The sequence below is a fragment of the Mycolicibacterium llatzerense genome (assembly GCF_025331195.1).
GTDB classification, from domain to species: Bacteria; Actinomycetota; Actinomycetes; order Mycobacteriales; family Mycobacteriaceae; genus Mycobacterium; species Mycobacterium llatzerense.
The window spans coordinates 607,203-662,929 of record NZ_LXOV01000001.1; the positions used below are offsets into that span (position 1 = coordinate 607,203).

General features: G+C 67.0%; 58 protein-coding genes (2 of these 58 cut by a window edge). 28 read left to right on the forward strand and 30 right to left on the reverse strand.

Annotated features, from left to right (window positions below):
* The 4 genes from A7G45_RS03330 to A7G45_RS03345 form a co-directional block, all read left to right on the forward strand.
* A protein-coding gene (locus tag A7G45_RS03330) for a transketolase family protein (RefSeq protein ID WP_260933670.1) crosses the window boundary here: on the forward strand, positions 1-565 show its 3' portion. Its footprint begins 452 nt before the window's first position; only the last 565 of its 1,017 coding nucleotides appear in the window; its start codon lies beyond the left edge, outside the window; it ends in the stop codon at positions 563-565.
* Positions 562-1,779, forward strand: coding sequence for an aminotransferase class III-fold pyridoxal phosphate-dependent enzyme (locus A7G45_RS03335; RefSeq protein ID WP_260933673.1), 1,218 nt, complete (start codon positions 562-564; stop codon positions 1,777-1,779). The genes A7G45_RS03330 and A7G45_RS03335 overlap by 4 nt, the downstream gene beginning before the upstream one ends.
* Positions 1,776-2,897 (forward strand): alcohol dehydrogenase catalytic domain-containing protein, encoded by a 1,122-nt coding sequence (locus A7G45_RS03340; RefSeq protein WP_260933676.1) that lies wholly within the window; start codon positions 1,776-1,778, stop codon positions 2,895-2,897. Before A7G45_RS03335 ends, A7G45_RS03340 begins: the two co-directional genes overlap by 4 nt.
* Positions 2,898-3,037: 140 nt before the next feature.
* Positions 3,038-3,250: a DUF3073 domain-containing protein gene (locus A7G45_RS03345; RefSeq protein ID WP_133762387.1), complete on the forward strand. Its 213-nt coding sequence runs from the start codon at positions 3,038-3,040 to the stop codon at positions 3,248-3,250.
* 60 nt (positions 3,251-3,310) lie between these two features.
* Here the strand turns inward: A7G45_RS03345 and purM are convergent, their stop codons facing one another.
* The 3 genes from purM to A7G45_RS03360 form a co-directional block, all read right to left on the reverse strand.
* Entirely contained in the window at positions 3,311-4,393 is a 1,083-nt protein-coding gene (purM, locus tag A7G45_RS03350) for a phosphoribosylformylglycinamidine cyclo-ligase (protein ID WP_260933680.1), read from the reverse strand.
* 63 nt (positions 4,394-4,456) lie between these two features.
* On the reverse strand, positions 4,457-5,989 hold the full coding sequence (purF, locus tag A7G45_RS03355) for an amidophosphoribosyltransferase (protein WP_260937932.1): 1,533 nt from the start codon (positions 5,987-5,989) through the stop codon (positions 4,457-4,459).
* A gap of 40 nt (positions 5,990-6,029) precedes the next feature.
* Positions 6,030-6,170: a hypothetical protein gene (locus tag A7G45_RS03360; RefSeq protein ID WP_260938198.1), complete on the reverse strand. Its 141-nt coding sequence runs from the start codon at positions 6,168-6,170 to the stop codon at positions 6,030-6,032.
* 26 nt (positions 6,171-6,196) lie between these two features.
* Between A7G45_RS03360 and A7G45_RS03365 the strand changes: the two genes are divergently transcribed.
* Positions 6,197-7,549 carry a DoxX family protein gene (locus tag A7G45_RS03365; protein WP_276554716.1) on the forward strand — a complete coding sequence of 451 codons (1,353 nt, stop codon included), beginning with the start codon at positions 6,197-6,199 and terminating at the stop codon, positions 7,547-7,549.
* On the opposite strand, the gene A7G45_RS03370 is transcribed toward A7G45_RS03365, so the two are convergent.
* From A7G45_RS03370 to A7G45_RS03390, 5 genes are all read right to left on the reverse strand, one after another.
* Complete coding sequence (locus A7G45_RS03370; RefSeq protein WP_260933686.1) at positions 7,542-7,922, reverse strand: sterol carrier family protein; 381 nt, start codon at positions 7,920-7,922, stop codon at positions 7,542-7,544. The two genes, A7G45_RS03365 and A7G45_RS03370, sit on opposite strands and share 8 nt — an antisense overlap.
* Positions 7,923-7,943: 21 nt before the next feature.
* A complete protein-coding gene (locus A7G45_RS03375) occupies positions 7,944-8,843 on the reverse strand; it encodes a TIGR03619 family F420-dependent LLM class oxidoreductase (protein WP_260933689.1) in 900 nt (299 codons plus the stop codon).
* Positions 8,844-8,854: 11 nt separating this feature from the next.
* Complete coding sequence (locus A7G45_RS03380; RefSeq protein WP_260933692.1) at positions 8,855-9,670, reverse strand: SDR family NAD(P)-dependent oxidoreductase; 816 nt, start codon at positions 9,668-9,670, stop codon at positions 8,855-8,857.
* Positions 9,671-9,773: 103 nt separating this feature from the next.
* On the reverse strand, positions 9,774-12,062 hold the full coding sequence (gene purL / locus A7G45_RS03385; protein WP_260933696.1) for a phosphoribosylformylglycinamidine synthase subunit PurL: 2,289 nt from the start codon (positions 12,060-12,062) through the stop codon (positions 9,774-9,776).
* Positions 12,063-12,114: 52 nt separating this feature from the next.
* Complete coding sequence (locus A7G45_RS03390) at positions 12,115-12,537, reverse strand: DoxX family protein (RefSeq protein ID WP_071287789.1); 423 nt, start codon at positions 12,535-12,537, stop codon at positions 12,115-12,117.
* A gap of 136 nt (positions 12,538-12,673) precedes the next feature.
* On the opposite strand from A7G45_RS03390, the gene A7G45_RS03395 reads away from it, so the two are divergent.
* Positions 12,674-12,988 (forward strand): hypothetical protein, encoded by a 315-nt coding sequence (locus A7G45_RS03395; protein ID WP_260933701.1) that lies wholly within the window; start codon positions 12,674-12,676, stop codon positions 12,986-12,988.
* A 4-nt stretch (positions 12,989-12,992) separates the two neighbouring features.
* Here A7G45_RS03395 and A7G45_RS03400 read toward each other — a convergent pair whose 3' ends face one another.
* On the reverse strand, positions 12,993-13,346 hold the full coding sequence (locus tag A7G45_RS03400) for a VOC family protein (RefSeq protein ID WP_260933703.1): 354 nt from the start codon (positions 13,344-13,346) through the stop codon (positions 12,993-12,995).
* A gap of 166 nt (positions 13,347-13,512) precedes the next feature.
* Between A7G45_RS03400 and A7G45_RS03405 the strand changes: the two genes are divergently transcribed.
* Complete coding sequence (locus A7G45_RS03405; protein ID WP_260933707.1) at positions 13,513-15,066, forward strand: GTP pyrophosphokinase; 1,554 nt, start codon at positions 13,513-13,515, stop codon at positions 15,064-15,066.
* Positions 15,067-15,115: 49 nt separating this feature from the next.
* On the opposite strand, the gene A7G45_RS03410 is transcribed toward A7G45_RS03405, so the two are convergent.
* Positions 15,116-16,375 (reverse strand): M18 family aminopeptidase, encoded by a 1,260-nt coding sequence (locus A7G45_RS03410; protein ID WP_260933709.1) that lies wholly within the window; start codon positions 16,373-16,375, stop codon positions 15,116-15,118.
* Between the two features lie 51 nt (positions 16,376-16,426).
* On the opposite strand from A7G45_RS03410, the gene A7G45_RS03415 reads away from it, so the two are divergent.
* Together A7G45_RS03415 and A7G45_RS03420 are read left to right on the forward strand one after the other, a co-directional pair.
* A complete protein-coding gene (locus A7G45_RS03415; protein WP_071287788.1) occupies positions 16,427-17,428 on the forward strand; it encodes a Dyp-type peroxidase in 1,002 nt (333 codons plus the stop codon).
* Positions 17,425-18,222 (forward strand): family 1 encapsulin nanocompartment shell protein, encoded by a 798-nt coding sequence (locus A7G45_RS03420; protein ID WP_043390374.1) that lies wholly within the window; start codon positions 17,425-17,427, stop codon positions 18,220-18,222. The genes A7G45_RS03415 and A7G45_RS03420 overlap by 4 nt, the downstream gene beginning before the upstream one ends.
* Before the next feature lie 4 nt (positions 18,223-18,226).
* Here A7G45_RS03420 and purQ read toward each other — a convergent pair whose 3' ends face one another.
* On the reverse strand, positions 18,227-18,901 hold the full coding sequence (purQ, locus tag A7G45_RS03425) for a phosphoribosylformylglycinamidine synthase subunit PurQ (protein ID WP_043390372.1): 675 nt from the start codon (positions 18,899-18,901) through the stop codon (positions 18,227-18,229).
* Entirely contained in the window at positions 18,898-19,137 is a 240-nt protein-coding gene (gene purS / locus A7G45_RS03430; RefSeq protein ID WP_043390368.1) for a phosphoribosylformylglycinamidine synthase subunit PurS, read from the reverse strand. The genes purQ and purS overlap by 4 nt, the downstream gene beginning before the upstream one ends.
* Before the next feature lie 93 nt (positions 19,138-19,230).
* Between purS and A7G45_RS03435 the strand changes: the two genes are divergently transcribed.
* Both A7G45_RS03435 and A7G45_RS03440 read left to right on the forward strand, forming a co-directional pair.
* The gene (locus A7G45_RS03435) at positions 19,231-19,881 is read left to right on the forward strand and encodes an MBL fold metallo-hydrolase (protein WP_043987939.1); all 651 of its coding nucleotides are present in this window, start codon (positions 19,231-19,233) and stop codon (positions 19,879-19,881) included.
* A 32-nt stretch (positions 19,882-19,913) separates the two neighbouring features.
* Complete coding sequence (locus A7G45_RS03440; RefSeq protein ID WP_051954457.1) at positions 19,914-20,492, forward strand: phosphatase PAP2 family protein; 579 nt, start codon at positions 19,914-19,916, stop codon at positions 20,490-20,492.
* Between the two features lie 3 nt (positions 20,493-20,495).
* Here the strand turns inward: A7G45_RS03440 and A7G45_RS03445 are convergent, their stop codons facing one another.
* The 3 genes from A7G45_RS03445 to A7G45_RS03455 form a co-directional block, all read right to left on the reverse strand.
* The gene (locus A7G45_RS03445) at positions 20,496-22,136 is read right to left on the reverse strand and encodes an FAD-binding dehydrogenase (protein WP_260933723.1); all 1,641 of its coding nucleotides are present in this window, start codon (positions 22,134-22,136) and stop codon (positions 20,496-20,498) included.
* Between the two features lie 24 nt (positions 22,137-22,160).
* Positions 22,161-22,865 carry a DUF2334 domain-containing protein gene (locus A7G45_RS03450; protein WP_071287786.1) on the reverse strand — a complete coding sequence of 235 codons (705 nt, stop codon included), beginning with the start codon at positions 22,863-22,865 and terminating at the stop codon, positions 22,161-22,163.
* A gap of 88 nt (positions 22,866-22,953) precedes the next feature.
* Positions 22,954-23,505: a TetR/AcrR family transcriptional regulator gene (locus tag A7G45_RS03455; protein WP_260933728.1), complete on the reverse strand. Its 552-nt coding sequence runs from the start codon at positions 23,503-23,505 to the stop codon at positions 22,954-22,956.
* 79 nt (positions 23,506-23,584) lie between these two features.
* Here A7G45_RS03455 and A7G45_RS03460 point away from each other — a divergent pair, with 79 nt between their 5' ends.
* The gene (locus tag A7G45_RS03460; RefSeq protein ID WP_260937934.1) at positions 23,585-24,031 is read left to right on the forward strand and encodes a DoxX family protein; all 447 of its coding nucleotides are present in this window, start codon (positions 23,585-23,587) and stop codon (positions 24,029-24,031) included.
* Here the strand turns inward: A7G45_RS03460 and A7G45_RS03465 are convergent.
* Together A7G45_RS03465 and A7G45_RS03470 are read right to left on the reverse strand one after the other, a co-directional pair.
* Positions 23,960-26,116 carry a S9 family peptidase gene (locus A7G45_RS03465; protein ID WP_260933730.1) on the reverse strand — a complete coding sequence of 719 codons (2,157 nt, stop codon included), beginning with the start codon at positions 26,114-26,116 and terminating at the stop codon, positions 23,960-23,962. The two genes, A7G45_RS03460 and A7G45_RS03465, sit on opposite strands and share 72 nt — an antisense overlap.
* On the reverse strand, positions 26,113-27,012 hold the full coding sequence (locus tag A7G45_RS03470) for a phosphoribosylaminoimidazolesuccinocarboxamide synthase (protein ID WP_043987915.1): 900 nt from the start codon (positions 27,010-27,012) through the stop codon (positions 26,113-26,115). Before A7G45_RS03470 ends, A7G45_RS03465 begins: the two co-directional genes overlap by 4 nt.
* 30 nt (positions 27,013-27,042) lie before the next feature.
* Here A7G45_RS03470 and A7G45_RS03475 point away from each other — a divergent pair, with 30 nt between their 5' ends.
* From A7G45_RS03475 to A7G45_RS03500, 5 genes are all read left to right on the forward strand, one after another.
* Positions 27,043-27,672, forward strand: coding sequence for a hypothetical protein (locus A7G45_RS03475; RefSeq protein WP_043987914.1), 630 nt, complete (start codon positions 27,043-27,045; stop codon positions 27,670-27,672).
* Positions 27,673-28,042: 370 nt separating this feature from the next.
* Positions 28,043-28,906 (forward strand): cyclopropane mycolic acid synthase family methyltransferase, encoded by an 864-nt coding sequence (locus A7G45_RS03480; protein WP_260933740.1) that lies wholly within the window; start codon positions 28,043-28,045, stop codon positions 28,904-28,906.
* 8 nt (positions 28,907-28,914) lie between these two features.
* Positions 28,915-29,799 (forward strand): cyclopropane mycolic acid synthase family methyltransferase, encoded by an 885-nt coding sequence (locus tag A7G45_RS03485; RefSeq protein ID WP_260933743.1) that lies wholly within the window; start codon positions 28,915-28,917, stop codon positions 29,797-29,799.
* 460 nt (positions 29,800-30,259) lie between these two features.
* Positions 30,260-30,925, forward strand: a complete 666-nt coding sequence (locus A7G45_RS03495) for a fasciclin domain-containing protein (protein WP_260933746.1) — start codon at positions 30,260-30,262, stop codon at positions 30,923-30,925.
* Between the two features lie 122 nt (positions 30,926-31,047).
* Positions 31,048-31,908: a cyclopropane mycolic acid synthase family methyltransferase gene (locus tag A7G45_RS03500; protein WP_260933749.1), complete on the forward strand. Its 861-nt coding sequence runs from the start codon at positions 31,048-31,050 to the stop codon at positions 31,906-31,908.
* Positions 31,909-31,953: 45 nt separating this feature from the next.
* Here the strand turns inward: A7G45_RS03500 and A7G45_RS03505 are convergent, their stop codons facing one another.
* From A7G45_RS03505 to A7G45_RS03515, 3 genes are read right to left on the reverse strand one after another with little or no spacing between them, the layout of a single operon-like run.
* Positions 31,954-33,171: a cytochrome P450 gene (locus A7G45_RS03505; RefSeq protein ID WP_260933752.1), complete on the reverse strand. Its 1,218-nt coding sequence runs from the start codon at positions 33,169-33,171 to the stop codon at positions 31,954-31,956.
* Positions 33,168-34,586, reverse strand: a complete 1,419-nt coding sequence (purB, locus tag A7G45_RS03510; RefSeq protein WP_043390348.1) for an adenylosuccinate lyase — start codon at positions 34,584-34,586, stop codon at positions 33,168-33,170. Before purB ends, A7G45_RS03505 begins: the two co-directional genes overlap by 4 nt.
* Positions 34,587-34,611: 25 nt before the next feature.
* Positions 34,612-35,226, reverse strand: coding sequence for a TetR/AcrR family transcriptional regulator (locus A7G45_RS03515; protein ID WP_043390345.1), 615 nt, complete (start codon positions 35,224-35,226; stop codon positions 34,612-34,614).
* 96 nt (positions 35,227-35,322) lie between these two features.
* On the opposite strand from A7G45_RS03515, the gene A7G45_RS03520 reads away from it, so the two are divergent.
* Positions 35,323-36,219, forward strand: a complete 897-nt coding sequence (locus A7G45_RS03520) for an alpha/beta hydrolase (protein ID WP_260937936.1) — start codon at positions 35,323-35,325, stop codon at positions 36,217-36,219.
* A gap of 48 nt (positions 36,220-36,267) precedes the next feature.
* On the opposite strand, the gene purD is transcribed toward A7G45_RS03520, so the two are convergent.
* Positions 36,268-37,536, reverse strand: coding sequence for a phosphoribosylamine--glycine ligase (gene purD, locus A7G45_RS03525; protein ID WP_260933758.1), 1,269 nt, complete (start codon positions 37,534-37,536; stop codon positions 36,268-36,270).
* 72 nt (positions 37,537-37,608) lie between these two features.
* Between purD and A7G45_RS03530 the strand changes: the two genes are divergently transcribed.
* The gene (locus tag A7G45_RS03530) at positions 37,609-38,100 is read left to right on the forward strand and encodes an EspA/EspE family type VII secretion system effector (protein WP_051954455.1); all 492 of its coding nucleotides are present in this window, start codon (positions 37,609-37,611) and stop codon (positions 38,098-38,100) included.
* Between the two features lie 6 nt (positions 38,101-38,106).
* Here the strand turns inward: A7G45_RS03530 and A7G45_RS03535 are convergent, their stop codons facing one another.
* The 5 genes from A7G45_RS03535 to A7G45_RS03555 all read right to left on the reverse strand — a co-directional run bounded on the left by A7G45_RS03535 (position 38,107) and on the right by A7G45_RS03555 (position 42,915).
* Positions 38,107-39,336, reverse strand: a complete 1,230-nt coding sequence (locus A7G45_RS03535; protein ID WP_260933762.1) for a hypothetical protein — start codon at positions 39,334-39,336, stop codon at positions 38,107-38,109.
* Positions 39,326-39,769 carry a carboxymuconolactone decarboxylase family protein gene (locus tag A7G45_RS03540; protein ID WP_043390337.1) on the reverse strand — a complete coding sequence of 148 codons (444 nt, stop codon included), beginning with the start codon at positions 39,767-39,769 and terminating at the stop codon, positions 39,326-39,328. Before A7G45_RS03540 ends, A7G45_RS03535 begins: the two co-directional genes overlap by 11 nt.
* Positions 39,769-40,620 carry an NAD(P)-dependent oxidoreductase gene (locus A7G45_RS03545; RefSeq protein ID WP_260933766.1) on the reverse strand — a complete coding sequence of 284 codons (852 nt, stop codon included), beginning with the start codon at positions 40,618-40,620 and terminating at the stop codon, positions 39,769-39,771. The genes A7G45_RS03540 and A7G45_RS03545 overlap by 1 nt, the downstream gene beginning before the upstream one ends.
* A complete protein-coding gene (locus tag A7G45_RS03550) occupies positions 40,617-41,369 on the reverse strand; it encodes an SDR family oxidoreductase (protein ID WP_043390332.1) in 753 nt (250 codons plus the stop codon). The genes A7G45_RS03545 and A7G45_RS03550 overlap by 4 nt, the downstream gene beginning before the upstream one ends.
* Positions 41,370-41,445: 76 nt before the next feature.
* Positions 41,446-42,915: an aldehyde dehydrogenase gene (locus A7G45_RS03555; protein ID WP_260933769.1), complete on the reverse strand. Its 1,470-nt coding sequence runs from the start codon at positions 42,913-42,915 to the stop codon at positions 41,446-41,448.
* A gap of 183 nt (positions 42,916-43,098) precedes the next feature.
* Here A7G45_RS03555 and A7G45_RS03560 point away from each other — a divergent pair, with 183 nt between their 5' ends.
* From A7G45_RS03560 to A7G45_RS03595, 8 genes are all read left to right on the forward strand, one after another.
* A complete protein-coding gene (locus A7G45_RS03560; protein ID WP_260933771.1) occupies positions 43,099-43,704 on the forward strand; it encodes a TetR/AcrR family transcriptional regulator in 606 nt (201 codons plus the stop codon).
* The gene (locus A7G45_RS03565) at positions 43,701-44,900 is read left to right on the forward strand and encodes a cytochrome P450 (protein ID WP_260933773.1); all 1,200 of its coding nucleotides are present in this window, start codon (positions 43,701-43,703) and stop codon (positions 44,898-44,900) included. The genes A7G45_RS03560 and A7G45_RS03565 overlap by 4 nt, the downstream gene beginning before the upstream one ends.
* 28 nt (positions 44,901-44,928) lie before the next feature.
* Complete coding sequence (locus A7G45_RS03570) at positions 44,929-45,756, forward strand: SDR family oxidoreductase (protein ID WP_260933776.1); 828 nt, start codon at positions 44,929-44,931, stop codon at positions 45,754-45,756.
* Positions 45,753-47,105 carry a lanosterol 14-alpha demethylase gene (locus A7G45_RS03575; protein WP_260933778.1) on the forward strand — a complete coding sequence of 451 codons (1,353 nt, stop codon included), beginning with the start codon at positions 45,753-45,755 and terminating at the stop codon, positions 47,103-47,105. The genes A7G45_RS03570 and A7G45_RS03575 overlap by 4 nt, the downstream gene beginning before the upstream one ends.
* A gap of 1 nt (position 47,106) precedes the next feature.
* Entirely contained in the window at positions 47,107-47,313 is a 207-nt protein-coding gene (locus A7G45_RS03580) for a ferredoxin Fdx (RefSeq protein ID WP_071286471.1), read from the forward strand.
* A 17-nt stretch (positions 47,314-47,330) separates the two neighbouring features.
* Positions 47,331-47,894: a nuclear transport factor 2 family protein gene (locus A7G45_RS03585; RefSeq protein WP_071286470.1), complete on the forward strand. Its 564-nt coding sequence runs from the start codon at positions 47,331-47,333 to the stop codon at positions 47,892-47,894.
* A 92-nt stretch (positions 47,895-47,986) separates the two neighbouring features.
* On the forward strand, positions 47,987-49,117 hold the full coding sequence (locus A7G45_RS03590) for an NDMA-dependent alcohol dehydrogenase (RefSeq protein ID WP_043390316.1): 1,131 nt from the start codon (positions 47,987-47,989) through the stop codon (positions 49,115-49,117).
* Positions 49,118-49,202: 85 nt separating this feature from the next.
* The gene (locus A7G45_RS03595; protein WP_043390313.1) at positions 49,203-49,619 is read left to right on the forward strand and encodes a nuclear transport factor 2 family protein; all 417 of its coding nucleotides are present in this window, start codon (positions 49,203-49,205) and stop codon (positions 49,617-49,619) included.
* Here the strand turns inward: A7G45_RS03595 and A7G45_RS03600 are convergent.
* Genes A7G45_RS03600 through A7G45_RS03615 form a run of 4 tightly spaced genes read right to left on the reverse strand, consistent with a single transcriptional unit; the run spans position 49,607 to position 54,984 of the window.
* A complete protein-coding gene (locus A7G45_RS03600) occupies positions 49,607-50,605 on the reverse strand; it encodes an NAD-dependent epimerase/dehydratase family protein (RefSeq protein WP_260933790.1) in 999 nt (332 codons plus the stop codon). The two genes, A7G45_RS03595 and A7G45_RS03600, sit on opposite strands and share 13 nt — an antisense overlap.
* Complete coding sequence (locus A7G45_RS03605) at positions 50,605-51,570, reverse strand: SDR family NAD(P)-dependent oxidoreductase (protein ID WP_260933793.1); 966 nt, start codon at positions 51,568-51,570, stop codon at positions 50,605-50,607. Before A7G45_RS03605 ends, A7G45_RS03600 begins: the two co-directional genes overlap by 1 nt.
* A gap of 8 nt (positions 51,571-51,578) precedes the next feature.
* Positions 51,579-53,810: an MMPL family transporter gene (locus A7G45_RS03610; protein WP_260933797.1), complete on the reverse strand. Its 2,232-nt coding sequence runs from the start codon at positions 53,808-53,810 to the stop codon at positions 51,579-51,581.
* Between the two features lie 7 nt (positions 53,811-53,817).
* Positions 53,818-54,984 (reverse strand): thiolase family protein, encoded by a 1,167-nt coding sequence (locus A7G45_RS03615; protein ID WP_071286467.1) that lies wholly within the window; start codon positions 54,982-54,984, stop codon positions 53,818-53,820.
* 461 nt (positions 54,985-55,445) lie between these two features.
* Between A7G45_RS03615 and A7G45_RS03620 the strand changes: the two genes are divergently transcribed.
* Positions 55,446-55,727, forward strand: the 5' portion of a protein-coding gene (locus tag A7G45_RS03620; protein ID WP_071286466.1) for a PaaI family thioesterase. It continues 342 nt past the right edge of the window; 282 of the gene's 624 nt are visible here — the first part of the coding sequence; it begins with the start codon at positions 55,446-55,448; its stop codon lies off the right edge, out of view.

A 55,727-nucleotide genomic window follows, 5' to 3' on the forward strand; every position in this document is an offset into this window, starting at 1 on the left:
CGGCGTGCTGCGCACCTTCGCCGAGCTGACGGTCGTCTGCGCGACCGATGCCAACCATCTGCGCGCGATCCTGCGGGCGTCCGTCGACCATCCGGGCGCGATGTACATCCGGCTGGGCCGCGGCCGCGACCCCGAGGTCTATCCGACGGTGCCCGACCTGACCTTCGGCAAGGCCATCCGGCTGCGGGAGGGCCTCGATCTCACCATCGTCGCCACCGGCAGCGAGGTCCATCCGGCCCTGGAAGCCGCGGCCATCCTGGCCGACGAGGGCGTCAGCGTGCGCGTCGTCGATATGCACACCGTCGCGCCGCTCGACATCGACGAGGTGCTGGCCGCCGCGCGCGACACCGGCGCCATCCTCACCGTCGAGGAGCACAACGTCACCAACGGCCTCGGGAGCGCGGTCGCCGAAGCGCTCTTCCTGCATGGCGCGCCCGCGGTGCGGTTCGCCAAACACGGTGTGCCCGACGAGTACATCCCGGTCGGTCCGCCGGCGGCGCTGTACGCCAAGTACCGGCTGGACGCACCCGGCGTCGCGGCAGTGGCCAGGGAGCTCCTGCGATGATCGATCACAACGACACCGGGCTGACCAAACGGGCCCAGCTCGTCGTCCCCGGTGGCATGTACGGGCACATGAACGTGCGGTCGTTCTCGGCCACCCTGCCGCAGTACATGGCGTCCGGAGACGGCTGCCGGATCACCGACACCGACGGCAACACCTACCTGGACTTCATGTGCGGCTGGGGCCCGGTGGTGCTCGGTCACCGCAATCCCGTTGTGCAACAAGCGGTTGCGGAGCAGATCGCCAAGGGCGACTGCCTCAACGGGGCGGCACCGGTGATGGTGGAACTGGCCGAGCTGCTCGTCGACACCGTGGCCCACGCCGACTGGGCGATGCTGGCCAAGAACGGCACCGACGCCACCACCGCGTGCGTCACCATCGCGCGCGCAGCCACCGGGCGGCGCAAGGTGCTCCTCGCCCATGGGGCCTATCACGGTGCGGTGCCGTGGTGCACCCCGGTCACGGCGGGAGTGACGCCAGAGGATCGGGCGCATCTCGACTACTTCGAGTACAACGACCTCGACTCGCTCCGTGCTGCGGCCGAGCGGGCCGGCGACGATCTGGCGGCCGTCATCGTCTGCCCGTTCCGCCACGACGTGTTCCGCGATCAGGAACTCGCCGACCCGCTGTTCGCCAGGGGGTTGCGCGAGCTGTGCGACCGCACCGGCGCCGCGCTGATCCTCGACGACGTCCGGTGCGGCTTCCGGCTGGATCTGGCGGGCAGCTGGGAGCCGCTGGGGGTACGCCCCGATCTGTCCGCGTGGTCCAAGGCCATCGCGAACGGCTACGCGCTGGCGGCGGTGACAGGCACCGAAGCTCTGCGGGGCGCGGCGGACACGATCTATGCCACGGGATCGTTCTGGTTCTCCGCGGTGTCGATGGCGGCCGCACTGGCGACCATCCGGGAGTTGCGCGACACCGACGCGATGCGGCGCATGCGCGACTCCGGTCACCGCCTGCGCGACGGTCTGGCCGCCCAGGCCGCCGCGCACGGCTTCGAGGTCGTGCAGACCGGACCGGTGCAGATGCCCCTGCTGAGGTTCGCCGGAGACGACGACTTCAGCCAGACCCGGTTGTGGTGTGACGAAGTCGGCGCCCGCGGTGTCTACCTGCACCCGTCCCACAACTGGTTCCTCAGCGCGGCCCACACCGCGGCGGACATCGACGACGCCCTCGATCGCACCGACGACGCCTTCGCCGCATTGGCCCGGCGATGAAGATCGTCGGCGCGGTCCTGGAGGAGTCGGGGCGGGCGCGGCCGTACGCGCGCTCGCGGCCGATCACCGTCACGGAGGTGGAGCTGGCCGATCCGGGTCCGACCGAGTTGCTGGTCAGGATCGAGGCGGCCGGGGTCTGTCACTCCGACCTCAGCGTGGTCGACGGCAACCGGCCGCGCCCGACGCCGATGCTGTTGGGGCACGAGGCCGCCGGTGTGGTCGTCGGGGTCGGTGACGCCGTCGGCGACATCGACCCCGGGCAGCGGGTGGTGATGTCGTTCCTGCCCCGCTGCGGCCAGTGCCCCGACTGCGGCGAGGGCGGCCGGCTGCCGTGTTCGATCGGATCAGCGGCGAACACGGCAGGCTCGCTGCTGGGCGGCCGTCGCCTCAGCGTGGCCGGACGCCCGGTGCACCACCATCTCGGCGTCTCCGGTTTCGCCACACACGCCGTGGTGGACCGGGCCTCCGCCGCGCCCGTCGGGCCGGATATCCCGCCCGACGTCGCCGCGATGCTGGGGTGCGCGGTACTCACCGGAGGCGGCGCCGTGCTCAACGTCGCCAATCCCGCACCGACCGACAGCCTCATGGTGGTCGGGCTCGGCGGGGTCGGTATGGCCGCCGTCATCACTGCTCGGGCATTGGGCGTCGCGCGCGTCATCGCGGTCGACACCGCCGTGGACAAGCTCGGCCAGGCCGCCGCACTGGGTGCGACGGAGACCTACACCGCAGCTCAGGTGGCCGAACTCGGCATCAAAGCCCGGCACGTCATCGAATGCGCCGGACACCCGCGGGCGTTCGAGACCGCATTCGGTGCGACGGCCCCGGGCGGCAGCACGATCACTGTGGGCCTACCGGCGGCCGCGGCGCTGGCCGCGATCTCTCCGCTGACGGTCACCGCCGAGGCCAGGACGGTCGTCGGCAGTTATCTGGGTTCGTCGATACCGGCCCGCGACATCCCCACGTACGCACAGCTGTGGCGCGAGGGGAAGCTGCCCGTCGAGAAACTCATCTCGGCGCGGATCCGGCTCGATCAGATAAACGAGGCGATGGATCGACTGGCCGATGGTCAGGCCATCCGCCAGGTCATCCTGTTCGATCAGGCCGCAGCGCTGCACTGATTCGCCTCCGACGCCCGGGGAGGGTGGCCTGCCAGCATGAGACCGCCGGGCACGGTAAGCTAGCGGCAGGACAATAAACACACTCAGATCGGAGCCGCCTGCACATCGGGCCGCTCCGTTATTGCGCGAGGGGGTCCCCCATGGGCCGCGGCCGGGCAAAGGCAAAGCAGACCAAGGTTGCTCGAGACCTAAAGTACAGCTCACCGCAGACTGATTTCGGTCGGTTGCAACGGGAGCTGTCGAACGACACCGTTGGTTACAGCACCAGTGCCATCGATAACGACCTGGACGACGACTCGGGCGACGAGCCCGCCGGTCGCTGGGCCGTACCCGAAGACGACTGGCGTCACTAGACCCCACGTGCGGCCCTGAGATCAGGGCCGCAGGCCCAGCCCCGCGCATGACTCGTCTGGTCAGAAGCGCGGGTGCTGGCCCACCAACTCGGCGCGAACGCTGCTCTTGCCACCCTTGTTCACGGTGCCCAGAGTCCAGCAGTCCAGGTGCCGGGCAGTCAGAATCGCCAGTGCGCGGTCGGTGTCCTCCGGCGCGACGACGGCGACCATGCCGACTCCCATGTTGAACGTCTTCTCCATTTCGGCACGCTCCACGCGGCCGCGCTGAGCGATCATCTGGAACACCGGTGCCGGCGTCCAGGTGCCGCGGTCCAGCTCTGCGGTCAGGCCGTGCGGGATGACGCGTTCCAGGTTGCCTGCCAGCCCACCACCGGTGACGTGGCAGAAGGTGCTCACCTTGGTCTCGGCGGCCAGCGCCAGGCAGTCCTTGGCGTAGATCCTCGTCGGCTCCAGCAGTTCCTCGCCGAGCGTGCGGCCGAACTCCTCGACGTGCGCGGTCAGGTTCATCCGGTCGATGTCGAGCAGTACCTTGCGCGCCAGCGAGTAGCCGTTGGAGTGCAGGCCGGTCGCGGCCATGGCGATGATCACGTCACCCGGCTTGACCCGCTCGGGGCCCAGCAGGTCGTCGGCCTCGACGACACCGACGCCGGTGGCGGAGATGTCGTAGTGGTCCGGCTCCATGAGGCCCGGGTGCTCGGCGGTCTCGCCGCCCAGCAGCGCACAGCCGGCCTGCACACAGCCCTCGGCGATGCCCGAGACGATCTCGGCCACCCGCTCGGGCACGGTGCGGCCCACGGCGATGTAGTCCTGCAGGAACAGCGGCTCGGCACCGCACACCACGAGGTCGTCGACGACCATCGCGACGAGGTCGATGCCGACGGTGTCGTGCTTGTCCATGGCCTGGGCCACGGCGAGTTTGGTGCCCACACCGTCGGTCGACGAGGCCAACAGTGGCTCGCGGTACCCGGCTTTCAGGCCGAACAGGCCGGCAAAACCTCCGAGGCCGCCCCGGACCTCGGGTCGGGTGGCGCGCTTGGCGTGGGGCTTGAACAATTCGACGGCGCGATCGCCTGCCTCGATGTCAACCCCCGCCGAAGCGTAGGAGGCGCCAATCGATTCAGCTCGCTCATCCTGGCTAGTCATCGGCCCCAAGGCTACCGGTCGCACCCTTGCCGATGCACGTCGCGCCCGGGTGACGGCCGCCGGTCAGGGACGACGCAGGGCTGAGGCGTTGTCGTTGTCGACGGTCAGCGGCAGTCCGGTGCGGGCCGCGGACGCCAGCATGTGCTCGACGACGTTCTTGCCGAGGGCAGCTTCACCGGGCAGTTCGATCGGGTAGTCGCCGTCGAAGCAGGCGCTGCACAGCCGGGTGGCGGGCTGCTCGGTGGCGGCGATCATGCCCTGCTTGGAGATGTAGCCCAGGGAGTCGGCGCCGATCGCGTGCCGGACGGCCTCGAGCATCTCGGGTTCGCTCGCCTCGGTGCTCTTGGCGTTGGCGATCAGCTCGGCCGGGGTGGCGAAGTCGATGCCGTAGAAGCACGGCCACTTCACCGGCGGCGATGCGATGCGCACGTGCACCTCGACGGCGCCGGCCTCGCGCAGCATGCGGACCAGGGCGCGCTGGGTGTTGCCGCGGACGATCGAGTCGTCGACGACGATCAGCCGCTTGCCGCGGATGACTTCCTTCAGCGGGTTGAGCTTGAGCCGGATACCGAGCTGGCGGATGGTCTGCGATGGCTGGATGAAGGTGCGCCCGACGTAGGCGTTCTTCATCAGGCCCTGACCGAACGGGATGCCCGAGCCCTGCGCGTAGCCGACAGCCGCGGGTACGCCGGATTCCGGGACCCCGATGACCAGGTCGGCGTCGACGGGCTTCTCCTGGGACAGCCGGCGGCCGATCTCGACGCGTGCCGCGTGGACCGAGCGGCCGGCGATGGTGCTGTCCGGGCGGGCCAGGTAGACGTACTCGAAGACGCAGCTCTTGGGCTCGGGGTTGGCGAACCGGGTGGAGCGCACGCCGTCGGCGTCGATGGCCAGCAGTTCACCGGGCTCGATGTCCCGGACGAACGAGGCGCCGACGATGTCCAGCGCGGCGGTCTCGGAGGCGACGACCCAGCCGCGGTCCAGCCGGCCGAGGGACAGCGGACGCACGCCGTGCGGGTCGCGTGCGGCGTACAGCGTGTTCTCGTCCATGAAGGTCAGACAGAACGCACCGCGGACCGTGGGCAGCAGTTCCAGCGCGGACTGTTCCAGGGTCGAGTCGGCGGCGCCGTGGGCCAGCAGGGCGCCCAGGATGTCGGAGTCGGTGGTGGCGGCGACGTGGCCACGCGAGTTGATCAGCCCGGCTGCGCGGGCCCGGGTGGCCAGTTCGGCGGTGTTGACCAGGTTGCCGTTGTGGCCCAGCGCGACGCCGGTGCCGGCAGCGGTGTTGCGGAACACCGGCTGCGCGTTCTCCCACGTGGTGGAGCCGGTGGTCGAGTAGCGACAGTGCCCGACGGCGACGTGGCCGTGCATGGCGGCCAGGGTCTGCTCGTCGAAGACCTGGCTCACCAGACCGAGGTCCTTGAACACCAGGATTTGAGATCCGTCGGCGACGGCGATGCCTGCCGCTTCCTGCCCTCTGTGCTGCAGCGCATAAAGGCCGTAGTACGTGAGCTTTGCCACATCCTCGCCAGGGGCCCAGACCCCGAATACGCCGCATTCCTCGCGTGGCTCGTTCTCGGTCTGTTCGGTCACAATAGGGCTGCTCCCAGGGAGGCGGTTGGTGACACGTATGAGTCTACGGTCCAGCCGGCCGGTAAACGGAATCGAATTGCCGGTCCGCCTTCGCGTCCCGCTCCACCGGCGCACCGGTCGGGCTCAACTCCGGCTCGGCTGCCGCGCCGCGGCGGGCTTCACGCATGGCCGTCAGCCGCCTCATCAGCCCACTTCAGTCCAGCTGTTTATATGGATTTCATGGCCAGTCAATATTCCGGGAACACCGGTACCGCGCTTGTAGATTCGGCCGCCACGGAGCTGACCCGGCCATGGTCCACAGTGACGAAGATCGCATTCAGGTTTTGTTTTCTGTACTTCGGCCTGTTCTGTGTGCTGTTCGCGCAGATCCTCTTCGCCTTCTTCGGGATCGTGGGCGAGTGGCTGCCGAAGCTTGCCGTCATGTGGCAGATGGCCGTGCTTGGACCGCCACTGAAATGGGTCGGCCGCGAGGTCTTCGGTGTCGAGGCGGTACTGCACCAGGACTCCGGCAGCGGCGATCAGACCGTGGTCTGGGTGATGGTGTTCAGTCTGGTGGTTGTCGCGGTCGTCGGGACCGCGGTGTGGACCCTGGTCGACCGACTGCGGCCCGACTACGAGCGGCTGTCAGCGTGGTTCCTGACGTTCCTGCGGTTGTGCGTCGCCGGCCAGATGCTGTTCTACGGGTTCGCCAAACTGGTGCCCACCCAGATGCCGTCGCCGCCGCCGAGCGCGTTGCTGCGGTCCTACGGGGACTTCAGCCCGGCGTCGGTGCTGTGGCTGCAGGTGGGCAGCTCCCATCCGTACGAGATGGTGCTCGGTGCCGTCGAGGTGCTGGCCGGGTTGCTGATGTTCCTGCCGCGCACCGCGACCCTGGGGACGCTGCTCGGGCTGGCCAGCATGGCTCAGGTGTTCTTGTTGAACATGACCTTCGATGTGCCGGTCAAGATCCTGTCCGGGCATCTGCTGCTGATGAGCCTGGTGTTGCTCGCCCCGCAGCTGGGCCGGCTGACGAACATGTTTGTCCTGCAACGCCCGTCGGAGCCGGTGAGCCAGCCCGCGCTGTTCAGCTCGGAGCGGGCCAATCGGCGAGCCGCCACCGCGCAGGCCGTGCTGGGTCTGTGGGTGATGGTCGGCTGCATCTTCGGCAGCTGGCAGGCGTGGCACGCCTACGGCGGTGGCAAGGCCAAGCCTGAGCTGTACGGCATCTGGTCGGTCCGGGAGTTCAGTGTGGACGGCAAGCCGGTGCCGCCCCTGGCGACCGATCAGACCCGTTGGCAACGCCTGGTTTTCGAGAAGGACGGCGCACTGACGTACCAGCGGATGAACGGCGAGCTGGTGGACGCCGCAGCCACCGTCAGTTCCGACACCATCAGGGCGACGGAACCCGGCGGTGCCACGCTGGCCGACCTGAAGGTGTCACGCCCGTCAGCCAAGCAACTGCGGCTGACCGGCACGCTGCAGGGCCGCCCCGTGCTGATCGACCTGGATCAGGTTGACCTCGACCAGTTCACCCTGCGCAACCGGGGTTTTCACTGGGTCCAGGAGTACCCGTTCTTCAAGTGAGCGCCACCAGCGGCAACCAGTCGGCGATCTCCGCAGCCCTCGATCCGGACATCTGCAAGCCGGCGGCGTCGGCCACCGTGCACAGCCCGGTGGCCAGCAGCAACCAGGTGCGCGGGTCGGTCTCGACCACGTTGGGCGGGTTGCCGCGGGTGTGACTCAGCCCCGAAATGCACTGCACCGCAACGAAAGGCGGGACGCGTACCTCGACGCTGGCCCCGGGCGCGACGGCCGCCAGGGTGCGCGCCGTCAACCGGACAGCGTCCGCGATCGCGGCCCGCGGGGGCGCTTCGGTTTGCTCGTCGCGCAGCCAGTCGGCGACCAGCAACACCGCTGCCCGGGTCTTGGCCGGGTCGGTCTTATGGCGTGCGGGCATGCCTCATGGTCTCAAATGCCGCTAGCCGAACTCGGCGCGGAAGGCCGCGACGAGTTCCGGTAGCGCAGCGGTGGCGACGGCCGGATCGGGATCGAGTGCCTGCAGCGCGACGCTCACGTCGGTGACGCCGACGCGCACCTGAGCGGCCGCGCCGGCCATCGTGGCCGGCAGATCGATGGTGCCCGACGCGGCGCGCTGCACACTGAGCCGACCACGGACCAGCAGGCCGGCGGGGTCTCGGCCGGCTTCGTCGAAGGCCTTGCGCAACACCGTGATCCCGTGGGAGAGGTCGTCGTCGCCGGCACCCATGATGGGAATCCAGCCGTCGCCCCAACTGGTCAGCCGGTGCACCACAGCCTTCGACAGCGTCCCCGATACCCAGACGGGGACGTGCCGCCGCGGCGAGCAGTACGCGTCACTGAACGCGATGCCTGGCCGGTCGACGGCGGCCGGCGCGTTCCGCCACAGCGCGTGACACACCGCGAGCGCGTCATCGAGCAACGGTCCGCGGTTGGCGAAATCCAGTCCGGCGGCCTCGTATTCCTTTTCCTGCCAACCGGTTCCGACGCCCAGGTCCAGTCGGCCGCCGGACAGCAGATCCAGGGTGGCTGCTGTCTTGGCCAGCACCGCACCACCGCGCAGCGCGGCGATCACGATGCCGGTGCCCAGCCGGATTCGCCGCGTCTGTCCCGCCAGCACGGCGAGCACCGTGAGCGGTTCCAGCCAGGGCGCGTCGGGCTCGGTTGGGAACGATCCCCAGGTGTATGCGGATGAGTCGGGACCCATCACCACGTGGTCGGTGACGATCAGCCGGTCGACGCCGGCTTCATCGGCCGCGCGGCACACCGCGATCAGCTGCCCGAAATCGTCACCGGCGAGCAGGCTGCCGAAGTTCGGCACGTTGAGACTGAGAGTTGGCATTTCGGTCCTGTTCAGGGATTGCGCGCTCGATTGGTCCAGCCGCCTGATGCCCGCGGCACCCAGCCGCCGGCGCAATGGGTACCGCCATCGACGTGGATGGTGCCGCCAGTGACGAAGCGGGACAGGTCAGATGCGAGAAAGAGGGCGACGCCGGCGACGTCGGACGGCTGCCCGGGCCCACCCAGCGGGGACCAGTTGGGCCACAGTGCCTGATCCTCGTCGGGCACCAGCTCCGCGTAGGGCACCTGCACCGACTCGATCAGATCGGGCGCGATCGCGTTGACCCGCACGCCGGACGGCCCGACCTCGGCGGCCAGGGAGCGAGTGAACTGGGTGAGCGCGGCCTTGTAGGCCGAGTACACCGCGTGCCCGGGCATGGCCCGGTGCGCTTCGACGGTGGTGATGTTGATGACCGAGCCGGCACCGCGTTCGGTCATGCCCGGCAACAACGCATGGGTGAACCGCAGCGCGTGGCCCAGGTTGACGTCGTGCAGCTCTGGCCACAGGTCCGGCTGGTTGTCGGCGAACCGGTGCGGCGGCCGCAGAAAGTGCCCGACGTTGTTGACCAGGATGTCGGGTTCATGCTCGACGAGCACCGCGGGCACCGGCAGTGCACGCACGTCGCATTCGATCGCCGTGATCGAACCGCCTGCACCGGAATCGAATTCGAGCCGAGGCAGCGGGTCCAGGTCAGCGACGAGGACGTGTGCACCGTGAGTCGCGAAGGCCCGCACGATGGCCGCGCCGATGCCGGCAGCACCGCCGGTCACCACCGCGCGCCGGCCCGACAACAGCGCACCTGGCGGTACGTCGGCGTGAGTACGCATGACTACAAACTAGGTAGCCCGGCACCGTCATCGTCGGCACATTCCCGCAGAGCGGCGATTTGTGCACGTTTTTCCGCGGTTGGCGCGGAAAAACGTGCACAGATCACTCGTGGGAGAAGAGGGCGGGCAGCACGCTCTCGGAGGTGCGCCGCAGCTCGTCCAGCGTGACGCTGAACTGGCCCTGCACCTCGACCGAGTCGCTGCCCGGGTCCACCACACCGATGCGGACAGCCGGCAGCTCGCGGGCCTCGCACATGGCCAGGAAGCGGCTCTCCTCGGTGCGCGGCACCGCGACCAGCACGCGGCCGGCCGACTCGGAGAACAGCTGCACGAACGCATCCGAGTTCTCGGGAAGCAGGACCCGGCAACCGGTTTCGCCCGCCAGGGCAGCCTCGACGACCGCCTGGATCAGCCCGCCCTCGGACAGGTCGTGCGCGGCCGAGATCAGGCCGTCGCGCGAACCTGCGGTCAGCACCTCGGACAGCAGCTGCTCGCGCGCCAGGTCCACCCTGGGCGGCACGCCACCGAGGTGGTCGCCGGTGACCTGGGCCCAGACAGAGCCGTCGAACTCGTCGTGGGTGTCGCCAAGCAGGATCAGCGTCTCGCCCGGCTCCAGGCCGATGCCGGTCGGAATGCGGCGGTGCACGTCGTCGATGACGCCGAGCACGCCCACCACCGGGGTCGGCAGGATCGCGGTGGATCCGGTCTGGTTGTAGAAGCTGACGTTGCCGCCGGTGACCGGAATGCCAAGGGCCGCACAGCCGTCCGCGAGGCCGCGCACGGCCTGCGAGAACTGCCACATGACGCCCGGGTCCTCCGGCGAACCGAAGTTGAGGCAGTTGGTGACGGCGACCGGGGTGGCGCCGGTGACGGCGACGTTGCGGAAAGCCTCGGCCAGCGCCAGCTGCGCGCCGGTGTACGGGTCCAGCTGGGTGTAGCGGCCCGACGCGTCGGTCGATACCGCGATACCGCGGCCGGTGGCCTCGTCGATGCGCAGCACGCCGCCATCGGCGTGCTCGGCCAGCACGGTGTTGCCGCGCACGTAGCGGTCGTACTGCTCGGTGATGAACGCCCGGCTGCACAGGTGCGGGCTGCCGATGAGCTGCAGCAGGGTGGCGCGCAGCTCGTCACCGGTCTTCGGCCGGGTCAGCTTGGCGGAGGTGTCCGCGATCAGCGCGTCCTGGGTGTCGGGACGCTGGACGGGCCGGTTGTACACCGGGCCCTCGTGCGCGACGGTGCGCGGCGGCACGTCGACGACGGTCTCGCCGTGCCAGCTGATCTTCAGCCGGTCCCCGTCGGTGACCTCACCGATGACGGTGGCCAGCACGTCCCACTTGCGGCAGACGGCCATGAACGCGTCGACGTTCTCCGGGGTCACGACCGCGCACATGCGCTCCTGCGACTCGCTGGAGAGCACCTCGGCGGGGGTCATGCCCGTCGCGCGCAGCGGCACCTGGTCCAGATCGATGTGCATGCCACCGTCGCCGGCGGACGCCAGTTCCGAAGTGGCGCAGGACAATCCAGCACCGCCGAGGTCCTGGATGCCGACCACGAGGTGTGCGGCGTACAGCTCGAGGCAGCACTCGATGAGCACCTTCTCGGTGAACGGGTCGCCCACCTGAACGCTCGGCAGCTTCTTGCGGCCGGCGCCGGACTCGTCGCCGGAGAAGGTGTCCGAGGCCAGCACCGACACACCGCCGATGCCGTCCAGACCCGTGCGGGCACCGAACAGGATGATCTTGTTGCCGGTACCCGAGGCGAAGGCCAGGTGCAGGTCCTCGACGCGCAGCGCGCCGACGCACAGGGCGTTCACCAGCGGGTTGCCCGCGTAGGACGGGTCGAAGATGGTCTCGCCGCCGATGTTCGGCAGGCCGAGCGAGTTGCCGTAGCCACCGACGCCGCGGACGACGCCGTCGAGCACGCGGCGGGTGTCGGGTGCGTCGGCCGCGCCGAAGCGCAGCTGGTCCATCACCGCGACCGGGCGGGCGCCCATGGCCATGATGTCGCGGACGATGCCGCCGACGCCCGTGGCCGCGCCCTGGTAGGGCTCGACGTACGACGGGTGGTTGTGCGACTCGACCTTGAAGGTGACGGCCCAGCCGTCGCCGATGTCGACGACGCCCGCGTTCTCGCCGATACCGGCCAGCATGCCGGCGCGCATCTCGTCGGTGGTGGTCTCGCCGAAGTAGCGCAGATGCACCTTCGAGGACTTGTAGGAGCAGTGCTCACTCCACATCACCGAGTACATCGCCAGCTCGGCGTCGGTGGGCCGACGGCCGAGGATCTCGCGGATGCGCTGGTACTCGTCATCCTTGAGACCGAGCTCGCGATACGGCTGCGGCTGATCGGGCGTGGTAGTCGCGTTATTGACGGTATCGACCGAGGACGTCACGCCGATGAGTCTATCGTTGCCGATCGCGCCCGCCCGCCACGGCGAATGCCGGCTACTCGGTCCCGCCGATCAGCACCTTGAGCAATGCGGGACGCCGCAGAATGAGCGCGCCCCAGATCAGCAGGCCGAAGGCCACCGCGAAGACCACCGGGAACCAGGCCTGCTCGTGCAGATCGATGGTCACCGCACCGCCGAGATAGGCCGTCAGCCCGACCGCGCCCAGCACTGCCGTGCGGGGGATCGCCCACGCGATGACGCAGGCCAGCAGCACCCATCCGATGAGATACGTCTGATAGGGCGGGAAGCCGAGTCCCTCGGTCGCGGTGCGCGCGAACTCCACCCCGAGAATCTTCGGGATGGCATCGGCCAGCAGGAACAGCAGGAGGAAGGCGCTCAGCGCAAGGCCGACCTTCTCCGGTGTGGTGCGGCCGGCGAACGCGGACCGTGATTTCGATACATCCTTGGCGCCGGTCATGGCGGACTCCATTCTCGATCGGTGTTTCAACACTATGTCGACTGTCGCGGGCACGGAGACTCATCGCGACCGCACTCACAGCCGGCAGCTAAGTAGCGCCAACGCCGGGCTTATCCAGCGGATTTAGCGTGGCCGAATGAGACTCCAACTCGGTATCAACCGAGCCACGATCGCGGTGTTTGCCGTGGTCGCGGCCTTGGTGTGTATCTGTGCCGGCGCGATCGTCGTCGCGTCCAAGGCGTGGCATGCCGCGTCTGAGCCGTATGTGTCGACCAGCGTCCAACTGGTCGACGACAGCGAAGACCAGACCCAACAACAGCTGAACGACGAGCAGGCGATGATCGCGTCAGAGCAGCAAGCCGAACAGCAGAACGAACTGGCCCAGCAGGAGGCCCAACAGGCCGAGCAGCAGGGCCAGCTGGTCGAGCAGCAGGTGCAGGCGGGTCAGTAAGCCGTCAGGCCGCGCCGGCGATGCAGAAGGCGTTGCCTTCCGGATCGGCCAGCACCACCCAGCGGGCCACCTCGCCGAACGCGTGCCGCTCGGTCTCGCTCGCGCCGGCAGCCTTGAGCCGCTCGATCTCGGGCTCGATGTCGCCCTCGAGATGGAAGTCCAGGTGCAGCCGGTTCTTGCCGGGCGTCGGATCGTCGACCTGCTGGAAGCCCAGGTTCGGGCCTTCGGCGAAGTTGACGACGAAGAACTCCCCCGGCATCAGCGTGTGCACCTTGCCGCCGAACTGCGCGGCCCACCAGTCGGCCAGGACCTGCGCGTCGGTGCAGTCGAACGTGACCATCTCCACTTTGAGTGCCATGGTCGCGACTCTAGGTCAGGCCGGCGACAGGAACGCCTGCAGCACGGCAAGCGTTGCCCCTCAAAGACATACCGAACTGTACTAATAATGGAATTCTCGATCCACAAAGCGAGGAAGCCAGTAGTGTCGCCACTATAGACGGCGGGCGCGCAGATAAGAGGCTGGAATGAGTGACCAACCCGACGAACATTCGCTTGCATCGAATGAACTTCCGTTCACTTATGATCAAATGAAAGCATGGTATGAGAACCTCAAGACTCGCCAGCTTGAACCCGCCCTCACTACAGCGTCGCGATATCTGCAAGAACTAATCGAAGAACACCTAACAGAGTTTGACCGCCATCGAATTAAACTCCGCCCCGGAAGAATAAAATCCCCAGCTCGACTATGGGACAAAATCGGTCAAGCCAAATACGCGGCTAAACTACAAACGCTGGACGACATCCCGACTGTGATCGATGATTTAGTCGGCATCCGTATCGTTTGCAATAACATGTCTGACATATCGGCAGTACAGACGATGCTGACTTCACTTCCCGATCCGGATGAAGACGATGCCCCGCCAATGACGATAGATGCGCAAAAAGTTCGCGCCTACCACGAAACCCCCAAGCCATCCGGCTATCGCGCATATCACGTGAACTTGCTAATCAGGATTGGATCAGGTGTAAGCCAATGGAACATCGTCAGTGTTGAGCTGCAAGTCCGAACGCTATTGCAAGACGGCTGGGGCGAGCTCACCCACGAGGATACGTACAAACCGGGCGCTCAGCTACCGCCGAATATCGCCACTCTTGCTAGACGAATGGCCAGCCTCCTCAGTTGTGTCGACGAATTAGCACAAGACCTCCGTGACCAACTCGATAACCAAGCCACACCGCGGATCGCCGAAGAAGCCACAAGTAGTGAAACGAACGAAATTTCGATATCAAGTACTACACGGTCACGATTGCTAGACCGCTGGGAAAACTTGCAGCTAACCTACGATCCGCTTGAGCATTCAATCGCCTTCATAACTCCTCAACCAACAATCCCCGAAGGCGCTCTGTTAGATGAAACGCGATCAATCGTCGAGAAACTCGACAAGCCGACAACTTTAGCATCAGTTGCATTTCAGCTCCAAACATTATTCGGAAACCACATATCGCGGCAGCATTGGGGTAGGTTCGGTAATTTCAAGAGCCTGCTCCTCGAAGCGGTGCCTAACGTGCACATCGAGAATGTTGGACCTAGTTGGATAATTCCGCCGGGATTCACTAGAGACGACATACCTGGAGATCTCGCCGAATTTGACCGGAAGTACACAAATTCAGATATACCGGAGGTCATCCGAAAATTACGTCAGTTCGACACTTCTGTGCCCGCGGTACCTAGTTCCGACCTAAAACGCTATATCGATAGCGCCGGCGCCGCCCTTGATGACAATCTCTGGAACGAACTTGAAGTACCACGAAACAATGGGGTCGGTATCCAGCACGTCAATCTCCTCAGCAAGACCATCCGCGACCGAATGTACACCGCGGGCCACCCACTATCGCGACCAAAACTCGGTTACATTCTCCTCGCATTGCTAAACACAGGGAACCTGCGGCCGGGGCTGGGCATCGATGCGGTCAAGACTGTCCTGAGTGCCTTCCTAATATCTCGCATCCGCCACAACGGAATTGATCTAGCAGAATCTGACGTAGCCGAGATCAATACCTGGCTTGACCACCAATAGTCGATCCATACCCATGGCCGCCATATCCGTTCGCTTGCGCCTTGCTAGGTCAGACCGGTGACAGAAACGCCTGCAGCGCAGCGGCATAGGCCGGCACGTCGAGAGCGCCCATCACCTCGCGGGCCGAATGCATCGCCAGCTGCGCGGCGCCGACGTCGACCGTCGGGATGCCGGTACGCGCGGCGGTCATCGGGCCGATCGTGGATCCGCACGGCAGGTCGGCGCGGTGCTCGTACCGCTGCAGCGGCACCCCGGCCTGGGCGCAGGCCAGCGCGAACGCCGCGGCGGTCCGGCCGTCGGTGGCGTACCGCAGGTTGGGCTGCACCTTGAGCACCGGACCGGCGTTGACCTCGATGAGGTGGCCCGGTTCGTGCCGCTCGGGGTAGTTGGGGTGGGTGGCGTGCGCCATGTCGCCGGAGGCCACCATCGACCCGGCCAGCCGGCGCAGCAGGTCTTCCCGCGTCCCGCCGGCGGCCAGCACGATGCGTTCCAGCACCGTCAGCAGCAGGTCGGACTGCGCGCCGTGGTCGGACGTCGACCCGACCTCTTCGTGGTCGAACAGCGCGAGCACCGGAACGTATGCGGCAGCCGGGGCGGCCAGGAACGCCTCCAGCCCGGCGTAGCAGGTGCCCTGGTTGTCCAGCCGGGGTGCGCTGATGAGTTCGCTGTCGACGCCGATGAGCCGCGACGGCGTCAGGTCGTGGGTCATCAGGTCGGCGGCCAGCACGTCCGCGCCCGCCACGCCCGCGCGCTCGGCGACGTAGCCGACAAAGTCGCGGGTGCCTGTCCCGACGCCCCACACCGCGTTGACGTGCCGCTGCGGGTCGAGGCTGACGCCCTTGCGGTCGTCGGACAGGTGGATGGCCAGCTGCGGCACCCGCAGGATCGGGTCGTCGATCCGGACCAGCACGTCCTCGACGGTGTTGCCGCGCCGCACCGAAAGCCGGCCGCTGATGCCGAGGTCGCGGTCCAGCCAGGAGTTCAGCCAGGCGCCGCCGTACGGCTCCAGCGCCACCACCTGCCAGCCGCTGACGAACCGGTCCGGGTGCTGCTTGACCCGCAGGTTGGGGCTGTCGGTGTGGCCGCCGACGATGCGGAACGGGTTCGGTGCGTCCGTCGTCTGCCACGCCACCAGGGAGCCGGCCCGCACCGTGAAGTAGTTACCTGGGGTGGCGGGCCAGGCTTCCGTCTCGGCGAGTTCGGTGAAGCCGGCGGCGGTCAGGCGCGCGGCCACCGTGGCGCACACGTGGAACGGCGAGGGCGACGCGTCGATGAACCCGCAGAGGCCCGCGGCAGTAGCTCCGGTCATGAGGCCATCATCACCCGGAAATCCGCGACGCTTGCCGCTAGGGTCGAATTCGTGCGTCCGCCTAGATCGCAACCGGTCACCAGTCCCCTGACATCCGCGGCGATCTTCCTCATCGCCACCATCAACGACGGCGCCGAGTCCGCGGTCAACGACGCGCTGTCCGGCTTGTCCGGTCTGGGCCGGGCCGTCGGATTTCGTACACCGGCAAGCGCTTTGGCGGTGGTGACGTCGATCGGCTCGGACGCGTGGGACCGCCTGTTCTCGGGGCCGCGCCCGGCCGGCCTGCATCGGTTCCCTGAATTGCAGGGCGCGCGGCATCACGCCCCGTCGACGCCGGGCGATCTGTTGTTCCACATCCGGGCCAACTCCATGGACGTGTGTTTCGAGATGGCCGGCCAGATTCTGAAGTCGCTCGACGGCGCCGTCACGGTGGTCGACGAGGTGCACGGGTTCAAGTTCTACGAGAACCGCGACCTGCTCGGGTTCGTCGACGGCACCGAGAATCCCGACGGGCCGGACGCCGTGGCGGCTGTGCAGATCGGCGACGAGGATCCCGAATTCGCCGGTGGCAGTTACGTTCACATTCAGAAGTACCTGCACGACATGTCGTCGTGGGACTCACTCAGTGTCGCCGAGCAGGAGCGGGTGATCGGCCGCAGCAAGCTCGATGACATCGAGATGGCCGACGACGTGAAACCCGCGAATTCCCATCTGGCACTTAACGTCATCACCGATGACGACGGCAACCAGTTGCAGATTCTGCGGGCCAACATGCCCTTCGGCCGGGTCGGCTCCGCCGAGTTCGGCACGTATTACATCGCGTATTCGGCCGATCCCGAGGTCACCGAGCGGATGCTGCGGAACATGTTCATCGGCGACCCACCGGGCAACACCGACCGCATCCTGGATTTCTCCACCGCCGTCACCGGTGCGCTGTTCTTCACGCCCACAACGGATTTCCTCGACTCTCCCCCGCCGCTACCGGCGACACCCGCCGCACCCGAACACGTCAGCCCCTTGTCCATCGGCAGTCTGAAAGGTCAACCGCAATGAACAACCTGTACCGCGAACTGGCTCCCGTCACCTCCGCCGCCTGGGCGCAGATCGAAGAGGAAGCCGCGCGGACGTTCAAGCGGCACATCGCCGGTCGCCGCGTCGTCGACGTGAGCGGCCCGAACGGCCCGACAGCCGCCGCCGTCGGCACCGGCCATCTGGTGGATGTCGCGTCGCCGGCCGAGGGCGTCCAGGCGCACCTGCGCGAGTCCCGGCCGCTGGTGCGGCTGCGCGTGCCGTTCACGGTGTCGCGCACGGCAATCGACGACGTCGAGCGGGGCGCGCAGGACTCCGACTGGGACCCGGTCAAGGAGGCCGCCAAGAAGCTGGCTTTCGCCGAGGACCGCGCGATCTTCGAGGGCTACGCGGACGCACAGATCGAAGGCATCCGCGCCTCCGGTTCCAACCCGGCGCTGGCATTGCCTAGTGATCCGCGCGGCTACCCCGACGTGATCTCGCAGGCGTTGTCGGAGCTCCGGCTGGCCGGTGTGGACGGGCCGTACTCGGTGCTGCTGTCGGCGGAGGCCTACACCAAGGTCACCGAGACCACCGAGCACGGCTACCCGCTGCTGGAGCACCTGAACCGGCTGGTGGACGGCGAGATCATCTGGGCGCCCGCCATCGACGGCGCGTTCGTATTGTCCACGCGCGGCGGCGATTTCGATCTGCAACTGGGCACCGATGTGACCATCGGATACCTGTCCCACGATGCCGATTCGGTGCAGCTGTACCTGCAGGAGACGCTGACGTTCCTGTGCTACACCGCCGAGGCGTCGGTCGCGCTCGACAGCTGAGCAGTCAGGCGCTCAGGACCGCGTCGAGCGCCGAGAAGAAGATGCCGAGCCCGTCGTCCGACGGGCCGGTGAGGGCCTCGGTGGCGTGCTCGGGATGCGGCATCAGGCCGACGACGCGGCCGTTGGCCGAGCTGACCCCGGCGATCGAGCGCATCGAGCCGTTCATGTTGTCCCGGTAGCGGAACACCACGCGGCCTTCGCCCTCGAGTTCGTCGAGCACGGCCTCCGAAGCGACATACCGGCCTTCGCCCGACTTGAGCGGGATCAGGATGTCGGCGCCGGCTTCGTAGCGGCTGCTCCACGCGGTCGAGGTCGCGGTCACTTCGAGCCACACGTCGCGGCAGATGAAGTGCAGGCCCTCGTTGCGGGTCAGCGCGCCCGGCAACAGCCCGGCCTCGCACAACACCTGGAAGCCGTTGCAGATGCCCAGCACGGGCATGCCCTTGCCGGCGGCTTCGACGACCGAGGTCATCACGGGCGCGAACTTGGCGATGGCGCCGCAGCGCAGGTAGTCGCCGTAGGAGAAACCACCGGGGACGATGACGGCGTCGACGCCCTTGAGGTCGGGATCGGCGTGCCAGAGGTTGACGGCCTCGCCGCCGACGGCGCGCACCGCGCGCTCGGCATCGACGTCGTCGAGCGTGCCGGGGAAGGTGATGACACCGACCTTGGTGGTCACGCGTCCTCCCGGTGCACCGAGAAGTCCTCGATGACGGTGTTGGCCAGCAGCGTCTCGGCGACGTGCTCCAGCGTCTCGTCGGACACGGTGTCGTCGACCTCGAGCTCGAACCGCTTGCCCTGCCGGACATCGGACACTCCGGTGATTCCGAGGCGCCCCAGCGCTCCGACAATCGCCTGGCCTTGCGGGTCCAGGATCTCGGCCTTGGGCATCACGTGCACAACGACGCGGGCCACGCGCGCTCCTTTGTTCGGGTCGGATTGCTCGCGCTTACTCTACCGGCGCCGGGAAAAGCCGCGATGCCGCCCGAGTGCCGCCAGAATGGACTGATGGAGCTGACGCACTTCGGACATTCCTGCCTGCTGGCCCGATTCACCGATGGCGACGCGGAAGCGACGGTGCTGTTCGACCCGGGCACCTTCTCGCACGGGTTCGAGGGCATCACGGGACTGGACGCCATCCTGATCACCCATCAGCACCCCGACCATGCCGACCCGGCGCGCCTGCCCGCCCTGGTCGAGGCGAATCCGCAGGCCAAGCTGTACGCCGACCCGATGACCGCGGCGCAGCTGGGCGGGCCGTGGCAGGCGGTGCAGGTCGGCGACACCCTGTCGATCGGTCACCTGACGGTGCGCGGCGCGGGCGGCAAGCACGCCGTGATCCACCCGGAGCTCCCGATCATCGACAACATCTCGTATCTGGTCGGTGATGCTGGTCACGCCGCCCGCCTGATGCATCCGGGTGACGCGCTGTTCGTCCCGGATGAGCCGGTCGAGGTGCTGGCCGCACCGGCCGCCGCGCCGTGGATGAAGATCGCCGAGGCCGTCGACTTCCTGCGGGCCGTCGCGCCGCAGCACGCGGTGCCGATCCATCAGGGCGTCGTCGCCGAACAGGCCAAGGGCATCTACTACGGCCGGCTCGACGAGATGACCGACACGGACTTCCGGGTGCTGACGCCCGAGCAGGAGACGCGGTTCTGAGCACGCGGCGGTTCCTGGTCTGGTGGCCCCTGGTGGGGTTCACCGCGACGATCGTGCTGGGCCTGGCCGTGAGGTCAGGTGACTCGGGCCTGGACCGCTGGTTCGTGGAGACGTCGCAGGAACTACTCGGCAAGCACCCGTACTGGATGCTGGCGCTGAACCGGGTCCGGGTGCTCGTGCCGCTCTACCTGCTCGCGATCGGCATCCCGCTGTGGCGGCGCGAGTGGCGGCTGGCCACCGTGGCCGCGCTGTGCCCGCTCATCTCGATCATCGGCGCGAAGGTGCTCAAGGTGCTGTTCGGCCGGCCTTGGTACGGCGAGAATCTGGCGTATCCCAGCGGCCACACCACGGTGGCGATCACCGTCGCGGCCATGCTGTTGCTCGCGATCGGGATTCACCCGTGGAGTGTCACGCTCGCCGTGATCGGTGCCGCCATCCCCTCGATTGGCATGGCCAGCAACGACTTCCACTACTTCACCGACATCATCGGTGGTGCGTTCTATGCCACGTCCATGGTGTGCCTGGCGGTGTTGGCCGCCGGCCCGCAGGCCCTGCACCATTCGCGAACCAGGGGCGCCTCCCACTGGCGAAGTGGGAGTGTTCGGCGGTAAGCCTCAGCCCACGGCGCGGGCGGCAGCACGCCCGGCGGCCCGGCCCGAGAAGATGCAGCCCCCGAGGAAGGTGCCTTCCAGCGCCCGGTAGCCGTGCACCCCGCCGCCACCGAACCCGGCAGCTTCACCGGCGGCGTACAACCCGTCGAGCACCGCACCCTCCGGCGTCAGCACCCGCGAATCGAGGTCGGTGTGCAAGCCACCCAACGACTTTCGGGTCAGGATGTGCAGCTTCACCGCGATCATCGGGCCGGCCTTGGGATCGGTCAGCTTGTGCGGCCCGGCAATCCGCGCCAGCCGGTCGGGCAGATACGAGCGTGCCGCCCGGTAGGCGACGGTCTGGCCGTCGCTGGTGAGCTTGCTGGTCATCTCCTTGTCGCGGGCGGTGACCTCGGCTTCGACGCATCCGTAGTCCAGCGGCACCACGTCGGGCACGTTGTTCATCGCAGTCACCAAGTCCCGCAACGTCTTCGCCGACACGAAGTCCACGCCCTTGTCGACGAACGCGCGGACCGGGGCGGGGCCGCCATTTCGGCTGCGGGCCAGCACTTCCCGCAGGTTCTTGCCGGTGAGGTCGGGATTCTGCTCCTGGCCGGACAGCCCGAACTCCTTGGCGATGATGCGTTGGTCGAGCACGAACCAGGTGTAGTCGTAGCCGGTTTGGCAGATGTGTTCCAGCGTGCCCAGGGTGTCGTAGCCCGGGTACAGCGGGTCGGGCAGGCGCTTGCCGGTGGCGTCCAGCCACAGCGACGACGGGCCGGGCAGGATGCGGATGCCGTGCAGCGGCCACACCGGGTCGTAGTTGGTGATGCCCTCGGTGTAGTGCCACATCCGGTCGTTGTTGATGATGCTCGCGCCGGCGGCCGCACTGATGCCGAGCATGCGGCCGTCGACGTGCGCGGGGACGCCCGACAGCAGCTGGCCGGGCACCCGGCCCATGCGCTTGGGCCAGTTCTGACGCACCAGATCGTGGTTGCCGCCGATACCGCCGCTGGCAACGATCACCGCCTGCGCCCGGAACTCGAACTCCCCCAGGGTGTTACGCGACGACGCTTCGCCGCGGGCAGTGGTCGACGGCTCCAGTACCGCGCCGCGCACGCCGGTGATGACGCCACCGTCGACGATGAGCTCATCGACTCGATGCCGGTGCGCGAACTTCACCTTGGGATGCCCGACGACCCGTCGGGCGAAGACGTCGACCAGCGCCGGACCGGTGCCCCAGGTGATGTGGAAGCGCGGCACCGAGTTGCCCGGCCCCTTGCCGTCCCAGCCACCGCGCTCGGCCCAGCCGACCAGGGCGAAGGTCTGCAGTCCGCGCTCCCGCAGCCAGCCGCGCTTCTCCCCGGACGCGAAGTCGACGTAGGCGCGCGCCCACTGCTCGGGCCAGTGATCCTCGCTGCGGTCGAATCCTGCTGTGCGCAGCCAATCTTCCAGCGCCCGCTCGTAGCTGTCGCGGATTCCGACGCGTCGCTGTTCGGCGCTGTCGACGAAGAACAAGCCCCCGAACGACCAGAACGCCTGGCCACCGATGTTGGCCTCGTTCTCCTGGTCGACGATCAGCACCGACCGGCCGCGCTCCAGCAGTTCAGCTGCGGCGACCAATCCGGCGAGCCCGGCCCCCACGACGATGACGTCAGCGTCCATGGGGCCACGCTAGCGCCCCGGCCTTCAGGCCGCGTCGGTTAGTGCCGGGTCCGCCACCCACTCGTAGGCCGCGGGGCCGCAGCGGTGCATGAGAGAAAGATCGATGGCGTCGAGCATGGCCTGCCGCGGACCGATCCGCCGCAGCTGGGCGGCAGCCACCGCCAGCCGGACGGTGCCGCCGCGCCGGGCGGTGCGTTCGGCGGCCAGCACCAGGGTGCGACACCACCAGGGCTCGGTGAGGAAGCCTTCGCCGATGCCGAGGACCCGAGCCCGCAGGGTCGTCGACCGCACCAGATCAGTGATGCCGCTGTCTCCGGCCAGCAGCCGGAAACCGTTGCGCGGCAACGCCATCACGGTGCCCTGTGACGCCGTCCAGCCGGGTGCCGCGAACAACCGGGTGCGCAGGCCGAGGTGTTCGAGCACCCGGTCGGCGCCCATGAGCCGTAGGTTCGCCTCGTGGGCGGGCAGCGCGGCGAATTCGCCGCGGCGCTTCTTGCTGGCCGCTTCGTCGAATCCGTGCAGGACGACAGAGGCACCTGCTGCGCGTTGTTTGGTCAACCACTCGACGGTCGGAATGTCGCGATCCAGCCGGTAGCCGCCCTTGAGCCGCGGGGCGACCAGCAGCGATGCGGGAATCTGGCGTGCGTCGAGTTCGCTACAGAAGTCGGCGACATCGCCCAGCGTGCGGTCCCGGATGCCCGAGATCGAGACGATCAATTGGCCAGCCATGTAAGCAGTGTGGCAACTCCAGGTGTCTCGATGGTTGCCGTGACATTGGTGCCACCTGAACAGTTCCCACTACCGCGAGCGGGACATTTCAGCCGGAGAAGAGGATTCGGGCGAGGCGCTCGGCGGTGTCGACGGGGTCGGTGTCGGCGACCGTGCCGTTGAGCGTCAGCAGCGCGAAGCCGTGCACCAGCGACCAGGCGGCCAGCGCCGAGCCCTCGGGGTCACGCTGTGCGTTGGGATCGGTGAGGGTCGCGACGCCGCCCGTGAGTTCGGCCGCCGCCTCGTCCTCGGCGGCACGCAGGGCCGGGTCGGCCGGGTCGTACAGCATCTTGTCGAACATGACGGCGTAGTGGCCGGGGTGGTCGAGGGCGAATTGCACGTACACCCGTGCGGCGTAGGCAAATTCGGGCTTGGCGTCAGCAAGTGCCGCGGCCAGTAGCGTGAAGCCCTCGGTCGCCAGCGCGGTGAACAATCCGCGCCGATCGGTGAAGTGATGTGCGGGCGCCGCGTGCGATACCCCGGCCGCGCGGGCCAGCTCGCGCAGCGAGATGGCGTCGGCGCCGCGTTCGGCGACGAGCGCGGCCGCCTGCGCCAGGATGACGACCCTCAGGTCGCCATGGTGGTAGCTGCCGTTGGCCATATCGACATCCTATCTTGACAGCGACTAGTTCAGGGCTATCCTCAATCTAGACACCGACTAGATGAGGGAGGCACAGTTCGTGGCCGTACTTCTTGCTCTCGTTCTGGGCAGCCTGGGCGCCCGCACGGTGGGCTGGCTCGGGGTTGCCTACGTCGACAGCTGGCCGAGCGCCATCGCGGTCGGGCTGGCGCTGATGTTCGTCATGACGGGGATCGCGCATTTCGTTCCCGGCATGCGCGGCGACATGATTGCGATCGTCCCGCCGCGGCCGCCGTCGCCAGAGCTGCTGGTGACGGTCACGGGCGTGCTCGAACTTCTCGGCGCGGCCGGTCTGCTGTTCCCACCCACTCGCGTCGCCGCGGCCATCTGCCTGTTCCTGTTGATGCTGGCCATGTTTCCCGCCAACATCTATGCCGCGCAGATGCCCGATACCCCGCCTTCGATGGCATCGAACCTAAGCGTGCGCTCCGTCGAGGAGGTCGTCTACCTGGCCGCTGCCATATTTGTCGCGGTCCGCGGTGGCTAGCACCCACGCGTATTGGAACGCCGCTTCCTTCCACCGCTCATAGCGCCCGCTGGTGCCACCGTGTCCGGCGGCCATCTCGGTCTTGAGCAGGACGGGATGGTCGTCGGTCTTGGTGCCACGCAGGGCGGCAACCCATTTGGCCGGTTCGACGTAGTAGACCCGGGTGTCGTTCAGCGACGTCATCGCGAGAATCGCCGGATACTCCTGCGCCGTCACGTTCTCGTACGGCGTGTAGGACTTCATGTACTCGTAAACGTCTTTGTCCGCCAACGGATTGCCCCACTCGTCCCATTCGGTGACGGTGAGCGGCAGCGACGGATCGAGGATCGTGGTCAGCGCGTCGACGAACGGCACCTGCGCCAGAATCCCGGCGAACAACTGCGGCGCCATGTTGGCCACCGCACCCATCAGCAGACCGCCGGCGCTACCGCCGAGGGCCACCAGGTTCTCCGGCCGGGTGACCCCGGTGGCGATCAGATGCTCTGCGGCACTGATGAAGTCGGTGAAGGTGTTCTTCTTCTGCAGCAGCTTGCCGTGCTCGTACCAGCCACGGCCCAGCTCGCCACCGCCACGCACGTGGGCGATGACGAACACCACGCCACGGTCCAGCAGCGACAGCCGCGCGATCGAGAAGCGCGGGTCCTCGCAGGACTCGTAGGCGCCGTAGCCGTACAGCAGCGCCGGCGCCGGGGTCGGCGCACCGGCCCGCTGGATGACCGACAGCGGCACCTTCGTGCCGTCGGGCGCGACGGCCCAGTCCCGGCGCTCCAGGTAGTCCTCCGGCCGGTAGTCGCCGAGAACCGGCTGCTCGCGCAGGAGGATTCGCTCGCCGGTGGCCAGGTCCAGGTCATAGATCCGCACCGGGATGACGAACGACGTCGCCCCCACCCGCAGCCGCGGCGACGACCAGTTCGGGTTGCCCGACAGGCCTACCGACATCAACTCCGACTCGAAGGTGATCTCCTGAGGATCGCCGTAGTTGCCGTCGGAATCCAAGGGCCACAGCTGGATTCGCGGCAGAGCTTCGCTGCGGTAGCTGATCACCAACTGGTCGGCGAAGGCATCGACACCGTCCAGACGGACGTCGTCGCGGTGCTCGATCAGCGTCCGGGCGTTCGCCAGGCCGGCCAGCGGGGCATCGGACACCGGCACATCTACCAGCGTGAAGTTCTCCGCGCCGTCGTTGTGCAGGATCAGGAACCGGTCCTCGCCGCCGATCACCGCGTGCTCGACCGAGTACTCCACAGAGTCCTTGCGCGGCAACACCACTGCGAACTCGGCTTTGGCGTCGCCCGCGTCGGCGTACCGCACCTCGGAGGTGACGGCGCTGCCCGCGGCGATGAAGACGTACTTGTCGCTGCGGGTGCGGCCGACCCCGACCCAGAACCGTTCGTCGGATTCGTGGTGCACCTTCTCGCCGGGCAGCCCGGAACCCAGCCGGTGCCGCCACACGGTGTCCGGACGCCAGGCGTCATCGACCGTGACGTAGTACAGCGTGCGGTTGTCGGCCGCCCAGGTACCACCGGCGCCGATGCCGGTGATCCGGTCGTCGTACAGCTCGCCGGTACGTAAGTCCTTGAACTTCAACGTGTATCGCTCGTCACCGACGGTGTCGACGGAGTACGCCAGGATGTTGGCGTCGACGCTGACGGTGGCCGCGCCGAGCGAGAAGAAGTCGTGGCCCTCGGCCTCGACATTCTCGTCCAGCAACACCTGTTCGCCGGGGACCTCGGTGTGCTCATCGAGCTGCGGCGGCGTCCAGTCGTCGGGATCGCTGATGGGGCAACGGCAGTGGACGCTGTACTGCTTGCCCTCGAAGCTGCGCGCGTAGTACCACCAGTCGCCGCGGCGCGTCGGCACCGAGAGGTCGGTCTCCTTGGTGCGGGCCTTGATCTCGTCGAAGATCTTCTGCCGCAACGGCTCCAGCGGCGCGGTGATCTCCTCGGTGTAGGCGTTCTCCGCATTCAGGAGCGCGAGCACCTCGGGATCGTTCTTGTCCCGCATCCACTCGTACGGGTCGATGAACACGTCGCCGTGGTGCTCGCGGCGGTGTTCGACCTTCTTGGCGACGGGAGGCTGGCTCATGCGCCGATCCAGTCGGCGAAGCGGCGACCCGAAATCCGTTCGTACGCTTCGATGTACCGCGCCCGAGTCGCCTCGACGATGTCGTCGGGCAACGCCGGCGGCGGGGTATCACCGGCGCGGTCCCAGCCGGAGTCCGGCCCGGTCAGCCAGTTGCGGACGAACTGCTTGTCGAAGCTGGGCTGCACCACGCCTTCGGTATAGCCGTCGACCGGCCAGTACCGGGACGAGTCCGGCGTCAGCACCTCGTCGGCCAGCACCAGAGTGCCGTCGGCGTCGATCCCGAACTCGAACTTGGTGTCCGCCAAGATGATTCCCTTGGTGAGCGCGTGCGCGGCGGCGGCGCTGTAGACCTTCAGGGTCTCGTCGCGCAGCTGCTCGGCCCGCTCGGTACCCACCAGCTTCTCGACGGCGTCGAACGCGATGTTCTCGTCGTGCGCACCGATCTCCGCCTTGGTCGCCGGCGTGAACAGCGGCTCGGCGAAGGGGCTGGCCTCGGTCAGCCCCGCGGGCAGGGCAATACCGCACACCTGCCCCGTCTTGCGGTAGTCGATGAGCCCCGAACCGGTGAGGTATCCGCGCGCCACGCACTCGACCGGCATCATCTCCAGGCTGCGCACCACCAGGGCGCGGCCCAGCACCTCGGCGGGGATGCGCTCGTCGTCGGCCGGGCCGGCGAGGTGGTTGGCGGTGCCCAGCTGCTCGGCCAGGTAGTCGAAGAAGAAGACGCTCATGGCGGTCAGGACCCGGCCCTTGTCCGGAATCTCGCTGTCGAGGACGTAGTCGAACGCCGAAATCCGGTCTGACGCGACGAACAGCAGGTGGTCGTCGTCGATGCGGTACAGGTCGCGAACCTTACCGCTGGTCAGATGCCGGTAGTCGGACAAAGCTGGGCGCATCGGACCACCCTATCTGTTGGGATAGCTGGTATGAGTTCGCGCTACGTGCCCTACGCCCGGACGCCGGGCCGGTTGCTCGCCCAGCTGACCAGCGACGTCGTCGCGCTGGTGTGGTTCGTCATCTGGATCTCGGTCGGCGTCGCGGTGCACAGCGCCATCGCCACCATCGCCGACGTCGGGCGTCAGGTGCACGACGGCGCCGGCGGCGTCGCCGACAGCCTGGCCTCTGCCGGCCACAACGCCGACGGGATTCCCCTGATCGGGAAGGCCTTCGGGGGTCCGTTGCGATCGGCCGGCAGCGCCGCCGTCGACATCGCGGGCGCCGGTGACAGCCTGAACAGCACGGCCAGCTGGCTGGCGTGGGTGCTGGCGCTGGCGGTGGCGTTGCCGCCGATCCTGGCCGTGGCGATGCCGTGGCTGGTGCTGCGGATCCGGTTCTTCCGGCGCAAGTGGACGGCGGTGACGTTGGCCTCGACCGACGCCGGCGAACAGCTGCTGGCGTTGCGGGCGCTGGCCAACCGGCCGTTGGCCAAGCTCACCGAGGTCTCCGACGACCCGGTGACCGCCTGGCGCACCCACGACACCATCGCGATCCGGAAATTGGCGGCGCTGGAGCTGCGGTCCGCGGGCCTGCGCCCGGCGCGCCCCGAATCTCGGTGACTGTTGCCGCGTTTCCACTTGCCTAGCAACTGAGTCGTTGCTTCACTGGAAGGCGGTCGGCCAATATATTCGGGACGTCTCTGGATGATCGCTCCAGCAGCGTGGGCGCCGCCGGACCGCGACGTCCTGCCCTGCTGATTCCTGCCCAACTCCATTGCTTCAGCAGTTCGTACCCATCAATTTCGATGTTCGCGCCATCCAACTGAAGTTTGGCGACGAATACCCGAATGAATGCCTGGCTGGTCCGGCGAACCACGCTGCCCCCGCTTACGTGTTCTGAACATCGCATCGCGTAGGGACCGTCGCTGTGGCCGGCCCGACAGATGTGTACGTGACAGCACTCCACATCCACTGCCGGGAAGGAAAAGCCATGGCAGACAAACTCAAACCGCACTTCGCGGACGTCCAAGCCCACTACGACCTGTCCGACGACTTCTTCAGACTGTTCCTGGACCCCAGCCAGACCTACAGCTGCGCATACTTCGAGCGCGACGACATGACACTCGAACAAGCACAGATGGCGAAAATCGACCTGGCGCTGGGCAAACTCGGCCTGGCCCCCGGGATGACGCTGCTCGACGTCGGCTGCGGCTGGGGCGCCACCATGCGCCGCGCCATCGAAAAGTACGACGTCAACGTCGTCGGCCTGACACTGTCCAAAAATCAAGCCGCCCACGTCCAACAACTCTTCGACAACATGGACACCCCCCGCTCCCGCCACGTCCTGCTCGAAGGCTGGGAACAATACGACGGAACAGTCGACCGGATCGTCTCCATCGGCGCATTCGAACACTTCGGCCACGACCGCTACCCAGCGTTCTTCCAGATGGCCTACAACGCCCTCCCACCCGACGGCATCATGCTGCTGCACTCCATCTGTGGCTTCGACCCGCGCCAGGCTGCGGAACTCGGTATTCCGATCACCTTCGAGCTGGCTCGATTCATCAAATTCATCACCACGGAAATCTTCCCGGGCGGCCGGCTGCCGTCCACCGCGATGGTGGAAGAGCACGCCACCGCAGCCGGATTCAACGTGACCCGAGTCCAATCGCTGCAACCGCACTACGCGAAAACCCTCGACCTCTGGGCCGAAGCCCTGGAAGCCCACCGCGACGAAGCCATCGCAGTGCAATCGGTCGAGGTCTACGACCGATACATGAAATACCTGACCGGGTGCGCAAAGGGTTTCCGGCTGCGCCAAGTCGATGTCGACCAATTCACCCTGGAGAAGTAAACAGATTCATGTCCAATGGTTCCAATGATGAAATGCGACCACACTTCGAGGAAATCCAAGCCCACTACGACCTGTCCGACGATTTTTTCGCCCTGTTCCAGGACCCGACGCGAACCTACAGTTGTGCCTATTTCGAACCATCGACGCTGACACTTGAGCAGGCGCAGATCGCGAAGATCGACCTGAACCTCGACAAGCTCGATCTCAAACCAGGTATGACGTTGTTGGACATCGGATGCGGCTGGGGCGCCACCGCCAAACGCGCGGTCGAGAAGTATGACGTAAACGTCATCGGACTCACGTTGTCGAAGAACCAGCAGGCCTTCACTCAGCAGCTCCTCGACGATATCGATTCGCCACGGAGCCGCCGCGTGCTACTGCGTGGTTGGGAGCAGTTCGACGACCCCGTCGACCGGATCGTGTCCATCGAAGCCTTCGAACATTTCGGTTTCGAACGTTATCCGGATTTCTTCAAGAACTGCCATGAAATTCTGCCCGACGACGGTCGCATGACCATTCAGAGCAGCGTCGGCTATCACCCGTATGAGTTGCATGCCGATGGCAAGAAGGTCACCTTCGAGACGGCCCGATTCATCAAATTCATCGTCACGGAGATCTTCCCGGGTGGGCGAATTCCGACGACGAACATGATGGTCGAGCACGGTGAGCACGCAGGATTTACCGACATCGAGACCCTGTCCCTGCGGCCGCATTACATCCGCACCCTCAACATCTGGGGAAACGCACTCGAGTCGAACCACGACAAAGCCGTCGAAGTGCAATCTGAAGAGGTCTACCAGCGCTTCATGAAGTACCTGCGCGGCTGCGAACGCTACTTCGCCGAAGGCCTGCTGGACGTCACTCTCGCCGCGTACCGCAAGGACGCGACCTAGGACCGACTCCCTCGCGGGTCCGCACCGTGACTCGGGAGGGAGTCCGGACCGGCCCACTGTTCCCGGAACGGCATGCGCGTGCGAACTGACGGGTTGCCGACGGTGTCGAGTACGCGCAGCCCCAGGCTCGCGATCGTCGGCACCCCGACCAACTTGTGGAACCACCGGCCGCGCCGATACTCCGTACCCCACGCCTCCTCCACCCGCTGGGCGTAGTTGGTGAAATCTCACGCTGCGGGTCGCAGGAGTGATTCGGAACCAAGGGCGGCCCGGATGGGTGCGGCAGCGAATTCGGTGTCTTCGGGTACACGAATCTGGCAGCTTCCTCCCGTCAGTCGAATCACGTTGGCGGACAACCCTCATTCCATCTGCCCGCAGACCTATCCAAAAGCGTCAGGGTTCCGAATCAGTAAACAAAGAACAAACCACGGCGGCAGTCGTCCGCACAAAGGAGACCCGGATGCAACACCCTCGCTATCGACACATCGCGGCCGCAGGCATGTCGATTGTCGCCGTCATCGGCTTATCAGCGTGTTCGGACGCCAGCACCAAGTCGGCACCCTCGGCTGCGCCAAGTACAAACATGGCGTCGATGCCAAGTGCTGCCACGGCAGTGACATCGGCTCCGCCCGTCACGGCACTCGTGGGCACCGGTTGCCAGGCCTACGCACAGCAGGTTCCCGCCGGGCCGGGTTCGGTCGCCGGGATGGGGTTACACCCGGTCGCGACGGCTGCCTCCGACAATCCGATGTTGACCACGCTGACGGCGGCTCTGTCAGGCAAACTGAACCCGAACGTCAACCTGGTCGCGACTCTGAACGGTGGCGAATACACCGTTTTCGCGCCCACCGATGATGCCTTCAAGAAGCTGCCGGCAGCGACCCTGGATTCACTCAAAACGGACTCCGCCACCCTGACCAAAATCCTCACGTATCACGTTGTGCAAGGCCAACTCTCGCCCGCGGCCGTAGGCGGGAACCACACCACCCTCGAAAGCTCGCCGGTGCGCGTTACCGGCGACGGCGCAGATCTGAAAGTCAATGACGCGGCGCTGGTATGCGGCGGAATCAAGACCGCGAATGCGACGGTGTACATGATCGACTCGGTCCTGATGCCGCCGACCTGACGGAAGCACAACGCGATCCGGCGCTGGGGCAGCCGGAGTCGAAGCCGTCAGATCGACATCCGCTGCAGTTCAACGTTTTTCATAACCCACTAAATCCAGGCCAACGGCCCGGAAGGAACATCATGGCGCAGAAACTTCAACCGCATTTCGCGGACGTCCAAGCCCACTACGACCTGTCCGACGACTTCTTCAGACTGTTCCTGGACCCCAGCCAGACCTACAGCTGCGCATACTTCGAGCGCGACGACATGACACTCGAACAAGCACAGATGGCGAAAATCGACCTGGCGCTGGGAAAACTCGGCCTCACGCCAGGCATGACGCTGCTCGACGTCGGCTGCGGCTGGGGCGCCACCATGCGCCGCGCCATCGAAAAGTACGACGTCAACGTCGTCGGCCTGACACTGTCCAAAAATCAAGCCGCCCACGTCCAACAACTCTTCGACAACATGGACACCACCCGCTCCCGCCACGTCCTGCTCGAAGGCTGGGAACAATACGACGGAACAGTCGACCGGATCGTCTCCATCGGCGCATTCGAACACTTCGGCCACGACCGCTACCCAGCGTTCTTCCAGATGGCCTACAACGCCCTCCCACCCGACGGCACCATGCTGCTGCACACCATCTGCGGCACCGATCCGCGTTACACGAACCTGCCTGTGACGATCGACCTGCTGCGGTTCGTCAAGTTCATCATGACCGAGATTTTCCCGGGCGGACGGCTGCCGTCCGCCCCGATGGTCCGCCAGCACGCCGCGGCAGCCGGATTCAAGGTGACCCGGGTCCAGTCACTGCAGCCGCACTACGCGAGAACCCTCGACCTGTGGGCCGAAGCCCTGGAAGCCCACCGCGACGAAGCCATCGCAGTGCAGTCCGTCGAGGTCTACGACCGATACATGAAATACCTGACCGGGTGCGCGAAGATGTTCCGGCTGCGCCAGGTCGATGTCAACCAGTTCACGCTGCAGAAAGCCCCGTGATTTGTGCACGATTTTCCGCGCCACCCGCGGATTTTCGTGCACAAATCACGACAGGGTGACCCAGAGGTGCCGCAGCCCGGTGTGCCGGTTGCTGCGAGTCCATTCCGGTGGCCGAACGACCTGGATGTCCGGGAACCGGGCCAGCAGCTCGTCGAACAGGACCCGCAGCTCCAGCCGCGCCAGGTTCGCGCCCAGGCAGTAGTGCAGTCCCTGCCCGAATCCCAAGTGCGGATTGGGTTTCCGGGCCACGTCGAAGGCCATGGGATCGGTGAACACCCGCTCGTCGCGGTTGGCCGAACCTTCCCAGACCACGACTTTCTGCCCCGCCTCGATGGTGCACCCGCCCAGCTCGACGGTGCGGGTGGCGGTACGCCGCTTCGACGGTGACGGCGAGGTCCAGCGCACCATCTCCTCGATCGCCGACGGCAGCAGTGCCGGGTCTGCGCGTAGCAGTGCCAGCTGAGATGGGTTCTCGCACAAGGCCAACAGCCCGCCGGCGACCGAGTTGCGGGTGGTCTCCGCGCCCGCACTGAACAGCAGGTTGAAGAACAGATAGACCTCGAGGTCTGACACGTCTTCGGCGTTGGCCACCACGGACAGCATGTCGTCGGTGGGTTCGGCCCGCTTGGACGCGATCAACTCCATCCCGAAGTTGTACATCCGCGACCCGGCTTCCTGCACCGACAACCGGGTGATGGCGGCCTTGCGCGAACCGCCGAAGTCGAAACTCGGCTCGATCGCCTCGAACAGCCAATGTCGTTGCGACTCAGGGATACCCATCAGGATGCAGATCATCTGCATGGGCAGCTCGGCGGCGATGTCGACCAGGAAGTCAAATGGCACGCCCGGCTTCACCGCGTCCAGCAGCGCCTGGGTTCGCGCACGCAGGTCATCCTCGACCCGCGTGATCATCCGCGGCGTCAGCCCCGACGACACCAGCCGCCGGATCTCCGCGTGCCGCGGGTCGTCCATCATGTTCAGCACCTGGCCGGCGATGGACAGGTCCTGGATCAGGGTCCCGCCGAACGGCCGCGAACCGCCCGTCACCGACGAGAACGTCACCGGATCACGCAGTACCGCAAGGGTTTCGGCATGGGTGGCGACGGACCAGAAGCCCTCGCCGTCCGGGGTGTTCTCGGTCGGCTCGTGCCAGTACACCGGGGCTTCGGAGCGGTGCCGCGCGAACAGCTCGTGCGGGAAACCCGCAGCGAAGTTGTCGAGGTCGGTCAGGTCGACCCCGGCGAGACTTCGCGCCAGGGTCACAGGATGGCGCCCGAGGTGTACTTGGCCGCCTCCGGGTACTGCCCGACCAACCGGTCCACCGCAGCCACCACGGCGTCGACCTGGTCACCGGACGCACCGCTGAACGCTTGCTTGTCGGCCAGCGCCGCATCGAGTTCGACGCGGTCGAGCGGCAGGCGCGGATCGGCGGCCAAGCGGTCCAGAAGGTCGGGTTCCAAACCCTTTTCGCGCATCGCCAGCGCCACCGCGACGGCGTGCTCCTTGATGACCTCGTGTGCGGTCTCGCGGCCGACGCCGGCGCGTACCGCGGCCATCAGGATGCGGGTCGTCGCCAGGAACGGCAGGTAGCGGTCCAGCTCACGCTGGATCACCGCCGGGTAGGCGCCGAACTCGTCGAGCACCGTCAGGAACGTCTCGGTCTGCCCGTCGATCGCGAAGAACGCATCGGGCAGCGCGACACGGCGCACCACCGAGCAGAAGACGTCGCCCTCATTCCATTGCGCCCCAGCCAGTTCCGCGGCCATCGAGCCGTAGCCGCGCAGCACGACCTGCAGACCGTTGACACGTTCACACGACCGGGTGTTCATCTTGTGCGGCATGGCCGACGAGCCGACCTGCCCGGGCGCGAAGCCCTCGGTGGCCAGTTCGTGGCCGGCCATCAGCCGGATGGTGTGCGCGAACGACGACGGACCGGCGCCCAACTGCACCAGCGCGGACAGCACGTCATGGTCGAGCGACCGCGGGTACACCTGGCCGACCGAGGTGAAAACCTCGGTGAATCCCAGGAATTCAGCGACCCGGCGCTCCAGGTCAGCGAGCCGCGAGGCGTCACCGCCGAACAGGTCCAGCATGTCCTGCGCGGTCCCCATCGGGCCCTTGATGCCGCGCAGCGGGTACCGGTCGATCAGCTCCCGCAGCCGGGTCAGCGCGACCAGGGTCTCTTCGGCTGCCGAGGCGAACCGCTTGCCGAGGGTGGTGGCCTGCGCCGCCACGTTGTGCGAGCGACCGGCCATCACCAGGTCGCGGTACAGCGCGGCGCGCTCGGCGAGCCGCGCCACCACCGCGACACCGTGGGAGAACACCAGTTCCAGCGACTGCCGGATCTGCAGCTGCTCGACGTTCTCGGTGAGGTCGCGGCTCGTCATGCCTTTATGCACGTGCTCGTGGCCGGCCAGCGCGTTGAATTCTTCGATGCGCGCCTTGACGTCGTGGCGGGTGACGCGCTCGCGCGCGGCGATGGACGCCAGGTCGACCTGCTCCAGCACGCGCTCGTAGTCGGCCACCACCCCGTCCGGCACGGCCACCCCGAGCTCGGACTGCGCGCGCAGCACTGCCAGCCACAGCCGGCGTTCGGCGACGATCTTGTTCTCCGGTGACCAGATGGCCACCATCTCGTCGCTGGCGTAACGGTTGGCCAGCACATTGGGGATGCTCACGGGGCTTAAGCCTACTTCGGCCTATTTACAGGGCGATCCGGCGTTCTTGGTCGAAGGGCGCCAAGACGTCGATGACGTCCACGAGGGTCGCCCGGGCCGTCGCGCGCGGGCCGTCACCGTCACTGACCATCGAGGCGACCACCGCCCCGTCCACCGCGCAGACCAGGGCCGTCAGCAGTTCGGCGCGCACCGAGCGCCCCGACCGTTCCACCACCTCGATGACGGCGTCGGAGCGCTGCTTGAGGATGCGTCGCTGCACGTCCCGCAGCCCGGGCTGGCGAGCGCAGGCGATGTAGCGCTCGTAGCGGGAAATCAGCTGGTCGGACGCCCGGTTACCGTCGCCGACCAGCAGGTCGACCAGCAGATCGGCCGTCGCGTCGGCGCCGCGTCGGCGCCGCGACAGTGTCGAAACCCGCAGACGCAGCTGCTGCGATTCGGATTCGCCGACGTGCTCGACGGCCTTTTCGATGAGGTCGTCGAGGGATGAGAAGTAGTACGTCGTGGAGGCCAGCGGCAGCCCGGCTCGCTGCGCCACGGAGCGGTGCCGGACGGCGTCGAAGCCCCCCTCGCACAGCAGCTCGGCGGCGGCGCTGACCAGCGCATACCGCCGCCGTTCCCCCTTAGGGGTGACTGCTGTCATCACCAGGTAAATGCTGCCAGCAATGGTCACGTGGTGATCACGAATTGACGTAATCCATTAGGCATTACTCAGGAATGACGCCTGGTGGCCGATGGCATGATGGCGGCCATGACAGAGCTGAGCCGACGCGCCGTCCTCCGTCTCGGAGCGGGCGCCGCCGCAGGGGCCGCCGGCGCGTTCGCGTTGGGGTCGACGATCAACCGCCCGGCCGCCACCGCGCAACCGGTGACGATGACGAGCGTGGGAACGCCGCTGGCGCCACCCCCGGCCGTCGCGGACCCGGCCCCCACCTACGTGACGGGCTCGTTCGTCTCTCAGGCCCGCGGCGGTGTCTCGACCAACTGGGCCATCGCCCGCCCGCCGGGCCAGACCGTGCCGCTGCGCCCCGTGATCGCGCTCCATGGCAAAGGCAGCGATGCCGCGACCGTGATGGCCGGCGGTGTGGAACAGGGGCTCGCACAGGCCGTGGCGGCGGGACTGCCGCCGTTCGCGGTAGTGGCCGTCGACGGCGGTGGCGGCTACTGGCACAAGCGGGCGTCCGGTGAGGATGCCGGCGCGATGGTGCTCGACGAGCTGATCCCGATGCTGGCCGGTCAGGGGCTGGATACCTCGCGGGTGGGCTTCCTCGGCTGGTCGATGGGCGGTTACGGCGCGCTGCTGCTGGGCGGTCGGCTGGGGGCGGCCCGGACCGCGGCGATCTGCGCGGTGAGTCCGGCGTTGTGGACGTCATCCGGCGCGACGGCTCCGGGCGCCTTCGATGGCGCGGGCGACTACGCGGCCAATTCGGTGTGGGGACTGCCCGGGCTGGCGGGCATCCCGATCCGGATCGACTGCGGCGACAGCGACCCGTTCTACTCGGCGACCAAGCAGTTCATCGCCCAACTGCCGAACGGAGCGGCGGGCGGGTTCTCCCCCGGCGGGCACGACGGGGCGTTCTGGAGCTCACAGCTGCCCGCCGAGATCTCGTGGCTGGCCCCGCTTTTGACTGCGTGATTTCGGCGTGATTTGTAGCGGTGAGCGATACAAATCACGCCGAAATCGCTAGAGGGAGATGCGACCCTCGGCGGCCGCGAGGCCGATATCGGTGCGGAAGTGGCTGCCCGGCAAGCGAACTGACTCGATGATCCGATAGGCGTCGGCCCGCGCGGCTGCCAGGTCTGCACCGGTGCCAACCACCGACAGCACCCGGCCGCCGGAGGAGACGACGCTGCCGTCGGCCCGGCGGGTGGTGCCCGCGTGCAGCACGCCGGCCGTCTCCGATCCGGTGATCACGTCCCCGACGCGGGGGCGACCCGGGTAGTTCTCGGCGGCCACGACGACAGTCACGGCCGAGCCGTCCTGCCACTGCAGCTCGCCCAGCGAGCCCAGGGTTCCGGTGGCGGCGGCGTTCAGCAACGAACCCAGCGGGGTCTCCAGCAGCGCCAGCACCGCCTGGGTCTCGGGATCGCCGAAGCGGCAGTTGAATTCGACGACGGCCGGCCCCTGCGAGGTGATGGCCAGGCCCGCGTACAGCAGCCCGGAGAACGCGCTTTCACGCCGAACCAGTTCAGCGGCAACGGGTTTGACGACCTCGTCGACGATCTGGTCGACGACGGCAGCGGGCAGCCACGGCAACGGCGTGTAGGCGCCCATGCCACCGGTGTTGGGTCCGCTGTCGTTGTCGCCGACGCGCTTGAAGTCCTGGGCGGGCAGCAGCGGCACCACGGTCTCGCCGTCGACGACGCAGAACAGCGACACCTCGGGTCCGTCGAGGAACGACTCGAGCAGCACCGGGTGGCCGGACTCGAGCAGTTCGGCGGCGTGCGCGCGGGCCGCGTCGCGGTCAGCGGAGACGACGACGCCCTTGCCGGCGGCCAGGCCGTCGTCCTTGACGACCCACGCCTGCTGACCGGCAGGCGGGCCGAAGCGGTCCAGTGCTGCGTCGAGGTGAGCGGGGTTGTCGACGATCTCGCTGATCGCTGTGCGAACCCCGGCAGCGGCCATGACGTCCTTGGCGAATGCCTTCGAGCCTTCGATGCGGGCGGCGTCCTTGGACGGCCCGAAGCAGGCGATGCCGGCCGCACGCAGGGCGTCGGCCACGCCGAGCACCAAGGGCACCTCGGGCCCGATCACCACCAGGTCGGCGGACAGCTTCCTGGCCAGCGCGACCACCTCGTCGGCGGCAGTGATGTCGACGTCGTGTTGTTCGGCGACGGCGGAGGTGCCGGCATTGCCGGGAGCGACGGCCAGGTAGTCCACCTGGGGGTCGCGGCTCAGGGCAAGCAGCAGGGCATGTTCACGGGCTCCAGAGCCGATCACGAGGACGCGCACAGCCACACACTAATAGCTGGTCGGCTCGTCCTAAACTGGGCAGGCCCGACGCACGCGAGGAGGTCCACACCGGTGGAGCCGCTGGATGCCTTCCTGCTCATGTGGGAACGGGCCCGCGCCACCTTCGGCGAGGGCGTTCCGCACGATCGCACCGAGTTCGACAAGAGCGCGGAGCTGCGCGGGCTGCAGGATCAGGTGAAGGCCGCGGGTCCCGGATCGCACTGGACGGGCGGCGCAGCGGACCGCTATGCCGACGCCAACCACGAGCACGCCCAGGCCCTCGGCCGGCTGGCCGATCTCGACAAGCGCGTGGGCGACGAACTCGAGCGGTCCGCCGACGTGGTCAACGGCGGGCGCCGGGAACTCGACGCGCTCAAGCAGTGGGTGAACGACCTCGCCGACGAGGCCAAGAAGACACCGACCGCCGCCGCCGACCACGCACTGTGGTCGGCGATCGGCAAGGCCAGCGGCGATGTCGCCGACATCATCCAGCGCTCACACACAGACCTGTCGGGGGTCGCGGGGCGAATCCAGAGTCTCGACAGCGAGTTCGACGACTTCTGAGCCGCGCTACACCACCGTCAGTGGCAGGGACTTGCGTTCTTCGAAAACCCAGGCCGCCCCGCTGCTGACCTTGCACACCGAGACCTCGCCGAGTTCCTTTGCCGGGGTGTCGGTTTCGACGAATCGGACGGTCCAGTCGGTGTCGGTGCCCGACACCTCCGCCCGCAGCAGCGGGTTGACGGCCGTCGCGATCGCCTGCAGCGGCAGGACGGATCCCGGGGACACCAGAGCGATCCAGGCGTCGTCCTCGTGCGCCGGCGAGGGGTGCACGTGCGCCTCGTCACCCGAAACATCGACGGAGACATAGGCGGCCGGGTTGAGCAGCGGATGCAGCTCCAGCACGCGAAGGGCGCCGGCGGCGGCGTCGTTCGGCAGCTCCAGCACCCGCCGGATGCGTTCGGCCGCAACACCGGAGATGCCGATCAGCGACTTGGTCCGGATCGACCGTTCCTTGTCGACGTCGCCATTGCACCGGGCCCGGACCGCCAGCGCGAAGGACAGCACCAGCAGGTGCATCTGCAGGCACACCTCGTCGGCGATGCGTACCAGGGCCGAGTGCGAGAAGGCGGAGAAGTCGACGTCGCTCAGCAGCGGGCCGGAGTAGTCGGCCTGACCGTCGTCGGACGGATCGATCGCATCGAGCTCGCAGTTGTATGCACCACTCGCGCCGATGATGTCGAGCTGCGGGATGAACCCGACCTCGGGATAGGACTCGTCGATGGTGACGGTCCACGCGCAGGCCGGCGTTCGGCCCGCCGGCACGCGCGGCGGCCGGTGGATGGGGCGCACCTGGCAGCGCCGGTTTGTCGCCAGCGCCGTCGCGTCGAACGTCGGGTCCTCGATGTCGTGGCACATGCCGCGCACGTAATCGGGGCCCATGGGCTCGACATCCATGAGGGCGCCGCAGTGGTCGAGGTGGAACTCGCCGTGCCAGCGATCATGCACGGTGTACCGGAAATCCATGAACTGCGGCGGCGCGCCGATGTCGAGCTGCAGCCCCTTGAAGATCGTGATGACGTCCACGCCTTCGTATTTCAGCGCCTTCTGCATCCGCTTGGTGTACAGCGGGCTGGAGCCGGCCCACTCCTCGATGGCGACCTGCAGCATCTCTTCGCGGCCGAATTCGACGATGCACCAGGCCATTCCGGCGCGGTCGATGAGCTGGCCGATCAGCAGCAGCTCCGGCACCAGCGCGGCGAGCTCGGCACGCGACAGCGAGGCATACCTACTGGTCATCGAGCTCGGTCCCGGTGTTCATCTTGACCGCGGCGTTGACGTTGGCCTTGCGGTCCTCGCCGAGACCCTTCTCGGCAGCCTTACGCCGCCTGGCCACCACCTTGGACACCGCTCCGTTGAATGCCGAACCGAGCGGGAAGCCGAGGTATTGGGTGAGGAAGATGCCGATGTCCTTGAGCTCGGCCTCGGTGAACTCCTCGTTGAGCAATGCAGCGTTGACCTGGATTTCCGCGAGATCCTGCGAGCCGACGGCAGTGACACAGGTGAACGTCATGAGCCGCTTCTCCCGCATGGACAGTCCGGGCTTGCTCCAGATGGTGCCGAACAGGTGATCCACGGTGAGGTCGAAGTACGGGTCGCCCTCGATGTTGGGCATCTCCCAGCCGTAGACCTCGTTCATCTTCGCCAAGCCCTTGGCGCGCAACTCGTCCATCACTGCTCCTTCGAATGCGGTACGCCGAGCCCCTCGGCGAGGTTGGCCAGGGCCAGCTCGGCGAGCGGAAGGTCCACTCCCACCGTAGAACCCAGGCCGAGTGCCAGCGACAAATCCTTCTCCGCCAACCCACGGGTGTGGACGAACATGTTGTAGAGGAAGTGGTCGGGCGCCAGCGGTTTGGTGTCGTCCCGCGCCATGATCGCGCCGGGCCCGCCGGACTGCGCGTCACTGTGCCGCACCACGCGGCCCAGCTTCTGCAGGTCTATGCCGGAAGCCTCGGCCAGCTTCTGCGCCTCGCACGCGGCGGCGAAACCGATGAAGGTCAGCATGTTCCGGGCCAGCTTCATCCGGGTGCCCGCGCCGGGCTCACCGGCGCGCACCACCAGCGAGGCCCACTGCTTGAAGACGGGCTTGACCTTGTCGTAGGCGTCGTCGTCGGCCCCGACCATGACCGCCAGCTCGCCCTTGCTCGCCGCGCCGGCGCCGCCGCTGACCGGGGCGTCGACGATGTGAATCCCCTTGGGCCGCAACTGCTCAGCCAGCTCGACGGCGGTCGTCGGCTCGATCGTGGAGTGGATCGCGATCACCGTGCCGGGCTCGGCGTGTTCGGCGAGTTGCGTCACGACGTCGCGGACCTGCTCGTCGTTGAGCACGGTCACGCTGATCACGTCGGCCTTGGCGACCTCCGCAACGCTGTCGGCCAGGGTGGCGCCGAGTTCCGCGAACGGTGCCATGGCCTCGGCGCGCATGTCGAAAACGACGAGCCCGCCTGGCCATTCGGCCAGCCGCTTGGCCATCGGCGCGCCCTGGTTTCCCAGACCGATATACCCGAGTCGAACGTCGCTCATGACCGGATGATCTGTCCGCCGTCGACGTTGAAGATCTGCCCGGTGATCCAGCTGGCCTCGTCGGACAGCAGGAACAGGCACATACCGGCGAGGTCTTCGGGCGTGCCCATCCGCGCCAGTGGCAGAGTCTGGACGATCTGCTTCACGATGGCCTGCGGCGTGGTGCTGCGGTTGGCCTCGGTGTCGATGGGCCCCGGCGCGATCGCGTTGATGCGGATGTTGCGCCAGCCCAGTTCGCGGGACAGCTGCTGCGTCAGACCGTTGATGCCGACCTTGGCCAGCCCGTAGAAGTTGGCGTAAACCCATGCCGCCGTGGAGGACTGGTTGACGATGGAGCCCCCGCCGCGCTTCTCCATGTGCGCGAACACCGCGCGGGTACACACCAGCGCACCGTCGAGGTTGACGCTCATGAACTTGCGGTAGTAGTCCCAGTCCACGGTCAGTAGACCGTCGAGCTTCATGCCGCCGAAGATCGCGGCGTTGTTGACCAGGTAGTCGATCCCGCCGAACTCGGCCACGGCCTGGGCGGCCATGTCGTTGGCCGAATCGATGTCGGAGACGTCGACCCGGACGGCCAGCGCCTTGCCGCCCTCGGCCTTGATGCCGGCGGCCACCTTCTCGGCGCCTTCGACGTTGATGTCGGCGATGACGACCGCGGCGCCTTCGCGCGCCAGCGCCTCGGCGTAGACCTGGCCGATGCCGCCGCCGGCTCCGGTCACGATCGCGACCTTGTTCTCAAACCTGCTCATGATTTCCTCTCCGCCGAATGGGCAGTTACTACACGGTTTTCGCTGATTTGCGTGTCACAGTTGGCCACTGGAGCGACTAGGTCGCGAGGGTGGCGATGCACTTGGTCTCCAGGTACTCCTCGAACCCGGCAATGCCCATCTCCCGGCCGTTGCCGGACTGCTTGTAGCCGCCGAACGGCGCGTCGGCGGAGTACCAGACACCGCCGTTGACGTTGACGGTGCCGACGCGCAGCCGGGCCGCCACGCCGGCCGCCCGCTGCGGGTCGGCAGAGAAAACCGTGCCGGACAGTCCGTACGGCGAGTCGTTGGCGATGCGCACGGCGTCGTCGTCGCCATCATGGGCGATGACGGTGAGCACCGGCCCGAAGATCTCCTCACGCGCGACGCGGGACGAATTGTCCAGTCCGGCAATGACGGTCGGTTCGATGAAGAACCCGGTGTCGCGGTCCGCCGGCCGCCCGCCACCGCAGGCGAAGGTGCCGCCCTCGTCAATGGCCAGGTCGAGGTAGCTCTGCACCCGGTCGCGTTGGCGCGCCGAGATCACCGGACCGCAGACAGTGCGCGAGCTGGACGGGTCACCGGGCTTGATGCCGCCCATGGTGCCGGCCGCAGCCGCGACTGCCTCGTCGTAACGCGCCCGTGGGACCACCAGACGGGTGGTGATCGCGCAGCCCTGGCCGGCGTGCATCGACGCGGTGAACGCGGCCATCGCACAGGCGCCGGCCAGGTCGGCGTCGTCGAGCACCAGGAACGCCGACTTGCCCCCGAGTTCCAGGAACACCTTCTTGATGGTTTCTGCGGCGTCGGTCATCACGGCGCGGCCGGTGACGGTCGATCCGGTGAACGAAACCAGGTCCACGTCAGGGTGTTTCGACAGCATGGCACCGACGCCGTGGTCACGGGAGGTGACGATGTTGATGGCGCCGGCCGGGAAGTCGGTGTGCTCGGCGATCAGTTCGCCGAGCACCGCGGCGGCCCACGGGGTGTCCGGCGCAGGCTTGAGGACCAGGGTGTTGCCCGCCGCGAGCGCCGGCCCGACTTTGGCGAGGTTGATCTGGTGCGGGAAATTCCACGGCGTGATGGCACCGACGACGCCGACGGCCTCGCGCGCGATGGTCCGGTTGGTCGGAATGCCTTGCGGCGTGGCATGTCCCAGGTCGGTGGTCCACTGATAGTTCTCGGCGGTGTCGGCAGCGAAGCTCAGGTCTTCGATCGGACCGTCCAAATGCGCGCCGGCGGTGAGCATCCGGGGTGCACCGACCTCCGCAATCGTGAGCTCGCGCAGGTCATCGCGGTGGTCGCGCATGGCCTGCTGCAGCTGCCGCAGACAGCGCACCCGCAGTTCGACGTTCGTGGACCAGTCGGTCTCGTCGAAGGCCCGCCGGGCGGCGTCGATGGCGTCAGCCATGTCCCCCACCGTGGCATCGGCCGCCACGCCGAGGACTTCCTCGGTCGCGGGGTTGATGGTCGGGAACGCGCCGCGCGAGCCCGGCACCAATTTCCCGTCGATGAGAAGGCGACTTTCGCGATCACCCAGCAAGGTCATCTGCACTCCTGAAAATTCTGGACAGCTGTCCGACAACGTTGAGTCGAACCATAACCTCACGCGCTGCCGAGTGGCAAGGGTCGGGCGAAATCAGCAACGCCGCTGTCGCGTCAAACACCGATTCACCTGGTTCTTTTCGCCACCGTCTTGCTTCTGCGACGCGTTATCGGCTAACTTGGACATGTGTCCAGCGATGTAGTGGCCGCAGTCGCAAGTACCGGCCAAGAAGCGGACGATCAGCCGCGCAACCGCCGCCAGGAGGAAACCTTCCAGAAGGTTCTGGCCGCCGGTCGCGAGATGCTGCGGGAATCGTCCTACGCCGACCTGACGGTGCGGGCGGTGGCGGCGCGGGCCAAGGTCGCGCCGGCAACCGCCTACACCTACTTCTCGTCCAAGAACCACCTCATCGCCGAGGTGTACCTGGACATGGTTCGGCAGGTGCCCTACTTCACCGATGTGAACCAGTCGATGGCCAGCCGCGTCGAGCAGGCGCTGCGCAGTCTGGCCCTGGTGGTCGCCGACGAACCCGGGGTGGCGGCCGCCTGCACGACGGCCCTGCTGTCCGGCGACGACGACACGGTCCGCAAGGTGCGGGACCGCATCGGTGGCGAAATCCACCGCCGGATCCGTTCGGCCGTCGGGCCCGACGCCGATCCGCGCCTGCTGTCGGCGCTGGAGATGACGTACTTCGGGGCACTCGTCAACGCCGGCAGCGGCGTCTACACCTATCACCAAATCGCAGACCGGCTGTCCTATGTCGTCGGACTTATCGTGGGAGACAACGCATGACAGCCAATGTCGAGCTACTCATCGACCCGTACAGCTACGACTTCCACGAAGATCCGTATCCGTTTTACCGGCGGCTGCGGGACGAGGCGCCGATCTACCGGAACGACAAGCTCAACTTCTGGGCCCTGTCGCGGCACGAGGATGTGCTGCGCGGCTTCCGGAACAGCACCGCCCTGTCCAACAAGCACGGCGTCTCGCTGGACCCGATCTCCCGCAACGACGAAGCGCACCGCGTGATGTCCTTTCTGGCCCTCGATGATCCTGCGCACCTGCGGCTGCGCACCCTGGTCTCCAAGGGCTTCACGCCGCGGCGCATCCGCGAGCTCGAAGGGCGGGTCACCGAGATCGCCGTCCAGCACCTCGATGAGGCGTTGCAGAGCAACACCTTTGACTACGTCGACGATTTCGCGGGCAAGCTGCCCATGGACGTCATCAGCGAGCTGATGGGCGTCCCCGACGAAGACCGCGTGCGCATCCGCGCACTCGCCGACGGCGTGATGCACCGCGAGGACGGAGCACCCGACGTCCCGGCGTCCGCCATCGCCGCCTCGGGTGAGCTGTTGATGTACTACGCCGCCATGGTCAAGCAGCGCCGCAAGAGCCTGAGCGACGACCTCACCTCGGCACTGGTCGAGGCCGAGATCGACGGCGACAAACTCACCGACGACGAGATCATGGCGTTCCTGTTCCTGATGGTGATCGCCGGCAACGAGACCACCACGAAACTGCTTGCCAATGCGGCCTATTGGGGACACAAGAACCCCGGCCAGCTGGCTCCGGTCTTCGACGACCACGAGCTGATCTCGCCGTGGATCGAGGAGACGCTGCGCTACGACACGTCCAGCCAGCTGCTGGCCCGGGCCGTCGTCGAGGACCTCGAGTTTCACGGCACCACCGTCCCGGCGGGCGAGGTGCTGGTGCTCCTCGCCGGCTCCGCCAACCGCGACGAGCGGGTGTTCGAGGCGCCCGACGAGTACCGCATCGGCCGCGAGATCGGCTCGAAGCTGGTGAGTTTCGGCAGCGGCGCCCACTTCTGCCTGGGCGCCCACCTGGCCCGGATGGAAGCCCGGGTCGCCCTGACCGAATTGTTCAAACGTATCCGCGGTTACGAGGTGGACGAGGACAACTGTGTCCGCGTGCACTCCAGCAGCGTTCGCGGATTTGCCCACCTGCCCGTCACCGTCCAGACCCGCTGAACCGCCAGATTCTGAGAGGCATTGCTACATGGCCCGTTTCGAACCACACCCCACCCGCAGGCCCGCCATCGTGGCCGGCGCCTCGTCGGGCATCGGCGCCGCGACGGCGACGGCACTCGCCGCCCGTGGCTTCCCGGTCGCCCTCGGCGCCCGCCGGGTGGAGAAGTGTCAGGAACTCGTCGACCAGATCAAAGCCGAAGGCGGAGAAGCGATCGCGCTGCCGCTGGACGTCACCGATACCGCGTCGGTCGAGAACTTCGTCGCCAAGGCGACAGCCGCTCTCGGCGACATCGAAGTCCTGGTCACCGGTGCCGGTGACACCAACTTCGGCCGGCTGCACGAGATGAGCACCGACGACTTCGCGGCACAGTTGCAGGTTCACCTGGTCGGCGCCAACCGGATGGCCCGTGCCGTCCTCGACGGCATGGTCGAGCGCCGGCGCGGCGACCTGATCTTTGTCGGATCCGATGTGGCGCTGCGGCAGCGCCCGCACATGGGCGCCTACGGCGCCGCGAAAGCCGGCCTGGTCGCGATGGTCACCAACTTCCAGATGGAGCTGGAAGGCACCGGCGTGCGCGCCTCGGTCGTGCACCCCGGCCCGACCATGACGTCGATGGGCTGGAGCCTGCCGGCCGAGAAGATCGGTCCGGCCCTCGAGGATTGGGCCAAATGGGGCCAGGCCCGCCACAGCTACTTCCTGCGCGCCGCCGACCTGGCCCGCGCCATCACGTTCGTCGCCGAGACCCCGCGCGGCGGGTACATCGCCAACATGGAACTGCAGCCCGAAGCGCCACTGACGGAGATCAAGGACCGTCAGTCGCTGGCCCTGGGCGAAGAAGGGATGCCTGGACAATGACCATCACCAAAGAGGTACAACGGGTTTCGGGCGGTGCCGAGGAACACGGCCACCTGGAAGAGTTCCGCACCGACCCGATCGGCCTGATGCAGCGCATCCGCGACGAATGCGGCGACGTCGGCTGGTTCCAGCTCGCGGACAAGCAGGTGGTGCTGCTGACGGGCTCTGAGGCCAACGAGTTCTTCTTCCGCTCCAGCGACAGTGAACTCAACCAGGCCGAGGCCTATCCGTTCATGACGCCGATCTTCGGCGAGGGCGTGGTGTTCGACGCCGACCCCGAACGTCGGGCCGAGATGCTGCACAACACCGCGCTGCGCGGCGAGCAGATGAAGGGCCACGCCGCGACCATCGAGCGCGAGGTCCGGCGGATGACCGAAAACTGGTGCGACTCAGGGGAAATCGATCTGCTGGAGTTCTTCTCCGAACTGACCATCTACACCTCGACGGCCTGCCTGATCGGCCCCAAATTCCGCAACCAGCTCGATTCGCGGTTCGCGAACTACTACCACCTGCTCGAGCGCGGCACCGATCCGCTCTGCTACGTCGACCCCTATCTGCCCATCGAGAGTTTCCGCATCCGCGACGAGGCCCGGGCCAACTTGGTGGAGTTGGTGCAGGAGGTCATGGACGGCCGAATTGCCAACCCGCCCACCGACAAGAGCGATCGTGACCTGCTCGACGTCCTGGTATCCATCAAGGACGAAGAGGGCAACCTGCGCTTCAGCGCCAACGAGGTCACCGGCATGTTCATCTCGCTGATGTTCGCCGGACACCACACCAGCTCGGGTACGTCGTCGTGGACGCTGATCGAGCTGCTGCGCCACCCCGACTTCTACGCCAAGGTCCAGCAGGAGCTCGACGACCTCTACTCGGACGGCCAGGAGGTGAGTTTCCATGCGCTGCGCCAGATTCCGAATCTCGACAACGCGCTCAAGGAGACCCTGCGCCTGCACCCGCCGCTAATCATCCTGATGCGCGTCGCGCAGGACGAGTTCGAGGTCGCCGAGCACCCGATCCACAAGGGCCAGATGGTGGCCGCCTCGCCGGCGATCTCCAATCGGATTCCCGAGGACTTCCCGGACCCTGACGCGTTCAACCCAGACCGTTACGAGAAGCCGCGGCAGGAAGATCTGCTGAACCGGTGGACCTGGATCCCGTTCGGTGCCGGCAAGCACCGCTGCGTGGGTGCGGCGTTCGCGCAGATGCAGATCAAGGCGATCTTCTCGGTTTTGTTGCGCGAGTACGAGTTCGAGATGGCCCAGTCCCCGGAGAGCTACCAGAACGACCACTCGAAGATGGTCGTCCAGCTGGCCCGGCCCGCGACGGTCCGGTACCGGAAGCGCTCCTGAAATGGGTGGCTACCGCGTTGAAGTCGACCGCGACCTGTGCCAGGGCCACGCCATGTGCGCCCTGGAGGCGCCCGACTACTTCAACGTTCCCAAGCGCGGCACCGTCGAGATCCTCGACGAGACCCCGCCCGACGAAGCGCGCGACGAGATCGAGCGCGCCGTGGCCGAATGCCCGACCCAAGCCCTGTTCATTCGCGAAACCAGCTGAAAACAAAGGACAAGACAATGACGTCATTCCCCCGCGAACAACTCGAAGAGTGGGTGCAGCGGTGGCTGCAGGTCAACCGGGACGCCGAGGCGGCCGGTGACTGGAAGCCCATGGCCGACTTCTACACCGACGACGCCACCTACGGCTGGAACATCGGGCCCAAAGAGGACGTGATGTGCCTCGGCAAGGCCGAAATCCGGGACATCGCTCTGGGTTTGGAGATGGAGGGCCTCGAAGGCTGGAAGTACCCGTATCAACGGGTGGTGATCGACGACAAGCAGGGCGAGGTTGTCGGTTTCTGGAAGCAGGTGGTCACCGATCCCGACGACCCGTCGGCCGAGGGTCGGGAGATCTACGGCATCGGCGGCAGTTGGTTCCGGCTGGAGAACGTGGACGGGGAGCCGAAGATCGCCTGGCAGCGCGACTTCTTCGATTTCGGCCACGTGCAGAAGCTCTATTTGGACCTGATGACCGCGGGCAAACTGTCCAAGGGCATGCAGCAGCGCATCCAGCGCAGCCTGGCCGGCGAGCAACTGCCCGGCTACTACCCGCTGGGCGAGGCTCCCGTCCCGATCTGGTGAAACCGGCCAAGCAGTTGATTGGGGGTGGGTGTGACGTATCTAACTTTTGCCTCTAGTCTAAGTGAAACACGTTCTAGTGGAAGGCACATGCGGTGAAGACAAAAGGTGCTCTCATCTGGGAGTTCAACAAGCCGTGGACGATCGAGGAAATCGAAATCGGCGACCCCGTCAAAGACGAGGTCAAGATCCAGATGGAAGCCTCGGGCATGTGCCATTCGGACCACCACCTGGTGACCGGCGACATCCCGATGGCCGGTTTCCCGGTGCTCGGCGGCCATGAGGGCGCGGGCATCGTCGTCGAGGTCGGCCCCGGTGTCGACCACATCGCCGTCGGTGACCACGTCGTGCTGTCGTTCATCCCATCGTGTGGCGAGTGTCCGTCGTGTCAGGCCGGCATGCGCAACCTGTGCGACCTGGGCATGTACCTGCTGACCGGCACCGCCGTCTCCGACGGCACCCACCGCGTGCACGCCGCCGACGGCACGCCGGTCCTCCCGATGACGCTGCTGGGCACCTTCAGCCCCTACATGGTGGTCCACAAGAGCTCGGTCGTGAAGATCGACCCGACCATCCCGTTCGAGGTCGCCTGCCTTGTGGGCTGCGGTGTCACCACGGGCTACGGCTCCGCGGTGCGCAGCGGCGACGTCCGCCCCGGAGACGACGTGTGCATCGTCGGCGTCGGCGGTGTCGGTACCGGCGCGCTACAGGGTGCCCTGAACGCCGGTGCCCGCAATGTCTTCGTCGTGGATCCTGTTGAGTTCAAACGGGACAACGCCCTGAAGTTCGGTGCCACGCATGCCTACCCGGATATCTTCAGCGCCATGGCCGGCGTCGCGGAGGTCACCGAAGGCCGCATGGCCAGCAAGACCATCGTCACCGTCGGTGAACTGCACGGTGAGGACATCGACAACTACCTCAACATCACCAGCAAGGGCGGCACGTGCGTCGTGACCGCGGTCGCGAACATGGCCAGCCTGGACGTGAAGCTGAACCTGTCGATGCTGACGCTCATGCAGAAGCGCCTGCAGGGCACCATTTTCGGCGGCGGCAACCCGCACCATGACATCCCGTCGCTGCTGGCCATGTACAAGGCCGGCCGCCTGAACCTCGACGACATGGTCACCCGGCAGTACAAGCTGGAGCAGATCAACGAGGGCTACCAGGACATGCTGGAGGGCCGCAACATCCGCGGCGTCATCCGGTACACCGACGCCGACCGCTGAGCGAGACAGCCCAGGCCGAAACGGCATTCCAGCAGCGAAAGTTACCGCCTGCCGGAATGCCGTTTCGCCATGAACAAGGAGAAGCATGAATCCCGTTGTCACCGCGTCGCAGTCGTCGTGGCGTTGCGTCCAGAGCCACGACCGGGAGGGCTGGCTGGCCCTGATGGCCGACGACATCGTCGTCGAAGACCCGATCGGCGAGTCCGTCACCAACCCCGACGGCACCGGCGTGAAGGGCAAGGAGGCGCTGGCCGCCTTCTACGACACCAACATCGGGCCCAACCAGTTGACGATCACCTGCGAGGAGACGTTCCCGTCCAGCTCGCCCAACGAGATCGCCTACATCCTGGTGCTGCGCACCGAATTCCCGAACGGTTTCGTCGCGACCGTCCGCGGCCCCTTCACGTACAAGGTCAACGCCGAGGGGCTCATCACCAACCTGCGCGGCTACTGGAACCTCGAAGCCATGAAGTTCGAGCAGCCGGCGGATCAGAGCAACTGATTGTCTGCGTAGAACCGGGCCGCACGGCGGATGGCATTCACCGTCGGCTCCGGTTCCCAGCCCAACTCCCGCCGGGCCTTGCTGTTGTCCGCCGGTGACGTCAGGTGCAACAGCCGCGTGATGGTGAGCAGCGGCGGCACTTTGCCCGGCCGCACCGCACGTAGCGGCAGCGAGGCGTAGGCGCCCGCGTACATCGCGGCCTTGGAGACGCCGAATCGCGGTGGCCGCACACCGGTTTCGTCGGCTGACACCTCCAGGATGGTGCGCAGCGGCAGGTAGCTCTCCGAGATGATGTAGCGCTCCCCGACACGGCCGTGCTCGGCCGCCAGGAGCAACGCCCGCGCCGCGTCCTCGATGCCGACCACTTCCGCGGCCGCGTGGGCGGCATAGAACCGCATCTTGCCGGTCGCGGTGCGCGCCACGATCTCACCGTGCGGCGTGGGCTGCCAGTCCCGCGGGCCATAGGTGTTCGACACACACATCGCGACGGCGGGCAATCCCCGTTCGGCGACCGCATCCAGCACGAGTTGTTCTGCGGCGCGCCGTGATCGGACGTAGTCGCCGCCCTTGTCCGCCCAGTTGAACGGGGTGTCCTCGGTGACCGCACTGCCGTCCGTGCTGACGGCGATGGTGCAGATGGTGCTGACGAACACGAACTTGTCGAGCTCGGCGTCCACCGCGATGTCCAGCACCTGGCGCAGGCCATCGACATTGGTCCGGAACAACGGCGCCGGGTCGGGCAGCATGGCCCGGGCGTCGACGACGCAGTAGAAGACGACGTCCCGGTCGGCCATCGCGGCCCGCACGGCGTCATCGTCGAAAATGTCTCCGTAGCAACGCTCGACGTCGAGGTCATCGATGCCGCGGGTCGAGCTACTCTCCCGCAGCAGCACCCGCACGTCGTCGCCGCGTTCGACGAGCTGACGCGTCACATGGGAACCGAGGAAGCCACTGGCTCCCATGACCAGTGACTTGCGCGGCGCCATCAGGCCCGCGGCCCGACCGCCTGGCCGAGCAGGCGGTCGGGTTGCGACCACCACGGCGCGGCGTCGGACTCCCCGATTCCGGTGATGTCGTTCGCCTCCACGAAGTACTCGTACACCCGCGCCGGGTCGACGGCCGGTGCGCGCTTGCCCCACTTGACCGAGAGGAATCCGCTGTCCCCCATCGACTTCTGGTGCAGCACATAGGGTGACATCGACCGCGCGCCGCGGCCGACGGTGACCCCGCCGAACGTCCAGGCGATGTACGGCAGCACCCGGCGCCAGTAGACCTGGCTGAACTGGCCACGTTCGCGCAGGATGTTCGTCCCCGGCATCACGCCCGGATCGAAATACGCCGCGGACATGCCCTCGGGCACCAGTCCGCCGGCCGCGCGGGACAGGTAGAACAAGCCGAGTTTGGTGCGCGCGTACGCCTGGACCCCGTCATCGCTGGGCAGGCATTGCTCGGCGAGCGGCCGCCACTGGGCGGTCTTGACCCGAGCCAGCCGCTGGAACAGGGTCTGCCGGATGGTCGGCGACCCGACGATCATGACGCGCGCATCAGCGGCCAGCTGGGGACTGATCCGCGCCAGCAGCGAGTGCGGGGCCAAAAGGTTGGTGGCGACGGTCAATTCGATACCGTCGGGACTGAGCTCGTGCGCATCGTTGCGCAGCACGGCGGCATTGAGCACGACGGTGCGCAGTGGCGGGATCACTCCGTCCGCCACCAGGCGCGTGATCTCGGCGGCGGCGTTGCGCACGCTCTCCTGGCTGCCCTGATCGCACACCACGATGTGGGTGGTGCCGGCCGCGGCGCGCTCACCGAGCGCCGCCTTCAGTTCTTCGCCCCGCTTGGCATTGCGGACCGGCAGCACCGCGTGCCAACCGGGCTGTCCCACCACGCGTTTCGCCAGCCCGAGCCCCAGCCCGGAGGTGGCACCGGTCAACAGCAGACTTCGTGTCGCCATCTGATTCATTACCCGACTTCCGCTGGAGCTGACGAATTCTTCGCTGACGCACCCTCATTCAGACCGATGCGGGCATGCAGCCGGGCCAGCGGCGCCGGCGCCCACCAGTTCGCCTTGCCCAGCAGCACCATGACGGCCGGCAGCAGCACGGTCCGGATCACGATGGCGTCCACCAGGATCGCGACCGCCAGCCCGAACCCGAAGATGCGCAGGAACGACACCTGCGAGGCGACGAGCCCGGCGAACGTGATGGCCATGACGAGCGCCGCGGCGGTGACGATCCGGCCGGTGCCGGCCAGACCAAGGGCCACCGATTCGCGGCCGGCCGCATCGGATCGGTCTGAGGCAAGCCAGAATTCGCGAATCCGGGCGATGATGAACACCTCATAGTCCATCGACAGGCCGAACGCGACGCAGAACATCAGCACCGGCATGGTCGACACCAAAGTGCCCACCACCGTGGTGCCGAGGCCACCGAGATGACCCTCCTGGAAGATCCACACCAGCGCACCGAACGTCGCCGTAAGCGACAAAGCGTTGAGCACCAGCGCCTTCAGCGGGATGATCACGCTGCCGCTCAGCAGGAACAGCAGGACGAACATCACCACCGCTATCAGCCCCAGCATGGTCGGCACCCGGGTGGCGATGGCCTCGACGCCGTCGCGGTTGGACTGCGCGGCACCGGTGAACAACGGCGTCATCCCGGCCGGCGGCGGCACCGCGTGCAGCCGGTCCAGCGCTTCGTCGGACGCCGCGCTGAACGGCAGCGTCGTGGTGGTCACCGTCAGGAAACTGGCGTCGGTGCCGGTACCGGCCTCGTGACCGGCGGGACCGATCGCGCGTCCGCCCGCGTAGGTGGCACCCGGCCCGGCCGCGGCCACCACGGTCGGCACCTTGGACAGCTCCGCGGCGTAGGCGTCGATGGCAGTGTTGTCTTGAACAGCGGTATCCCGGGTTCCGTTGCCGTGCAACAGGACGATGTGCACCGGCAACCCGGCGTCCTGCGTGAAGTCACTGCGCATGTGGTCACCGACCTGACGCGCCGATGACGTGGTCGGCAAGATGCGGTCATCGGGGAAGCCGAACTTGATGTTGAGGAACGGCAACCCGACGATGACGAGCGGAATCAGGGTGACGGCGGCGGCGATCCTGGGACGACGCATCACCGCGTGCGTCCAGGTGTACCAACGTGATTCGGTCAGCGGACCACGCTGACCCGGCTTGCCGATCCGCTTACCGGTGACCCGGATGGCGGCCGGCGTGATGACCAGCGCGGCGAGCGCGGCCATGGCCACCACCGACACCGCGCCGTAGGCGAACGACCGCAGGAAGTACATCGGGAAGACCGCCATGGTCGCCAGGCACAGCGCGACCGTGGCCGCCGAGAAGACGACAGTGCGGCCGGCGGTGCGCATGGTGCGCCGCAGTGCCTCGTCGGGATGGGAGCCGTCGCCGATCTCCTCGCGGTACCGGCTCACCAGCAGCAGTGAGTAGTCGATGGCCAGGGCCAACCCCAACGCCACCGCGAGGTTGAGTGCGAATATCGAGACGTCGACGAATTCGGCCAGCACCCGAAGGATGGCAACCGAACCCGAGATCGCGAAGGCCCCGACCGCCAGCGGCACCAGGGCCGCGACCACGCCGCCGAACACCCACACCAGGACCAGGAATGTCAGCGGCAGCACGATGGCCTCGCTGACGGTCAGATCGTGCCGGCTCTGCTCGTTGACCGCGGAGTACACAGCGCCGGGACCGCCCGCCGAGATGGTGAGGCCCGGATCCCGCCCGCCGACATAGCGTTCCACCAACGCGGTGGACGACGCGATGCCGGTGGTCTCGTTGCCGTCCATGAAGGCGATGACCAGGGCCGAACGCCCGTCCTTGCTCACCAGGCCGGCCGCGACCGGATCAGGAGCTTCGAACGGTGAGAGCACCCGGGCGACGTGCTCGGTGCCGCGCAGCTCGGTGACCAACCGGTCCACCTGGGCCCGCACCGGCGCCGAGGTCACTGGTTGCTTGGCCTGCACCAGCAGATTCAGGTTGACGAAGCCGCGGTGGAACTCTTCGGTGAGCACCTTGTTGGCGCGGTTGGACTGGGCGTCGGGGTCGGTGAATCCACCGGCGCCGAGCATGTCGGCGACGGGCGCGGACAGGACCCCGAACAGCGACATCAGGATGACGGTGGCCAGGAGAATCCGTTTGGGCGCGGCGATGACCACGCGCGAGATCAGATCGAGCATCGTCGCGTCACGCCGCCGGCGGGAAGACGTTGAGCACGACGGCGGCACCCAGGCCGCCCGCGCTGACGATCGCACCGGCGCCGATACCGCCGCCGCGGCGCTGCAGTTCATTGATCAAGGTGCCGGCCACGCGGGTACCGGAGGCACCGTAGGGGTGGCCGAGCGCCAGGCCGCCGCCGTGCACGTTGAGCCGGTCGCGTCCGATGTGGAGCGAGCGTTCGTAGGCGATGCCGATCGAGGCGTAGGAGTCGTGGACGTCGTACAGGTCGACGGACTCGGTGCTGATGCCGGCGCCGTCGAGGGCGCGCCGGGTGGCGGTGATCGCGGCCTCGGTGGCGCGCTCGGGCTCCGACCCGACGACCGACCAGCCGACGATCTCCGCCAGCGGGGTCAGGCCCTGTGCCGCGGCGAAGTCGGGGTCGCAGATCATCACGGCGGCGGCACCGTCGGTGAGGCCCGTCTGGTTGCCCGGCGTCACCGTGCAGTCCTCACCGAGGAACGACGTCAGCGCGGACAGGTTCGTCATGTTGAAGTCGCGACACGGGAGTTCGTCATCGAAAACTGCTGTGCCGTCCACAGTTACGGCGACCTTCTCAACATCGAGCACGCCCGCGTCGATGGCGTCCGAGGCCAGGGTGTGCGCCCGGGCCGACCACTCGTCGACCTCTTCGCGGGTCAGGCCGAACATCCGCGCGGTGCCCTCACCGAGGGTGCGGGCCAGGTCGAGCGCCGGCATCTCGCCGATGCCGGGATGCATCGGGGCGATCTTGGTGTCGGTGATGCCGGTGGCCGCGAACTGCGGACCCGCCAAGGGTGACGCCGACGGCGTGTTCAGGCCGCCGGCGATGACGCACTTGCCCATGCCCGCCTTGATGGTCGCCACCGCCTGGTGCATCGCCATCATTCCCGAGGCGCACCAACCGCCGACCGCGACGGCCGGGGTGTCCAGCGGCAGCCCCATGTCCAGGGCCGAGTAGCGGGCGATGCAGCCGCCGCCCTGCAGCACCTCACCCATCACGATGTTGTCGATCCACTGCGGGTCGACGCCGGCGCGGTCGATCACCTCACGGATCACCGTGCTCGCGAGGTCGAACTCAGAAACGTTGGCCAGTCCACCTACCAGCGAACGCGTGAACGGTGTTCGCGCATACGCAACGACTACTGGATTGGTCAAGATTCTTGTCCTCCTCGGCAACGTCATCCACGAGCGGCACCACGCAATCCGCGGACTGCTCAGAACTGTCGTGTGCGCGTGGACATAACGGCATGGCTGTTCTTCGCCGTACTGATCTCAGCAACTAACGGCAATAGTTTGTAGCACGCAATCCCAGTGCAGTCCATATTGCTTTGGCGTAAATATCCACGTCGGAGGCGTTAATTATCAATTTAGCGAACTAGTTAGAACCTGTTTCAATAGTTGCTCGACGCAATGATTGATGTAACGCCCGTCACAGCGGGAACCACATTGCCGCACAACCGATAACAGTGTTCCAAAGGACACCGATCAATACTGTGAATCAGCTTGCGGACCGCGCGCCCACCGCCGCGACACCCGCCGCCGTGGCAAACCCTCGACCACCATCTCAGCAAACTTTGGGCTCGACAGCATCCGGTAGAACATGTTCTAGTAGCGACATGCTCGACTTCAGTACCGACACCCTCAGCCCCGAGGAAGCCGAACGCCTCCGCTCCGTATTCGAGCCGCTGACCCAATCGGTCCGGGAACTGATGGACGCGACGGTCCGCAGCGACGCCGACGCCGACGCCATCGCGGCCGCGAAAGCCGAAATCGAGTCGGCCACCGCGCGTTTGCGCTCCAAGCAGCTGGAGAAGACCTGGGGCCTGCGCTTCACCACCGAAGGTGAGTGGCTGCCGTGGGCCAATGCCGTTGTGGGGCTGCGTAACCCGGTCGCACCG

Excerpts from the sequence above, each read along its gene's own strand:
- A7G45_RS03335 (WP_260933673.1), top strand. The coding sequence starts at position 562 with ATGATCGATCACAACGACACCGGGCTGACCAAACGGGCCCAGCTCGTC.
- A7G45_RS03340 (WP_260933676.1), top strand. The coding sequence starts at position 1,776 with ATGAAGATCGTCGGCGCGGTCCTGGAGGAGTCGGGGCGGGCGCGGCCG.
- A7G45_RS03345 (WP_133762387.1), top strand. The coding sequence starts at position 3,038 with ATGGGCCGCGGCCGGGCAAAGGCAAAGCAGACCAAGGTTGCTCGAGAC.
- purM (WP_260933680.1), bottom strand. The coding sequence starts at position 4,393 with ATGACTAGCCAGGATGAGCGAGCTGAATCGATTGGCGCCTCCTACGCT.
- A7G45_RS03360 (WP_260938198.1), bottom strand. The coding sequence starts at position 6,170 with ATGAGGCGGCTGACGGCCATGCGTGAAGCCCGCCGCGGCGCGGCAGCC.
- A7G45_RS03365 (WP_276554716.1), top strand. The coding sequence starts at position 6,197 with ATGGATTTCATGGCCAGTCAATATTCCGGGAACACCGGTACCGCGCTT.
- A7G45_RS03370 (WP_260933686.1), bottom strand. The coding sequence starts at position 7,922 with ATGCCCGCACGCCATAAGACCGACCCGGCCAAGACCCGGGCAGCGGTG.
- A7G45_RS03375 (WP_260933689.1), bottom strand. The coding sequence starts at position 8,843 with ATGCCAACTCTCAGTCTCAACGTGCCGAACTTCGGCAGCCTGCTCGCC.
- A7G45_RS03380 (WP_260933692.1), bottom strand. The coding sequence starts at position 9,670 with ATGCGTACTCACGCCGACGTACCGCCAGGTGCGCTGTTGTCGGGCCGG.
- A7G45_RS03390 (WP_071287789.1), bottom strand. The coding sequence starts at position 12,537 with ATGACCGGCGCCAAGGATGTATCGAAATCACGGTCCGCGTTCGCCGGC.
- A7G45_RS03395 (WP_260933701.1), top strand. The coding sequence starts at position 12,674 with ATGAGACTCCAACTCGGTATCAACCGAGCCACGATCGCGGTGTTTGCC.
- A7G45_RS03400 (WP_260933703.1), bottom strand. The coding sequence starts at position 13,346 with ATGGCACTCAAAGTGGAGATGGTCACGTTCGACTGCACCGACGCGCAG.
- A7G45_RS03405 (WP_260933707.1), top strand. The coding sequence starts at position 13,513 with ATGAGTGACCAACCCGACGAACATTCGCTTGCATCGAATGAACTTCCG.
- A7G45_RS03410 (WP_260933709.1), bottom strand. The coding sequence starts at position 16,375 with ATGACCGGAGCTACTGCCGCGGGCCTCTGCGGGTTCATCGACGCGTCG.
- A7G45_RS03420 (WP_043390374.1), top strand. The coding sequence starts at position 17,425 with ATGAACAACCTGTACCGCGAACTGGCTCCCGTCACCTCCGCCGCCTGG.
- A7G45_RS03435 (WP_043987939.1), top strand. The coding sequence starts at position 19,231 with ATGGAGCTGACGCACTTCGGACATTCCTGCCTGCTGGCCCGATTCACC.
- A7G45_RS03445 (WP_260933723.1), bottom strand. The coding sequence starts at position 22,136 with ATGGACGCTGACGTCATCGTCGTGGGGGCCGGGCTCGCCGGATTGGTC.
- A7G45_RS03450 (WP_071287786.1), bottom strand. The coding sequence starts at position 22,865 with ATGGCTGGCCAATTGATCGTCTCGATCTCGGGCATCCGGGACCGCACG.
- A7G45_RS03455 (WP_260933728.1), bottom strand. The coding sequence starts at position 23,505 with ATGGCCAACGGCAGCTACCACCATGGCGACCTGAGGGTCGTCATCCTG.
- A7G45_RS03465 (WP_260933730.1), bottom strand. The coding sequence starts at position 26,116 with ATGAGCCAGCCTCCCGTCGCCAAGAAGGTCGAACACCGCCGCGAGCAC.
- A7G45_RS03470 (WP_043987915.1), bottom strand. The coding sequence starts at position 27,012 with ATGCGCCCAGCTTTGTCCGACTACCGGCATCTGACCAGCGGTAAGGTT.
- A7G45_RS03475 (WP_043987914.1), top strand. The coding sequence starts at position 27,043 with ATGAGTTCGCGCTACGTGCCCTACGCCCGGACGCCGGGCCGGTTGCTC.
- A7G45_RS03480 (WP_260933740.1), top strand. The coding sequence starts at position 28,043 with ATGGCAGACAAACTCAAACCGCACTTCGCGGACGTCCAAGCCCACTAC.
- A7G45_RS03485 (WP_260933743.1), top strand. The coding sequence starts at position 28,915 with ATGTCCAATGGTTCCAATGATGAAATGCGACCACACTTCGAGGAAATC.
- A7G45_RS03495 (WP_260933746.1), top strand. The coding sequence starts at position 30,260 with ATGCAACACCCTCGCTATCGACACATCGCGGCCGCAGGCATGTCGATT.
- A7G45_RS03500 (WP_260933749.1), top strand. The coding sequence starts at position 31,048 with ATGGCGCAGAAACTTCAACCGCATTTCGCGGACGTCCAAGCCCACTAC.
- A7G45_RS03515 (WP_043390345.1), bottom strand. The coding sequence starts at position 35,226 with ATGACAGCAGTCACCCCTAAGGGGGAACGGCGGCGGTATGCGCTGGTC.
- A7G45_RS03520 (WP_260937936.1), top strand. The coding sequence starts at position 35,323 with ATGATGGCGGCCATGACAGAGCTGAGCCGACGCGCCGTCCTCCGTCTC.
- A7G45_RS03535 (WP_260933762.1), bottom strand. The coding sequence starts at position 39,336 with ATGACCAGTAGGTATGCCTCGCTGTCGCGTGCCGAGCTCGCCGCGCTG.
- A7G45_RS03540 (WP_043390337.1), bottom strand. The coding sequence starts at position 39,769 with ATGGACGAGTTGCGCGCCAAGGGCTTGGCGAAGATGAACGAGGTCTAC.
- A7G45_RS03545 (WP_260933766.1), bottom strand. The coding sequence starts at position 40,620 with ATGAGCGACGTTCGACTCGGGTATATCGGTCTGGGAAACCAGGGCGCG.
- A7G45_RS03550 (WP_043390332.1), bottom strand. The coding sequence starts at position 41,369 with ATGAGCAGGTTTGAGAACAAGGTCGCGATCGTGACCGGAGCCGGCGGC.
- A7G45_RS03555 (WP_260933769.1), bottom strand. The coding sequence starts at position 42,915 with ATGACCTTGCTGGGTGATCGCGAAAGTCGCCTTCTCATCGACGGGAAA.
- A7G45_RS03565 (WP_260933773.1), top strand. The coding sequence starts at position 43,701 with ATGACAGCCAATGTCGAGCTACTCATCGACCCGTACAGCTACGACTTC.
- A7G45_RS03570 (WP_260933776.1), top strand. The coding sequence starts at position 44,929 with ATGGCCCGTTTCGAACCACACCCCACCCGCAGGCCCGCCATCGTGGCC.
- A7G45_RS03575 (WP_260933778.1), top strand. The coding sequence starts at position 45,753 with ATGACCATCACCAAAGAGGTACAACGGGTTTCGGGCGGTGCCGAGGAA.
- A7G45_RS03580 (WP_071286471.1), top strand. The coding sequence starts at position 47,107 with ATGGGTGGCTACCGCGTTGAAGTCGACCGCGACCTGTGCCAGGGCCAC.
- A7G45_RS03585 (WP_071286470.1), top strand. The coding sequence starts at position 47,331 with ATGACGTCATTCCCCCGCGAACAACTCGAAGAGTGGGTGCAGCGGTGG.
- A7G45_RS03595 (WP_043390313.1), top strand. The coding sequence starts at position 49,203 with ATGAATCCCGTTGTCACCGCGTCGCAGTCGTCGTGGCGTTGCGTCCAG.
- A7G45_RS03600 (WP_260933790.1), bottom strand. The coding sequence starts at position 50,605 with ATGGCGCCGCGCAAGTCACTGGTCATGGGAGCCAGTGGCTTCCTCGGT.
- A7G45_RS03605 (WP_260933793.1), bottom strand. The coding sequence starts at position 51,570 with ATGGCGACACGAAGTCTGCTGTTGACCGGTGCCACCTCCGGGCTGGGG.
- A7G45_RS03610 (WP_260933797.1), bottom strand. The coding sequence starts at position 53,810 with ATGCTCGATCTGATCTCGCGCGTGGTCATCGCCGCGCCCAAACGGATT.